Origin of the sequence: Streptomyces atroolivaceus (assembly GCF_000717025.1) — a bacterium.
In the GTDB taxonomy this organism is placed as follows: Bacteria; Actinomycetota; Actinomycetes; order Streptomycetales; family Streptomycetaceae; genus Streptomyces; species Streptomyces atroolivaceus.
The window spans coordinates 113,868-171,538 of record NZ_JNXG01000013.1; the positions used below are offsets into that span (position 1 = coordinate 113,868).

Consider the following 57,671-nt stretch of genomic DNA (forward strand, 5'->3'; position numbering starts at 1 on the left):
ACCATGAGCCAAGAGATCCACGAGTCCGAACCCGAGGCGACCCGGCGGCAGGCCGGCGAAGCCGAGAGCAGCCGGGCGAGCCGCGGCTGGTGGGACCGGAACGCCGACGAGTACCAGAGCGACCACGGGGCCTTCCTCGGGGACGACCGCTTCGTCTGGGGCCCCGAAGGGCTGGACGAGGCCGACGCCGCCCTGCTGGGCCCGGCTGCGGACCTGGAGGGCCGGGACGTACTGGAGATCGGGGCGGGCGCCGCCCAGTGCTCGCGCTGGCTCGCCGCCCGTGGCGCCCGCCCGGTGGCCCTGGACCTCTCCCACCGCCAGCTCCAGCACGCCCTGCGCATCGGCGGGGGCGTCCCTCTCGTCGAGGCCGACGCCGGACGGCTCCCCTTCCGCGACGGCTCCTTCGACCTGGCCTGCTCCGCCTACGGCGCGGTGCCGTTCGTCGCCGACCCGGTCCAGGTGTTCCGCGAGGTGCACCGGGTGCTGCGGCCCGGGGGCCGATGGGTCTTCTCGGTGACGCACCCGGTCCGCTGGGCCTTCCCCGACGAGCCCGGGCCGGAGGGGCTCTCCGTCTCCGCCTCCTACTTCGACCGCGTGCCCTACGTGGAACAGGACGAGCACGGCGACGCGGTGTACGTGGAGCATCACAGGACGCTGGGCGACCGGGTCCGGGACGTGGTGGCGGGCGGCTTCCGGCTGATCGACCTCGTGGAGCCGGAGTGGCCGGCCTGGAACGACCAGGAGTGGGGCGGCTGGTCCCCGCTGCGCGGCCACCTGATCCCGGGCACCGCGATCTTCGTCTGCGAACGGGACCGGCCGGCGGGCTGAGGCACGGCGGGCACCGGGCCGCCCCGGGGGCACCGGCGGCCCCCGCCCCGGGCACCGCCGGTCCGGCGCACGAGGCGGCGTACGACACTGGGGGCGTGATCCGTACCGACGCCCTGGAGCAGTTGCCCGTACGCACCGCCGTGCCCGCCCTGGAGCGTGCGCTCGACGAGCGGGGCGCCGCGGTGCTCTGCGCACCGCCCGGAACCGGCAAGACGACCCTCGTCCCCCTGGTGCTCGCCGGACTGACCGGCGACGGCCCTGCGCGCCGGGTACTCGTCGCGGAGCCCCGCCGGATCGCCGCCCGGGCCGCGGCACGGCGGATGGCGTGGCTCCTCGGCGAGCGGACCGGCGGCCGGGTCGGCTTCACGGTGCGCGGCGAGCGTGCGGTGGGACCGGACACGGTGGTGGAAGTCGTGACCACCGGGGTGCTGCTCCAGCGCCTGCAGCGCGACCAGGAACTGGCCGGCGTCGACGTGGTGATCATCGACGAGTGCCACGAGCGTCACCTGGACGCGGACACGGCCGCGGCGTTCCTGCTCGACGTACGCGGCACGATCAGGCCCGACCTCCGCCTGGTGGCGGCGTCGGCGACGACGGACGCCGCGGGCTGGGCGCGGCTGCTCGGCGATGCTCCGGTGGTCGAGGCGCACGGCGTGTCCCATCCGGTCGAGGTGGTGTGGGCCCCGCCGGCCGGTCCCGTACGGCCGCCGCACGGGATGAGGGTGGACCCGGCCCTGCTGGCGCACGTCGCCGCCGTGGTGCGCCGCGCGCTCGCCGAGCGCGACGGCGACGTCCTGTGCTTCCTGCCCGGTGTCGGCGAGATCGGCCGGGTGGCCGCACAGCTCGCGGGCGTGACCGCCGAGGTGCTCCAGGTGCACGGGCGCGCCCCTGCGGCAGTGCAGGACGCGGTGCTTGCCGGGCCGTCCGGCGGCCGCCGGGTGGTACTGGCCACATCCGTGGCGGAGTCGTCCCTGACGGTGCCGGGGGTGCGGGTCGTCGTGGACTCCGGTCTCGCCCGGGAGCCGCGCACCGACCACGCCCGGGGGCTGAGCGCCCTGACGACCGTGCGGGCGTCCCGGGCGGCGGGACGCCAGCGTGCGGGCCGTGCGGGCCGTGAGGCTCCGGGAGCGGTGTACCGGTGCTGGGAACAGGCCGAGGACGGGCGGCTGGCCGCGTTCCCCTCCCCCGAGATCAAGGTCGCCGACCTCGCGGCGTTCGCGCTTCAGGCCGCCTGCTGGGGCGATCCGGACGCCGCCGGGCTCGCGCTGCTGGATCCGCCGCCCGCCGGTGCGATGGGCGCGGCCCGGGAGGTGCTGACGGCGGTCGGCGCGGTGGACGCCACGGGGCGCGCGACGAGCCGGGGTGTGCGGATGTCCCGGCTCGGCCTGCACCCCCGGCTGGCCCGCGCGCTCCTGGACGGCGCGGACGAGGTGGGCGGGCGCCGGGCCGCGGAGGTGGTGGCACTGCTCAGCGAGGAACCCCCACGGGAGTACGGCGACGACCTGGCGCACGCGCTGCGCACGGCACGGCGCGGCGGGGACGGGTACGCGGCGCGCTGGCGGCAGGAGGTACGGCGGCTCTCGCAGTCCCTCGGGACGTCGAAGGAGCCGAAGGACTCGACGGCCGGCCCGGACGACGCGGCCGCGGGGCTGGTGGCGGCGCTGGCGTTCCCGGAGCGGGTGGCACGGGCCCGGGGCGAGGGTGCCTTCCTCATGGCGTCGGGCACGGGCGCGGAGCTGAGGGAGGGCTCACGCCTGCGCAGCGCCCCGTGGCTCGCGGTCGCGGTCGCCGACCGGCCCGCCCATGCCCCGTCCGCCCGGGTGCGGCTGGCGGCCGTCGTCGACGAGGGCACGGCACGGCTGGCCGCCGGACACCTGCGGTTCTCCGGCGAGGAGGTCCGCTGGACGGACGGCGACGTGGTGGCGCGTTCCGTGGAGCGCCTCGGGGCCGTCGAACTGTCGGTACGCGTGCTGCGGAAGCCTGCTCCGGACCTGGTGCGCCGGGCGCTCCTGGAGGGGCTGTGCCGCGAGGGCCCCGGGCTGCTGCGGTGGACGCGGGACAGCGAGCAGTTGCGGCTGCGGCTCGCGTTCCTGCACCGGGTGCTGGGGGCGCCGTGGCCCGACGTGTCGGACGGCGCGCTGCTGGCGCGCGCCGACGAGTGGCTGGAGCCCGAGCTGTCACGGGCCGGCCGCCGCGCGGATCTGGCGCGGATCGATGCCGGGCAGGCGGTGCGGCGGCTGCTGCCGTGGGCGACGGGCGACGCCGCCCGGCTCGACGAGCTCGCCCCGGAGCGGATCGAGGTGCCGAGCGGGTCCAGGGTCCGGGTGGAGTACGGCGGCGAGCAGCCCGTGCTCGCGGTGAAGCTCCAGGAGCTCTTCGGGCTGGGCGAGACGCCCCGGGTGGCCGGGGTGCCCGTTCTGGTCCACCTGCTGTCCCCCGCCGGGCGCCCGGCGGCGGTGACGGCGGACCTGGCGTCGTTCTGGCGGGAGGGGTACAGGGACGTGCGCGCGGAACTGCGCGGCCGCTACCCGAAGCACCCGTGGCCCGAGGACCCGGCGACGGTGGCGGCGACCCGCTTCACCTCGGCACGGCTGCGCCGGGAGCCGGGCGGCTCGTCGAGGTCCGGCGGGGCCGGGGGGTAGGCCGGGCCCCCCGGCGGACGCGCCGGGACCGCGGCGTCCGGCCCGGGAGCCGGACGCCGGGGTCCCGTACGGCTCAGGCTGCCGGTGCCTCGACCTTCAGCTCGACGGTCAGCGTGGCGCCGCTCGCGGTGGTGAGCCGCAGCGTGTAGATGCCCGCCGTGTCGTCGGCGTGGATCTCCGGGAGCGTCAGGAGGCCGTCGGCGCCGGTCGTCAGGTTCAGCGTGCGGACGGGCTCTCCGTCCGCACCCTTGAAGTACGGACCCTTGTCGTTCTCGGCGGGCGTCTCCGCGTCGGTGATCATCGTGGCGGTGACGGCGGTGTCCGCCACGCCCGTCCCCTTGTAGGTCGTCCTGACCTCGACGCGGTCGGCGAACGCGGCGCCGGGGGCGGCCGTCAGTGCCTTGTCCTCGGTCCGGGCGACGGTGTCCGCCACCCGGGCCGTGACACGGGCCGTGTAGGTGAGGATGCGCGGCTTGCCGGTGCCCGCGACCGCTGTCACCTTGAACGCGCCCGTCCTCTCACCGGCCGTCAGGGCGGGGGCGGTGACCGTGCCGTCGGCTCCGGTGGTCAGGGTCACGGTGCTCTTCCCGCCGGCGAAGCGGGTGTCCGTCTCGCCGACGAGGGTGAAGGTGACCGGGGTCCTGGCGAGCGGGGCGCCGAGCATGTTCCTCGCCCGCACCTTGACGCGCTCGGCGAAGGCCTCGCCTGCCGTGGCGGTGAGCGGTCCGGTGCCCGCGTTCTCGAGGCTGCCGAAGGTCTCGGCGGGCGACGGGGTGACCGGCGGAGTCGTGGTCGGCGGCGGAGTGGTCGGCGGCGGCGTCGGCTTGGCGGGCGGAGGCGTCGTCGCCGGCGGGGAGGTGGCCGGAGGAGTGGCCGGCGGGGAGGCGGCCGGCGGCGTGGTCCCGGTGGAGGGCGGCGTGGGTGAGGGGGAGGACGTGCCGGTGCCCGTGCCGGTGCCTGCACCCGCGCCTGTACCCGTACCCGTGTCCGCCGGGAGGACGCCCGTGCCGTCCGGGACCTCGTGGGTGCCCCGGTTGTAGTAGTCGAACCAGGAGCGCACCGTGCGCAGGTACTCCGTCGAGTGGTTGTAGCTCAGCACCGCCCGGTCGAGGTCGGTGGCGAGCGACAGGTCGCGGGAGCCCGCGCAGAGGTAGCGGCCGGCGGCCAGCGCCGCGTCGTAGATGTTGTTCGGGTCCTTGCGCCCGTCGCCGTTGCCGTCCTGGCCCCAGGTGGCCCAGGTGGACGGGATGAACTGCATCGGGCCGACCGCGCGGTCGTGGGTCGAATCCCCGTCGTACGCCCCGCCGTCGGTGTCCCTGATGAGCGCGAAGCCCTGGCCGTTGAGTGCCGGGCCGAGGATCGGGGAGAAGGTGGTGCCGTTGGCGTCCACCTTGCCGCCGCGGGCCTGGCCGGACTCCACCTTGCCGATCGCGGCGAGGAGCTGCCACGGCAGACGGCACGCGGCGTCGGTGCCCGCGACCGCCTGCTCCGCCTTCTTGTACGCGGCCAGGACCGAGGCGGGTATGCCCGCTTCGGCGCTGCCGGTCACGGGCAGATTCACGGACGCGCCGGGCTTGTTGGGCGTGTTGAGCGGCGGAAGGTCCGTGTGGTAGGGCGAGTTGCCGGTGGCCGCGCTGTCGCCGGGCGGTGTCGCACCGGCCGCCGCCTGGTCACCGGGGTGCGGTGCGGCGGGAGCCTGGGAGGCGGAAAGTGCCGCTACGGCAGCCGCCGCCACCGCGGTGGTGGTGGCCCCCCTGCGCAGCCTGCGGCCGAATTGCGCTGCCATACGTGTCGGTCCCTCCCCGTCGACGGCTGCCCGCGCTCCCCGCGCGAGAACTCAGGCGACCCTACGACAACTCCCGCCGCCCGAACACCGGCCCCCGACCGGTTCTTACCGATTTCTCAGCTTCGCTGCCGTCAAGTCACTTGATGGATCCGGGGGCGGAACGGGCTCACGCATACTTGCCGCCATGCCCTTCACGCTCAGCCATGCCGCAGCCGTGCTCCCGGGAATCCGCAGGTCCGGCACCGGTCGTGGCCCTCTCGTGGCCTCCGCGCTCGTCGCCGGATCGTTCGCACCCGACATCACCTACTACGCGGACACGGCCGTCCCCGGGGCGATGGAGTTCGGCGAGGTGACACACGCCGTGTGGGGAGTGTTCACCCTGGACGTCCTCATCGCGGGGGCCCTGGTGGCGCTCTGGCTGATGCTGCGTGAACCGCTCGTCGCGTTGCTGCCGGAGGCGGCTCGGGGGCGCGTGCACGCCTTCGTGCGGGGGCGGCGCCGGGAGCCCGGTGCTCCGGCCTTCACGGAGGCGGTGTGGTTCGTCCTGTCCGCCGTCATCGGCGCGGGCACCCACGTCGTGTGGGACTCCTTCACCCACCACGACCGGTGGGGCACGGAGCTGATCCCCCTCCTCGACCGGAGCGTCGGCGGATACCCGGTGTTCCAGGTCGTCCAGTACGGCAGTTCCGCCGTGGCCGCCGTGTTCCTCGTGTGGTTCACGCACACGGCTCTGCGGCGCGTCGGGCCCGTCCCGGCCCCGGAGGCCGTACCGGTGCTGGGCCGCACCGAACGCAGGTGGGCCCTCTCGCTCATCGCCCTGTGCGTCCTGCTGGGCGTCGTCCACCGCTGTGCCCGCTGGTACGCCCACTTCGGGCACGTCGCCACGCCCCTCGACCTCATCCCGACCGCCTGCTTCGGCGCCGGGGCGGGTCTGGCGGCCGGCCTGGTCCTGTACGGGGTGTGGATGCGGCTGCTGCGGAAGCCCTCGGCGCCCCGGCCTCCGGACGGGCCCCGTGCGCACACCGCACGGACCCGCCCGGCCGGCCGGGACGCCGGCTGAGGCGTCACCGACAAGCTGCGGGCCCGTGCGGGCCGCCTTCCTCAGTGCGCGGCCGTCTCCCAGTCCGTACCGACACCGACCGAGACGTCCAGCGGCGCGCGGAGCTCGACCGCCGTGGACATCTCGCGGCGCAGGATCTCCTCGACCTGTTCCCGCTCGCCCTTCGCGATCTCCAGGACGATTTCGTCGTGGACCTGGAGCAGCATCCGCGACGTCAGCTTCGCCTCCGTCAGCGCCCGGTCCACATGCAGCATCGCGACCTTCACGATGTCGGCGGCCGTGCCCTGGATCGGCGCGTTCAGCGCCATCCGCTCGGCGGCCTCGCGCCGCTGGCGATTGTCGCTGTTCAGGTCCGGGAGGTAGCGGCGGCGGCCGAGGATCGTCTCCGTGTACCCGGTGGCCCTGGCTTCCTCCACGACCCGGTGCAGATAGTCGCGCACTCCGCCGAACCGCAGGAAGTAGGTGTCCATCAGCCCGCGGGCCTCGCCGGCCTCGATGTTCAGCTGCTGGGAGAGACCGAACGCGGAGAGCCCGTAGGCCAGTCCGTAGGACATCGCCTTGATCTTGCGGCGCATCTCGGCGTCGACGGCCGACTTCTCGACGCCGAACACCTGTGAGGCGACCGTCGTGTGCAGGTCCTCCCCGGAGGTGAACGCCTCGATCAGACCGGCGTCCTCGGAGAGGTGGGCCATCACCCGCAGCTCGATCTGGCTGTAGTCGGCCGTCATCAGCGTCTCGAAGCCCTCGCCGACGACGAAGCCCCGGCGGATCGCCCGCCCCTCGTCCGTGCGGACGGGGATGTTCTGCAGGTTGGGGTCGGTCGAGGAGAGCCGGCCGGTCGCCGCGACGGTCTGGTTGAACGTGGTGTGGATGCGGCCGTCCGCACCGATCGTCTTGATCAGGCCCTCGACGGTGACCCGCAGCTTCGCCTGCTCCCGGTGGCGCAGCATGATGACCGGCAGCTCGTGCTCCGTCTGCGCGGCCAGCCAGGCGAGCGCGTCCGCGTCGGTCGTGTAGCCCGTCTTCGTCTTCTTCGTCTTCGGCAGGGCCAGCTCGCCGAAGAGCACTTCCTGGAGCTGCTTGGGCGAGCCGAGGTTGAACTCACGGCCCACCGCGGCATGCGCCTCCTTCACCGCCTGCTGCACCGCGCCGGCGAACTGCTGCTCCATGCCTTCGAGATGCGCCCGGTCGGCGGCGATGCCGTGCCGCTCCAGACGGGCCAGCATGATCGACGTCGGCAGCTCCATGTCGTGCAGCAGCTCCGTGGCGCCGACCTCCTTCAGGCGCGTCGTGAACGCGTCCCCGAGGTCCAGCACCGCACGGGCCTGCGCCATCAGGGCGTCGGCCTCCGCGCGGTCCTCCGCGCCGAAGGCCAGCTGCCCGTCCGAGGCGGGGGCCGGGGCCAGCTCACGGCCGAGGTACTCCACGGCCAGTGCGTCCAGGGCGAAGGAACGGCGTCCCGGCTTGACGAGATACGCGGCGAGCGCGGTGTCCATGGTGATGCCGTCCAGCCGCCAGCCCTGCTCGGGGAAGACCCGCAGGGCGTTCTTGGCGTTGTGCAGGACCTTGGGGCGCTCCGGGTCCGCGAGCCAGGCGGCGAGGGCCCGCTCGTCGGCCTCGTCGAGCTCGGCCGGGTCCAGCCAGGCGGCGGCCCCGTCGGCGGCGGCGAGCGCGATCTCCGTGACCGTGCCCGTCCCCAGCGACCAGGTGTCGACGGTCATCACCCCGAGCGGCTGCCCGCCGTGGGCCTCCAGCCACGGAGCGACCTCGCCCGACCCCAGCACCGCGCCGTCCAGCTCGATACCGGCCAGGGGCTCCGGCGGACCGGCCTCCTGCGCACCCGGGTCGACGGCGAGCAGCCGCTCGCGCAGGCTCGGATTGCGGATCTCCAGGACGTCCAGCACACCGGTGACCGCCGTGCGGTCGTACGGAGCGCGCTCCAGCTCGGCCGGACCCTTCGGCAGCTCCACGTCACGGACCATCTCGGTCAGCACCCGGTTCATCTTCACCGCGTCCAGGTGGTCCCGGAAATTCTGCCCGGCCTTGCCCTTGACCTCGTCGGCACGCTCGACCAGATCCGCGAACGAACCGAACTGGTTGATCCACTTCGCCGCCGTCTTCTCACCCACACCGGGGATCCCCGGAAGATTGTCCGACGGGTCACCGCGCAGCGCCGCGAAGTCCGGGTACTGCGAAGGCGTGAGCCCGTACTTCTCCTGGACCTTCTCCGGGGTGAAGCGCGTCAGCTCCGAGACGCCCTTCGTCGGATAGAGCACCGTCACGTTCTCCGTGATCAGCTGGAACGAGTCCCGGTCGCCCGTGACGATCAGCACCTCGAAGCCCGCCGCCTCGGCCTGCGTGGCCAGCGTCGCGATGACGTCGTCCGCCTCGAAGCCGTCCACGGCGAACCGGTCCGCGTGCATCGCGTCCAGGAGCTCGCCGATGAGCTCGACCTGCCCCTTGAACTCGTCCGGGGTCTTGGAACGATTCGCCTTGTACTCCGGGAACTCCTGCGCACGCCACGTCTTGCGGGACACGTCGAACGCCACCGCGAAATGCGTGGGCGCCTCGTCGCGCAGCGTGTTCGCCAGCATCGACATGAAGCCGTACACGGCATTCGTCGGCTGCCCCGTCGCCGTCGTGAAATTCTCCGCGGGCAGGGCGAAGAACGCCCGGTACGCCAGGGAGTGCCCGTCCATGAGGAGCAGGCGCGGTCGGTTGTCTGCCGTCTTCTTCGATGCCGTCTCAGCCACGCCCCCGATCCTGCCACGGACCACCGACAATCCGGACCGGCCGTCGCACCGCCCCGGCCCACGGACACCACACCCCGGGGCCCGCCCCCGCCCCACCGCTTCCCGCAGAGCACCCCGGCACGCGTGCATGACAGGATCGAAGGACTGTGAAGGCGTAAGAAGACGCGACAGGACGCCACGACACGCACGGACGCGACGCGCGCGCCCGCACGCGCTCGGAGGCGGCCGAAGGCTCGAAGGGGAGCACCATGGCCACCAAGCCCCCGACCGGTGACCCGGTCCAGGACGCGCCGCGGATCGACGCGGTCCAGCACGCCGCCGCCGGACTGCCCGCCGTCGCCCACACCCTGCGCGTGGCCCAGCAGCAGATGGGCGTCCGGCGCACCGCGCAGACCCTCCTCAAGGTCAACCAGAAGGACGGATTCGACTGTCCCGGCTGTGCCTGGCCCGAGGGCGACAAGCGCCACGCGGCCGAATTCTGCGAGAACGGCGCCAAGGCCGTCGCCGAGGAGGCGACCCTGCGCCGCGTCACCCCCGACTTCTTCGCCGCCCACCCCGTCGCCGACCTGGCCACCCGCAGCGGCTACTGGCTCGGCCAGCAGGGACGCATCACGCAACCCGTGTACCTGCCCGAGGGCGCCGACCGGTACGAGGCCGTGACCTGGGAGCGCGCCTTCGAGATCATCGCCGAGGAGCTGACCGCGCTCTCCTCCCCCGACGAGGCGCTCTTCTACACCTCCGGCCGCACCAGCAACGAGGCGGCGTTCCTCCTCCAGCTCTTCGCCCGCGAGTTCGGCACCAACAACCTGCCCGACTGCTCCAACATGTGCCACGAGTCGTCCGGCTCCGCCCTCACCGAGACCATCGGGATCGGCAAGGGCAGCGTCAGCCTCGACGACCTCCACCAGGCAGACCTGATCATCGTCGCCGGACAGAACCCCGGCACCAACCACCCCCGGATGCTCTCCGCCCTCGAACAGGCCAAGGCCGCCGGAGCGAAGATCATCTCGGTGAACCCGCTGCCCGAAGCCGGCCTCGAACGGTTCAAGAACCCCCAGACCGCCCGAGGCATGCTGAAGGGCGCCGCCCTCACCGACCTCTTCCTCCAGATCCGCATCGGCGGCGACCAGGCACTCTTCCGCCTCCTGAACAAAATGATCATCGAGGCCGACGGAGCCCTCGACACCCACTTCATCGCCGAACACACCCACGGCTACGAAGCATTCGCCCAGGCCGCCCGCGCCGCCGACTGGGACGAGACCCTCACCGCCACCGGCCTCGACCGCGACGCCATCGAGCAGGCGCTCGCCATGATCCTCGCGTCGAAACGCACCATCGTCTGCTGGGCCATGGGCCTCACCCAGCACAAGCACTCCGTGCCGACCATCCGCGAAGTGGTCAACCTCCTCCTCCTGCGCGGCAACATCGGCAGGCCCGGCGCCGGCGTCTGCCCCGTCCGCGGCCACTCCAACGTCCAGGGCGACCGCACCATGGGCATCTTCGAACGGCCCTCCACCGCCTTCCTCGACGCCCTCGACCAGGAATTCGGCATCACCTCACCACGCCACCACGGCTACGACGTCGTACGGTCCATCCAGGCACTCCGCGACGGCGACGCCAAGGTCTTCTTCGCCATGGGCGGCAACTTCGTCGGCGCCACCCCCGACACCGCCGTCACCGAAGCCGCCATGCGCCGCGCCCGGCTCACCGTCCACGTCTCGACCAAACTCAACCGCTCGCACGCCGTCACCGGCACCCGCGCCCTGATCCTGCCCACCCTCGGACGCACCGACAAGGACACCCAGGCCGGCGGGAAGCAGTTCGTCACCGTCGAGGACTCCATGGGCATGGTCCACTCCTCACGCGGCAACCTCACCCCCGCGAGCCCGCACCTGCTCTCCGAACCCGCGATCGTCGCCCGCCTGGCCCGCGCGGTACTCGGCCCCGCCTCCACCACACCCTGGGAGGACTTCGAGAAGGACTACGGGACGATCCGCGACCGCATCTCCCGCATCATCCCCGGATTCGAGGACTTCAACGCCCGGGTCGCACGGCCCGGCGGCTTCACCCTCCCCCACGCCCCACGCGACGAACGCCGCTTCCCCACCACCACGGGCAAGGCCAACTTCACCGCCGCACCCGTCGAACACCCCGAACTCCCCGAGGGCCGGCTGCTGCTGCAGACCCTGCGCTCCCACGACCAGTACAACACCACGATCTACGGCCTCGACGACCGCTACCGCGGCATCAAGGGCGGCCGCCGCATCGTCATGGTCAACCCCGAGGACGCCCGCGCCCTCGGCCTCGCCGACGGCTCCTACACCGACCTCGTCAGCGAGTGGAAGGACGGCGTCGAGCGCCGCGCCCCCGGCTTCCGCGTCGTGCACTACCCCACCGCCCGCGGCTGCGCCGCCGCGTACTACCCGGAGACGAACGTGCTCGTCCCCCTGGACGCCACCGCCGACACCAGCAACACCCCGGCCAGCAAGTCGGTCGTCGTCCGTTTCGAGCCGAACTGAGCCATCCGCAGCCCTAAGCGCACGCTCAGCCGTCTGATAAGAACAGTGCACACAGCAACGAACGACCGCACACGATCGGAGCCGGACCCCATGGGCGAGCACACCGCACCCACGTTCCCCCAGGAGATCATCGACGAGTACGCGGCACTCGGCGTCGACCTCCCCGCACTCTTCTCCGCCGGCCACCTCGGCGAGCGCATGGGCGTCACGATCGTCGAAGCCTCCGCCGAACGCGTCGTGGGCACCATGCCCGTCGAAGGCAACACCCAGCCCTACGGGCTCCTCCACGGCGGTGCGTCGGCCGTCCTGGCCGAGACCCTCGGCTCCATCGGCAGCATGCTCCACGGCGGCGCGACCAAGATCGCCGTCGGTGTGGACCTGAACTGCACCCACCACCGCGGCGCCCGCAGCGGCCTCGTCACGGGCACCGCCACCCCCGTCCACCGCGGCCGCTCCACCGCCACGTACGAGATCGTCATCACCGACGAGCACGACAAGCGGGTCTGCACCGCCCGCCTCACCTGCCTCCTCCGCGACGCGTCCGGCCTCTCGGCGGGCTGACCCCTCACCGCACGCGTGACGGCCTGCCGGCCTCGGCCGGCAGGCCGTCACGCACCCGGCGGTGCCCCGGAAGGGCAGGACGCCGGGAGCCACCCGACTCCCGACGCGCGGCCGGACCACCGGGACGAGCAGGCCGCGCACCACCACGACCGAAGACCCGCCACAGCTCACCGCTCCCGCCGACGGGCCGAGCCGCAGCGGCACTCCCGGCAAGCGGCGCCCGCACCGGTCGCGCGAACACCCCCACCCGGTCCGCAAGCGCGAGCCCCTCCGCCCGCCACCGCGACAGAGGACAGCCGGGGCACCGTCCGGCAAGGTCCGCCCCGGGAAGAACCGCACGCCGCGGAACCGCCGCCGAACGCGCACACAGCCGCAGCACGACGCGCCCACCGCCCCGGCCCACCACCTCGACGGCACCACATTCCGGAGTGTCAGCACCCATTTCCGGTGCGCCGCACGGGAGCTGACGCACACGTACGGTCAACTCCCCCCGTCGCGCACGGCCGTTCGATGCGCCACCTCAACAGCGACGTCGCGATCGCCGGACACCCCGCACATCCCGCAGATGTAACACTGCGTAACAATTGCGCAATACACGAATCACCTCCGACCCCACCCGAGGCACCTCCGGGCCGATCACCCCACGCCCCATGCGCCCCGATAAGGGCGACTCCGCGCGACAGCACCAAGATCATCCCAAGCCCCTTAGTGGAGCTGGGTGTTCTCACCATGCGGTCATTTCACCGCGAGAGAAAAAGCCCCACATGTCCACACTGCGACCACCAAGCCTTCCCCACGGCATAACAAGACAGTCACATCCTCAGCCGACCTGTCCCGCACCCCCTCACCTGCCCATAGAGTCACGGCCAGTCACCGCGCCGCCGGGCGTGTCTGCTGCACGGCCCTGTACCGCCCAGTACAGCCCGGCGTAGTCACGGCACCTCATGCAGAGGAGGCCGCGCCAGGGAAAGGACCTTTCGTGCGACACCGTTCTTTGATCATCCTCACCACAGTGCTCACCACCGGTGCACTCACACTCACCGCCTGCGGGTCGCGCGACGACAACAGCAAGGGCAACAGCGACAGCGACAGCAAGACCACCGTCGTCATCGGTGTCGACGCCCCGCTGACCGGATCCCTCTCCGCACTCGGCCAGGGCATCAAGAACTCCGTGGACCTCGCGGCCAAGACCGCGAACAAGAACAACGAGGTCCCCGGCATCGAGTTCAAGATCGAAGCCCTCGACGACCAGGCCGTCCCCGCCTCCGGACAGGCCAACGCCACCAAACTCGTCGGCAACAAGGAAGTCCTCGGAGCCGTCGGCCCTCTGAACTCCGGCGTCGCCCAGTCCATGCAGGGCGTCTTCGAGAAGGCCGGCCTCACCCAGGTCTCGCCCGCCAACACCAACCCCGCCCTCAGCCAGGGCGACAACTGGGGCAAGGGCGACTCCAAGCGCGTCTTCAAGACCTACTTCCGCACCTGCGCCACCGACGTCGTCCAGGGCAAGTTCGCCGCCCAGTACCTGTACAACGACGCCAAGAAGAAGAAGGTCTACGTCGTCGACGACAAGCAGACCTACGGCGCCGGCCTCGCAGCCATCTTCTCCACCGAGTTCAAGCGCCTCGGCGGCAAGGTCGTCGGCACCGACCACGTCACCGTCAAGGAGACCGACTTCTCCAGCACCGCCGACAAGGTCAAGAGCTCCGGCGCCGACTCCGTCTACTACGGCGGCCAGTACCCCGAGGGCGGCCTCCTCTCCGACCAGATCAAGAAGACCGGCGCCAAGATCCCCACCATGGGCGGCGACGGCATCTACGACCCCGCCTTCATCAGCGCCTCCGGTGAAGCCAACGACGGCGACTTCGCCACCTCCGTCGGCTACCCCGTCGAGGCCCTCCCGACCGCCAAGCAGTTCATCGCCGACTACAACGCCGGCGGCTACAAGGACCCCTTCGCGGCCTACGGCGGCTACTCCTACGACGCCGGATGGGCCATCATCCAGGCCGTCAAGGCCGTCGTCGCCGAGAACGACGGCAAGCTCCCCGAGGACGCCCGCGCCAAGGTCACCGAGGCCATGGCCAAGGTCTCCTTCGACGGCGTGACCGGCAAGGTCTCCTTCGACGAGTTCGGTGACACCACCAACAAGCAGCTCACCGTCTACGAGGTCCAGAAGGGTGCTTGGAAGGACGTCAAGAGCGCCACGTTCGAAGACTGATCACCCAGCACACCCACAGCACATGCTCCTGACCGCGCGAGGGCGCAAACAGCGCCCTCGCGCGGTGTCATATCCGACAAGCTCATCGGAGGCACTGCGGTGAACGAACTGCCGCAACAGCTGGCCAACGGTCTCGCACTCGGCGCGCTCTATGGCCTCATAGCCATCGGGTACACCATGGTGTACGGCATCGTCCAGCTCATCAATTTCGCCCACGGCGAGATATTCATGATCGGGGGCTTCGGCGCCCTCACCACCTACCTGGCACTCCCCAGCGGAACCTCGCTCATGGTGGTCATACCCCTCATGATCGTCGGCGGCGCCATCGCCTCCGTCGCCGTGGCCACGGCCGCGGAACGCTTCGCCTACCGCCCCCTGCGAGGCGCCCCCCGACTGGCACCCCTCATCACCGCGATCGGCCTCTCGATCGTCCTCCAGCAGCTTGTCTGGGGCTTCTACCCCGAAGCGAAGAAGCCGCGCAGCTTCCCCGAGTTCCAGGGCGAGTCGTTCAAGATCCTCGACAACCTCTACCTCCAGCGCGCCGACGCCTTCATCCTCGTCCTCGCCCCCCTGTGCATGCTCGCCCTCGGCCTCTTCGTCGCCAAGAGCCGCAGCGGCCGCGCCATGCAGGCCACCGCACAGGACCCCGACACAGCCAAGCTCATGGGCATCAACACCGACCGCATCATCGTGATGGCCTTCGCCATCGGAGCCGCGTTCGCCGCCGTCGCCTCCGTCGCCTACGGACTCGACAAGGGCCAGATCAACTTCGAGATGGGCTTCATCCTCGGCCTCAAGGCCTTCACCGCCGCAGTACTCGGCGGCATCGGCAACATCTACGGAGCCATGGTCGGCGGAGTCGTCCTCGGCCTCGCCGAAGCCCTCTCCATCGCCTACATCGAAGAAATACCCGGCATGCAGCAGCTCGGCGGCGGCGCCTGGGCCAACGTATGGGCATTCGTACTTCTCATCGTCGTCCTCCTCGTCAGGCCACAAGGCCTGCTCGGCGAGCGCGTCGCGGATCGGGCGTGAGAGCCATGACAACCGACACCACGAAAACCGCCGTCACCACCCCGGCCGACACCGGCTCCCGCACCACCACCCTGCGATGGGCCACCGCCCTCGGTGGCATCGCCACCATCGCCAGCACCTTCCTGTCCTGGACCTACACCGACGAATTCCCCGGCGACCTCACCGTCTACGGCTACCCCGGCGGCCTCCAGGTCCTCACCCTCGTGGCAGGCGCCCTCGTACTCCTGTACGCACTCGCCGCCCTCAACATCCGCGGCCTCCGCTGGCTCGCACCCACCGGCACCACCAAAGCCCTCCAGTTCCTGGCCCTCGGCGCCTTCGGCACCACCTGGTTCACCGTCATCGCCATCGCCGTCGAACTCGGCGGCGTCGTCAACCTCGAACCCGGCGGCTTCGTCGCAGCGGTCACCTCAGCCATACCGCTCCTCGCATTCCTCCTCCCCGACGACACCCGCAAAGCACCCCGCCCCAAGAACATCCCCTCCTGGGCCGAAATCCTCATCATCGTCGCCGCCTTCGGAACCGGCCTCTTCGTCGTCACCTACGGCATCGACACCGAATACGCCGAACTCTTCACCGGCTACATGATCACCACGGGCTTCGCCATCGGCGCCCTCTTCAAATCCGGCATCATGGCCCGGCTCTCGGCACTCACCACCAAATACCGCTCCATCGCCGTAGCCGCCGCCTTCGTAGCCGCCGCAGCATTCCCCTTCACCCAGAGCACCGACCAGTACACCCTCATCGCGGTCAACATCCTCATCTTCGCGACCGTCGCACTCGGGCTGAACATCGTCGTCGGCCTCGCCGGACTCCTCGACCTCGGATACGTCGCCTTCCTCGGCGTCGGCGCCTACACCGCCGCCCTCGTCTCAGGCACCACCGCATCCGCCTTCGACGTCCAATTCCCCTTCTGGGCATCCGTCCTCACCGGCGCCGCCGTCTCCCTCATCTTCGGCGTCGTCATCGGAGCACCCACCCTCCGCCTCCGCGGCGACTACCTCGCCATCGTCACCCTCGGCTTCGGCGAGATCTTCCGCATCACCGTCGGCAACCTCGACGGCGTATCCGGACCCCAGATCACCAACGGCCCCAACGGCGTACCCAACATCCCCGACCTCGTCTTCTTCGGATACGACTTCGGCGAATCCCACACGATCCTGGGCATCGAACTCGGCGGATACGCCAACTACTACCTGCTCATGCTCCTCGCGATGATCCTCGTGGTCCTCGTCTTCAGCCGAGCAGGCAGCTCCCGCATCGGCCGCGCCTGGGTCGCCATCCGCGAGGACGAGACCGCCGCCACCGCCATGGGCATCAACGGCTTCCGCGTCAAACTCATCGCCTTCGCCCTCGGCGCCACCCTCGCCGGCCTCGCCGGCACCGTCCAGGCACACGTACAGAGCACCGTCGTCCCCGAGATGTACGTCTTCGCCGGCCCCGTGCCGCCCAACTCCGCCTTCCTCCTCGCCGCAGTCATCCTCGGCGGCATGGGAACGATCAGCGGACCCCTCATCGGCGCCACACTCCTCTACATGATCCCCGCGAAGCTGCAGTTCCTCCAGGACTACCAGCTCCTCGGCTTCGGCCTCGCGCTCATCCTCCTGATGCGCTTCCGCCCCGAAGGCCTCATCGCCAACCGGCGGGCCCAACTCGAATACCACGAGACCGGCCAACTCGACACACCCGAGGGCACACTGCCCGAATCCGGCGTCGGCACCGTGAAGGCGGGGGCGTGAACAACATGACGACCACCACCGAAACCACCACGCCCGTCCTGGACGCCGGCGGCGTCACCATGCGCTTCGGCGGACTCACCGCCGTACGCGACGTCGACCTCAAGGTCAACGCAGGCGAGATCGTCGGCCTCATCGGCCCCAACGGCGCAGGCAAGACCACCTTCTTCAACTGCCTCACCGGCCTCTACGTCCCCACCGAGGGCACGGTCCGCTACAAGGGCACCGTCCTGCCCCCCAAACCCCACCTCGTCACCCAGGCAGGCATCGCCCGCACCTTCCAGAACATCCGGCTCTTCGCCAACATGACCGTCCTGGAAAACGTCCTCGTCGGACGCCACACCAGGACCAAGGAAGGCCTCTGGTCCGCCCTCCTGCGCGGCCCCGGATTCAAGAAGGCCGAAGCCGCCTCCCACACACGCGCCATGGAACTCCTCGAGTTCATCGGCCTGCAGGACAAGGCCGACCACCTCGCGCGCAACCTCCCCTACGGAGACCAGCGCAAGCTGGAAATCGCACGCGCCCTCGCCAGCGACCCCGGCCTCCTCCTCCTGGACGAGCCCACCGCCGGCATGAACCCGCAGGAAACCCGCGTCACCGAAGAACTCATCTTCGCCATCCGGGACATGGGCATCGCCGTACTCGTCATCGAGCACGACATGCGCTTCATCTTCAACCTCTGCGACCGCGTCGCCTGCCTCGTCCAAGGCGAGAAACTCGTCGAAGGCACCCCCGACGTCGTCCAGAGCGACGAACGCGTCGTCGCCGCCTACCTCGGCACGCCCTTCGAGGCCGACACCCCCGGGAAGGCCGACGCACCCGCACCCGCCGGGACACCCGAAGCCCCCGAGCCGGACAAGGCGGAGCGCACCACCAGCACAGAAGGGGAAGGCCAGTGACCGCACTGCTCGAGGTCGAGGACCTCAGGGTCGCCTACGGCAAGATCGAAGCCGTCAAGGGAATCTCCTTCACCGTCGAAGCCGGCCAGGTCGTCACCCTCATCGGCACCAACGGTGCGGGCAAGACCACCACCCTGCGCACACTCTCCGGCCTCCTCAAGCCCTCCGGCGGCCGCATCCTCTTCGAGGGGAAGCCCCTCGCCGGCATCCCCGCCCACAAGATCGTGGCACTGGGCCTCGCCCACTCCCCCGAAGGCCGCCACATCTTCCCCCGCCTCACCATCACGGAGAACCTCCAGCTCGGCGCCTTCCTCCGCACCGACAAGGCAGGCATCGAGAAGGACGTCCAGCGCGCCTACGACCTCTTCCCCATCCTCGGGGAACGCCGGAAGCAAGCCGCCGGAACCCTCTCCGGAGGCGAACAGCAGATGCTCGCCATGGGACGCGCGCTCATGTCCCAGCCCAAACTGCTCATGCTCGACGAACCCTCCATGGGCCTCTCGCCGATCATGATGCAGAAGATCATGGAAACCATCGTCGAACTCAAGGCGGCGGGCACCACGATCCTGCTCGTCGAGCAGAACGCGCAGGCGGCCCTCTCCCTCGCGGACCAGGGCCACGTCATGGAGGTCGGCAAGGTCGTCCTCTCCGGCACCGGCGCCGACCTCCTCCACGACGAGTCGGTCCGCAAGGCCTACCTCGGCGAGGACTGAACACCCACACACGAGAAGGGCCTGTTCCCCGGACGACCGGGGAACAGGCCCTTCTCGCACACCCGCACGGCGCTACTCGGCAGCCTTCTTCTTCTCCTCGGCGTCCTCGATCAACGCCTCCGCCAGCTGCTGCATCGACATACGGCGATCCATCGACGTCTTCTGGATCCAGCGGAACGCCGCCGGCTCGGAGAGCCCGTAATCCGTCTGCAGAATGCTCTTCGCCCGGTCCACCAGCTTCCGCGTCTCCAGCCGCTGCGAAAGATCCGCGATCTCGCTCTCCAGCGCCTTCAGCTCCGCGAACCGGGACACCGCCATCTCGATGGCAGGGACCACGTCGCTCTTGCTGAACGGCTTCACCAGGTACGCCATCGCCCCGGCGTCCCGGGCCCGCTCGACCAGGTCGCGCTGCGAGAACGCGGTGAGCATCAGCACGGGGGCGATGGACTCCTCCGTGATCTTCTCGGCGGCGGAGATCCCGTCCAGGACGGGCATCTTCACATCGAGAATCACCAGGTCCGGCCGGTGCTCCCGGGCCAGCTCGACGGCCTGCTGCCCGTCCCCGGCCTCGCCGACGACCGAGTAGCCCTCTTCCTCCAGCATCTCTTTGAGGTCGAGGCGGATGAGCGCCTCGTCCTCGGCGATGACGACGCGGGTCGTCAGCGGCGGGACGTGCGACTTGTCGTCGTCGGCGGCGTCTACGGGCTGGGGTGACTCGGGCGTGGTCACGGGGCTCCTCGGTATGGGGCAGGAACTGCTGCGGAGCAGCCTACCTACCTGCCACACCTCGTGGTCACCAGGTACACTGCTGACCGGATAGCAAGCCGGGTTGGCGCAATTGGCTGACGCGGAGGTCTCAAACACCTCTGCCCGAAAGGGCATGTGGGTTCGAATCCCATACCCGGCACCCATCACCAGATTGCGGATGCTCACGTTCTCGTGAAAATCCGCATTCTGCTACGCACCGCATCATGACATCACACAGAGTGGTGGCATGATCTTCCACGGAATGACAGTTCGCCAAAAGGCGCTGGACCTACTCGATTCCGGCGCCAATGGCGCGGATGTCGCCCGCCGGTTGAATGTGCCGCGCGGCACGGTTTCCTACTGGCTGCACATGGAGCGCTCCAAGCGGAACATCTGCCCTGGCACCAGGACCCCTTCTTGCCACCGGTGCGACGGCGTCGGGCTCGCCGGAGCCGACTACGTCTATCTCCTCGGCCTTTACCTGGGGGATGGCCACATCAGCCAGCCCACTCAGCACCGGGTGCCGAGCATGATGATCACACTGGACGACTGCTGGCCGGGCATCCAGGACGAGGCAGGGGCGGCAATCCACAAAGTGTTCCCGGACAACGCCACATGCCGGGTCCGTAAACCCGGCTGCCGTAACATCAAGGTCTACTCGAAGCACCTTCTCTGCCTGTTCCCCCAACATGGCCCACGCAGGAAACACGAACGTGAGATCGCGCTGGAGGTCTGGCAACAAGAACTCGTCGACGCGAACCCTTGGCCATTCGTCCGTGGACTCGTCCATTCCGACGGTTGCCGCATCATCAACTGGACCACTCGCATGGTCGGCGGCGTCCGCAAGCGGTACGAATACCCGCGGTACTGGTTCACGAATGTCTCCGACGACATCCGGCAGCTCTACACCGACACCCTGGACAAGCTCGGCATCAAGTGGACCCACTGCACCCGCGCGGGCAAGGAGTACAACATCTCCGTAGCCCGACGGGCGTCCGTAGCCCTCATGGACGCTCACGTCGGGCCGAAGTACTGACGACCGTCACTTCGGGCTGTCGTCCTCGCCGATGTGGTGCACCCGCACCAGGTTCGTGGAGCCGGCGACCCCGGGCGGGGACCCTGCCGTGATGACCACGACGTCGCCCTTCTGGCAGCGGCCGATCCGCAGCAGTTCCTCGTCCACCTGCGCCACCATCGCGTCCGTGGAGTCCACGTGCGGCCCGAGGAACGTCTCCACGCCCCACGTCAGGTTCAGCTGCGCGCGGGTGGCCGGGTCCGGGGTGAAGGCCAGGAGCGGGATCGGGGAACGGTAGCGGGAGAGGCGCTTGACCGTGTCGCCGCTCTGGGTGAAGGCCACCAGGAACTTGGCGCCGAGGAAGTCGCCCATCTCGGCTGCCGCGCGGGCGACCGCGCCGCCCTGGGTGCGGGGCTTGTTGCGGTCGGTGAGGGGCGGCAGGCCCTTGGCGAGGATGTCCTCCTCGGCCGCCTCGACGATGCGCGCCATGGTGCGGACGGTCTCGACGGGGTATTTGCCGACGCTGGTCTCGCCGGAGAGCATCACGGCGTCCGTTCCGTCGATGACGGCGTTGGCGACGTCGGAGGCTTCGGCGCGGGTGGGGCGGGAGTTGTCGATCATCGAGTCGAGCATCTGGGTGGCGACGATGACCGGCTTGGCGTTGCGCTTGGCGAGTTTGATGGCGCGCTTCTGGACGATCGGGACCTGTTCCAGGGGCATTTCGACGCCGAGGTCTCCGCGGGCGACCATGATGCCGTCGAAGGCGGCGACGATGTCGTCGATGTTGTCGACGGCCTGGGGCTTCTCGATCTTGGCGATGACGGGGAGGCGGCGGTTCTCCTCGTCCATGATGCGGTGGACGTCGTCGATGTCGCGTCCGGTGCGTACGAAGGAGAGGGCGATGATGTCGGCGCCGGTGCGGAGTGCCCAGCGGAGGTCGTCGATGTCTTTTTCGGAGAGTGCGGGGACGGAGACGGCGACGCCGGGGAGGTTGAGTCCCTTGTGGTCGGAGACCATGCCGCCTTCGATGACGGTGGTGTGGACGCGGGGTCCGTCGACTTCGGTGACTTCGAGGGTGACGCGGCCGTCGTCGATGAGGATGCGTTCGCCGGTGGTGACGTCGGCGGCGAGGCCGTCGTAGGTGGTGCCGCAGGTGGTGCGGTCGCCTTCGACGGGTTCGACGGTGATGGTGAAGTCGTCGCCGCGTTCAAGGAGTACGGGGCCTTCGGTGAAGCGGCCGAGGCGGATCTTCGGGCCTTGAAGGTCGGCGAGGATTCCTACGCTGCGGCCGGTTTCTTCGGATGCCTTGCGTACGCGGTGGTAGCGCTCTTCGTGTTCGGCGTAGGTGCCGTGGCTGAGGTTGAGGCGGGCGATGTCCATTCCCGCTTCGACGAGTGCCTTGATCTGCTCGTATGTGTCGGTTGCGGGTCCCAGGGTACAAACGATTTTTGCTCGGCGCATGGTTCGAGCCTAGACCTTACCTGCGGGTAGGTAATTGTCTCTGCGTGACTGTCCAACAGCCTTTCGATGAAAGGTTATTGACAACTGTTGAATTGTGCGGCGGGGTGCTCCGATGAGCGTCGCGGGACGTGTTCCGGTGGGGTGCCGGGGGTGCGGGTGGTGCTGCTGGTCACCAGATCGCAACCTGTCGGGGGTGTTGCGCGTGGTGGTGGCTGGGTCAGAATCTACGCGCGTTGTTCGCTCGGAAGAGGAGTCAGGGATGCCGTTGAACCGTAGGACGTTTGTGGGCCGTTCGGCTGTCGCCGGTGTGGGTGTGGCGCTGGCGGGAGGGGTCGGTGCCGGGCCTGCGGCGGCCTCGGAGGCGAGGGGGCACGGGCATGGGCGCCCGCCGAAGCGGTACTCGTTCACGGTGATGGGGACGACGGACCTGCACGGCAATGTCTTCAACTGGGACTACTTCACGGATCAGGAGTTCGACGACAAGGCGCACAACGATGTGGGGCTGGCGAAGATCTCGACGCTGGTGGATCAGATCCGTGAGGAGCGGGGCCGCCGGAACACGTTGCTGATCGATGCGGGTGACACGATCCAGGGCACTCAGTTGTCGTACTACTACGCGAAGATCGATCCGATCACGGCGAGGCGTGGGCCCGTGCATCCGATGGCGCAGGCGATGAACAAGATCGGTTATGACGCGGCGGCGCTCGGTAATCATGAGTTCAACTACGGCATTCCGGTGTTGCGGAAGTTCGAGGAGCAGTGTGATTTTCCGCTGCTGGGTGCGAATGCGCTGGATGCGAAGACGTTGCGGCCGGCGTTCGCTCCGTATGTGATCAAGCGGTTGCGTACGCCGCACGGTCGTGATGTGCGGGTTGCGGTTCTGGGGTTGACGAATCCTGGTATCGCGATCTGGGACAAGGCGAACGTGGGCGGGAAGATGGTGTTCCCGGGCCTCGAGGAGCAGGCGGCGAAGTGGGTGCCGAAGCTTCGTTCGATGGGTGCGGATGTGGTGGTTGTCTCGGCGCATTCGGGTTCGTCGGGCACGTCGTCGTACGGGGATCAGTTGCCGTACGTGGAGAATGCGGCGGGTCTGGTGGCGGAGCAGGTGCCGGGGATCGATGCGATTCTGGTGGGTCACGCGCACTCGGAGATTCCTGAGTATTTCGTGACGAACAAGGAGACGGGGAAGCGGGTTGTTCTTTCGGAGCCGTTGAAGTGGGGGCAGCGGTTGACGCTGTTCGATTTCGATGTGGTGTGGGAGAAGGGCCGGTGGGTGGTCGAGAAGGTCGGTGCTTCGGTGCTGAACTCGAACGCGGTGGAGGAGGATCCGCAGATCACGTCGTTGCTCGGTGATGAGCACTCGAGGGTGGTGGCGTATGTGAACCAGGTGATCGGTACGTCGGTGGCGGCGATGTCGACGGCGGATGCGCCGTGGAAGGACGAGCCGGTCATCGATCTGATCAATCTGGTGCAGGCCGAGACGGTGGGGGCGGCGCTGGCGGGGGGCGAGTACGCGGCGTTGCCGGTTCTGTCGCAGGCGGCGTGTTTCTCGCGTACGGCGGCGATCCCTGCGGGTGAGGTGACGATCAGGGATGCCGCGGGTCTGTATCCGTTCGAGAACACGCTGGAGGCGCGGCTTCTGACGGGTGCGCAGCTGAAGGATTATCTGGAGTATTCGGCGAGGTATTACGTGCGGACGGCGGCGGGGTCGCCGGTGGATACGTCGAAGTTGACGAATGCGGAGGGTATTCCGGATTACAATTACGATGTGGTGTCGGGTGTGACGTATGACGTCGACATTGCGCAGCCGGTGGGTTCGCGGATTGTGGGGTTGTCGTTCGAGGGGGTGCCGGTGGATCCGGCGGCGCGGTTCGTGTTCGCGGTGAACAATTATCGGGCGAGTGGTGGCGGTAATTTCCCGCATGTGCCGGGTGCGAAGCAGTTGTGGGCGAATTCGGATGAGATCCGGAACACGATCATCGGGTGGGTTCAGGCGAAGGGTTCGGTGGATCCGGCGGAGTTCGCTTCGGTGGGCTGGCGTCTGACGCGGGACGGTGTGCCGGTTTTCTAGTTGTCGGTGTGTGGCGGCCGTTCCTCTTCGGGAGGGGCGGCCGCTTTCGTGTGGTCAGTGGTCGTGTGTGAGGGGGGTGAGTGGGTTGTTCTGTCCGGGGATGGCGGGGGTGTGGTGGGGGGTGAGGCCGAAGGTGGTGAAGGCGGTGCGTTGTGGGAGGGGGTAGGGAGTGGTGCCGGTGACGTTGTTGAGGATGGTGGCGCTGCGCCAGGCGGCGAGGCCGAGGTCGGGGGCGCCGACTCCGTGGGTGTGGCGTTCGGCGTTCTGTACGTAGATGTTGCCGGTGAGGGCGGGGTCGAGGTCGAGGCGGAAGTCGGTGTGGATGCGGGGGCGTCCTTGGGTGTCGCGGCGGATGTGGGGGGCGATGCCGGTGAGGAGGGTGTCGAGGGGGCGTTCGCGGTAGCCGGTGGCGAGGACGACGGCGTCGGTGGTGAGGCGGCTTCGGGTGGCTTGCTGGGTGTGTTCGAGGTGGAGTTCGATGCGGGTGCCGCTGCCGGAGAGGCGGCCTGCGGTGCGGACGCTGACGCCGGGGGTGAGGGTGGCGTCGGGCCAGCCGCCGTGGAGGGTGCGTCGGTAGAGCTCGTCGTGGATGGCGGAGATGGTGTCGGTGTCGATGCCTTTGTGGAGTTGCCATTGTTGGGGGACGAGGGTGTCGCGTACGTGTTCGGGGAGTGCGTGGAAGTAGTGGGTGTAGTCGGGGGTGAAGTGTTCGAGGCCGAGTTTTGAGTACTCCATGGGCGCGAAGGCCTGGGTGCGGGCGAGCCAGTGGATCTTTTCGATGCCGACGGGGCGGGCGCGGAGGAGGTCGAGGAAGATTTCGGCGCCTGACTGGCCGGAGCCGATGACGGTGATGTGGTCGGCTCGGAGGAGTTCTTCGCGGTGGTGGAGGTAGTCGGCGGAGTGGATGACGGGGATGCCGGGGGCTTCTGCGAGGGGGCGTAGGGGTTCGGGGATGAAGGGTGCGGTGCCGACGCCGAGGGCGATGTGGCGGGTGTGGGTGCGGCCGGGGGCTTGGGCTTTGCCGTCGGGGTCGAGTCGGGTGTAGTCGACGTCGAAGTGGGAGCGGTCGGTGTTCCAGCGGATGGCGTCGACCTGGTGGTTGAAGTGGATGGTGGGGAGTTGTTCGCTGACCCATCGGCAGTAGGCGTCGTATTCGGCGCGGTGGATGTGGAATTGCTCGGCGAAGTAGAAGGGGTAGAGGCGGTCGCGGGTGCGGAGGTAGTTGAGGAAGGTCCAGGGGCTGGTGGGGTCGGCGAGGGTGGTGAGGTCGGCGAGGAAGGGGACTTGGAGGGTGGCGCCGTCGATGAGGAGGCCGGGGTGCCAGTGGAAGGCGGGGCGTTGTTCGTAGAAGGCGGTGGTGAGGGGGTGGTTGCCGGGGGTGGTGGGGATGCCGTGGGCGAGGGCGGCGAGGGAGAGGTTGAAGGGGCCGAGGCCGATGCCGATGAGGTCGTGGGTCCGGTCGCCTTCGGGGGTGGTCCGGTCGGTCATCGGGGGGTGCTGCCTTCCATGGTGGCGCCGGTGTGGGCGTGGGTGACGAGGGTGAGGAGCTGCTGGAGGTCGGCGGGGGTGGTGTGGGGGTTGAGGAGGGTGGCTTTGAGCCAGAGGCGGTTGTCGGCTCGGGCGCGGCCGAGTACGGCGTGTCCTTGGTGGAGGAGGGTGCGGCGGATGGTGGCGACTGTGGTGTCGTCGGTGTGGGTGGGGCGGAAGAGGACGGTGCTGATGGTGGGGCGGTCGTGGAGCTGGAGTGCGGGGTTGTCGTCGATGAGGTCGGCGAGGTGGTGGGCGGTGGTGATGGTGCGGTCGATGAGGTCGGCGAGTCCGTCGCGGCCGAGTGCTTGGAGGGTGACGGCGATTTTCAGGGCGTCGGGCCGGCGGGTGGTGCGGAGGGAGCGGCCGAGGAGGTCGGGGAGGCCTGCGTCGGTGTCGTCGTCGGCGTTGAGGTAGGGGGCGTGGTGGTGGAGGGGGGTGAGGTCGTGGTGGTGGGGGACGGCGAGGATGCCGGCGGAGGCGGGTTGCCAGCCGAGTTTGTGCAGGTCGAGGGTGACGCTGTGGGCGCGGTGGAGGCTGCGGAGGGTGTGGCGGTGGGTGGGGCTGAAGAGGAGGGGGCCGCCGTATGCGGCGTCGATGTGGAGGTCGGCGCCGTGGGTGGTGGTGAGGTCGGCGATGTCGGTGAGGGGGTCGATCTGGCCGGTGTCGGTGGTGCCTGCGGTGGCGGTGACGAGGAGGGGGCCTTGGTGGTGGGTGAGGGCGTCGTGGAGTGCGGTGGGGTTCATGACGCCGGTGGGGGCGGGGATGACGACGGGTCGGGGGAGGCCGAGGAGCCAGGCGGCGCGGGTGATGCTGTGGTGGGCGTTGGCGGCGCAGATGGTCTGTACGGGGCCGTGGCGTTCGCGGGCGAGGAGGAGGGCGAGTTGGTTGGCTTCGGTGCCGCCGGTGGTGATGAGGGCGTCGGGGCTGGGGCGGTGGGGGTAGATCTCGGCGGCGAGTGCGGTGGTGAGGGCGTGTTCGAGGGCGGAGGCGGCGGGGGCCTGGTCCCAGGAGTCCATGGAGGGGTTGAGGGCTGAGGCGGCGAGGTCGGCTGCTGCGGCGAGTGCGAGGGGTGGGGTGTGGAGGTGGGCGGCGCAGTGGGGGTGTGCGGGGTCGGCGGCGCCTTCGGTGAGTGCGGTGACGAGGGTGCGGAGGGCGTGGTGGGCGCCGGTGCCGTGGTCGGGGATGAGGGGGCCGGTGGTGTGGTGGAGGTGGTCGGTGACGGTGTCGGGGCCGCCGGCGGGGAGGGGGCCGTTGCGTCGGGTGGCGCCGTCGTGGAGTGCGGTGAGGACGGTGTCGATGAGGGGGCGCAGGTGGGCGGGGCCTGCGGTGCCTCCGGCGAGGGGCGGGGTGGGCATGGGTGGTGTGGTCCTTCGGGTGCGCGGGGGCGGTCGTGCCAGCTTGTCCGGGTTGCGGAGGAGGCGGCCGAAGAGCCCAACGATCTCAACCCGAAAGGGGTACTGCGGTTGGTTGTGGGGGTGTTGGGGACGGAGACCTGGTATAAGCGTTCGTTGTTCGTACGTCTGTGCCCGGCCGCTCTGGGTGAGGGGCCGGGCACGGGGGCGGTGGGGGTGTCGTCGGGTCGGGGGCGTCGCGGCGGGGGTTCGTCCGGGTCAGGGGCGTGTCGTCATGGTGTGGGTGTGCGCGGGGTCAGTGGGCGTCGCGTACGGCGAGGGCGCGGCGGAGGTCGTCGAGCTGGTCGGTGAGTTTGCGGCGGAGGGCCGGTGTGAGGGCGGGGTCGGTGAGGGCCTTGTCGCCGAGGTGGATGCTGTCGGGGTCGATGGCGTGGGCGGGGAAGGCGTGACGTCCGGCGGCTTCGGCGATGGCGGGGCCGCGGCGCGCGGCGAGTGCGATGGCGTCGGGGTAGTAGCGGGCGACGTAGGGGTGGAGGAGTTCGCTCTGTTCGGGCTGCCAGAAGCCCTGTGCGGTGGCGGTGAAGAGGTAGTTGGACAGGGTGTCGTCGCTGAACATGGAGTGCCAGGCGGCTGCTTTGGCCTCGGGTGTGGGGAGTGCGGCGCGGCAGCGTGCGGCGCCTTCCTGGCCGGTGGCGCTGGGGTCCGTGTCGAGTTCGCGGGCGATGGCGGTCTCGTCGGTGGCGCCGAGGACGGCGAGGCGGGTGAGGATGCGCCAGCGGAGTTCGGGGTCGAGTTCGGGTCCGCCGGGGACGGTGCCTTCGCGGAGCCAGTCCTGGATGGTGTCGGGCTGGGTGGCGGCGTCGATGAAGTGGCGTACGGCGGTCAGGCGGAGGCCGGGGCCGGGGCTGCCGGGTGTGGTGGTGCCGGGGCCTTGTTCCCAGTCCTTGGCGGTGAGTCCTTCGGTGCGGCGCAGGAGGTCGCGGCAGAGGGCGGTGATGGTGGCGAGGGCGGTGGCGCGGTCCTGGGGCGGGAGGTAACGGTCGGCGATGTGGGTGGACGCGAAGCCGAGGACGCCGTGGACGAGGGCGAGGTCGGTTTCGTAGGGGAGGTGGGTGCGTGCCGCGGTGAGGTGGACGTTGGGGTGGAGTTCGCCGTCGCGGACCATGTCGCGGGCGGTGTTCCAGAGGAGGGCGCGGGTGAGGGCGTCGGGGATGCCGGAGAGGTGGGTGAGGGCGGTGTTCCAGGAGTCGGGGTCGAGTCGGATCTTGGCGTAGGTGAGGTCGTTGTCGTTGGGGACGACGAGGTCGGGGCGGCGGCCGGGCTGGGTGGTGGGGGCGCCGTCCTGGGGGATGTCGAGTTCGAAGCGGTTGCGCAGGGTGAGCTGTTCGGAGCCGGTGTGGGTGTCGAGGCTGTGGTCGTAGGTGCCGACGGTGATGCGGTGGGGGCGGTTGCCGTCGCGGTCGACGGTGAGGTTCCAGCTGTTTCCGGTGTTCTCGACGTGGGCGGTGAGGGTGTCGATGCCGGTGGTGCGGAGCCAGGTGGCGGCCCAGGTGTGGACGTCGCGGTCGGTGGCGGTGGCGAGGTTGTCGATGAAGTCGGCGAGGGTGGCGTTGGCGAACTTGTGCCGTGCGATGTGGGTGTTGATGCCGGCGAGGAAGTCTTTTTCGCCGAGCCAGGCGACGAGTTGGCGGAGCGCGGAGGCGCCCTTGGCGTAGGAGATGCCGTCGAAGTTGAGGAGGGCGGAGGCGGTGTCGGGGACGGCGTCGGGGTCGGGGGCGACGGGGTGGGTGGTGGGGCGTTGGTCGGCGTCGTAGCCCCAGCCCTTGCGGGAGACACCGAATTCGACCCAGGTGTCGGGGAATAGAGTCTCCCCTGCTCGGACGGAGTTGAGGGCTTGGGGAAGGGTGGCTTCGGTGAGGGTCTGGTAGCCCATGTATTCGGCGAAGGACTCGTTGAGCCAGATGTCGTCCCACCAGGTGAGGGTGACGAGGTCGCCGAACCACATGTGGGCCATTTCGTGGGCGATGACCATGGCGCGGGTCTGGCGTTCGGTGTCGGTGACGGCGGAGCGGTAGAGGAATTCGTCGCGGAAGGTGACGAGTCCGGGGTTCTCCATGGCGCCGGCGTTGAATTCCGGGACGAAGGCCTGGTCGTAGGAGTCGAAGGGGTAGGGCTCGTCGAACTTCTCGTGGTAGCGGTCGTAGCAGGCGCGGGTGATGCCGAGGATTTCGTCGGCGTCGTTGTCGAGGTGGGGGGCGAGGGAGCGGCGGCAGTGGATGCCGAAGGGGAGGCCGGCGTGGTGCGTGGTGACCGAGTGCCAGGGGCCTGCGGCTACGGCGACGAGGTAGGTGGAGATGGGTGGGGTGGGGGCGATGGTCCAGCGGCCTTCGGTGGCCTGGGTGGTGGTGCCGTTGCCGAGGACGGTCCAGCCGGTGGGGGCGGTGACGGTGAGGTCGAACACGGATTTGAGGTCGGGCTGGTCGAAGGCGGCGAAGACGCGCTGGACGTCATCCATGAACAGCTGGGTGTAGACGTACGTCTCGCCGTCGGCGGGGTCGGTGAAGCGGTGCATGCCTTCGCCGGTGCGGGAGTAGCGCATGGTGGCGTCGACGGTGAGTTCGTGGGGGCCTGCGGTGAGCTGGTCGAGGGGGTAGCGGTTGCCGTCGAGGCGCTCGGGGTCGAGGGGGTGTCCGTCGAGGCTGAGTGAGCGCAGGCTTTCCGGCTTGATCTCGACGAAGGTGTCCCCGGCCGTGTGGGCGGTGAACCGGATGGCGGTCCTGGAGTCGAAGGTCTCCTCGCCTGTGGTGAGGTCGAGGCCGACCGTGTACCGGTGTACGTCGAGGAGCTGGGCGCGGGTCTGCGCTTCGTTGCGCGTCAGTACGGACATGGGCCCATGCTGCCGTACGGGTCCGGGGCTGTGCAGTGGGGTTCTCGCAGGGCTGACGGTGCGCGGCGGAGGCCGGCCGGCCGGGGGGTGCGCGGCACACCGGGTGCGCCGGGGGTTGCGGGGTCCGGGACGGGGGTTCCGCGGTGTACGGGGCGGTCCGGGTGTGCGGGGCGGTGTGCGGGGCGGTCCGGGTGTGCGGGGCCGGGACGCGGAGCCGGCGGGCGCAGGCGCGGAGCCGCATCGGGAACGGGGCCCGCACCGAGCCGCTCGCACGAGGCCGGACCCGCGCGGGCCGGGGAGCGGCGGCGGGGTGGTGGGCCGCGTGGCCCTTCGGAGTCCCGGGCGGCCGGCCGTGGGCTCAGGCGTCGGGGGTGGCGGATTCCTCGGCGATGCGCTCGTGGTGGCGGATGACCTCGGCCACGATGAAGTTGAGCAGTTTCTCGGCGAAGGCGGGGTCCAGCCTGGCGCTCTCGGCGAGCTGCCGCAGCCGGGTGATCTGGCGGGCCTCGCGGGCGGGGTCGGCGGGCGGCAGGTGGTGCTCGGCCTTGAGGTGGCCCACCTGCTGGGTGGCCTTGAAACGTTCGGCGAGCATGTGGACGACTGCGGCATCGATGTTGTCGATGCTCTCGCGCAGCCGGTTCAGTTCGGCGGTGACGTACGCGTCGGTGTCGCTCGTGGTCATGGTCAGCGAGCTTAGACGCACCGGTCGTGGCGTGACGGACGGCGGGGTGCGGGCTGTGTCCCGTCGCCGGGTGCCGTCGCGGAGGAGATGGCCCGGCCGATGACGGCGTGGAGGCCCTCCGCAGGCGGTGGCGAGGTCCGTGCGGCCGGTGGGCGTGGGGTCGGCCGGCCCGCCCCGGCGTCGGTCGGCCTGTTGTGGCGCAGCCGCAGTGCCCGCTCCGTGCGGGGGGATGGACCGGGGGGCGCCGGGACGCGATGCTGAGGGCTGTTCATGGATCTTGCACACGGCTTTGGATCTCGCACACAGGAGCGTACGGGCACGATGACTGACTTCAGCGTGGGGGACGACCACTTCCTGCTCGACGGAAGGCCGGTGCGGTTGCTTTCGGGGGCGTTGCACTACTTCCGGGTGCACGAGGCGCAGTGGGAGCACCGCTTGTCGATGTTGCGGGCGATGGGTCTCACCTGCGTGGAGACGTATGTGCCGTGGAATCTGCATGAGCCGCGGCCGGGTGTGTTCCGGGACGTGGGTGCGCTGGGCCGGTTCCTGGACGCGGTGCACGGGGCGGGGCTCCTGGCGATCGTGCGGCCGGGGCCGTACATCTGTGCCGAGTGGGAGAACGGTGGGCTGCCGGCGTGGGTGACGGGGCGGTTCGGCCGGCGGGTGCGGACCAGGGACGTGGGGTACGGGGCGGCGGTGGAGCGCTGGTTCGGTGAGCTGCTGCCGCAGGTGGTGCAGCGCCAGATCACCCGGGGCGGTCCGGTGATCATGGTGCAGGCGGAGAACGAGTACGGGAGTTACGGCTCGGACCGGGTGCATCTCGAAGAGCTGGCGGGGTTGTTGCGGCGGTGTGGGGTGACGGTGCCGCTGTTCACGTCGGACGGGCCGGAGGACCACATGCTGACCGGGGGTTCGGTGCCGGGTCTGCTCGCGACGGCGAATTTCGGTGCGGGGGCGCGGGAGGCGTTCGAGGTGATGCGGCGTCATCGGCCGAGGGGGCCGTTGATGTGCATGGAGTTCTGGTGCGGCTGGTTCGGGCAGTGGGGTGGTGAGCCCGTGGTGCGTGATCCGGCGGAGACGGCGGAGGCGCTGCGGGAGATCCTGGAGTGCGGTGCTTCGGTGAATGTGTACATGGCTCATGGGGGGACGAATTTCGCCGGGTGGTCGGGGGCCAACCGTTCCGGGCCGCTGCAGGACCAGGCGCTGGTGCCGACGGTGACGTCGTACGACTACGACGCGCCCGTCGACGAGTACGGGCGGCCCACGGAGAAGTTCTGGCTGATGCGGAAGGTGCTGGAGGAGTACGGCGACGGGCCGCTGCCCGCGCTGCCTCCGGAACCGGTGGGCCTGCGCGGTCCGGTGCGGGTCGAGTTGACGCAGGGTGCGCCGCTGGCGGCTGTGCTGGAGGCGCTGGGCGATCCGGAGACGGTGGAGTCGGGGGTGCCGCCCACGTTCGAGGAGCTGGGTGTGGATCGTGGCCTGGTGCGTTACCGGGTGGGGGTTCCGGGGCCGCGGCAGGCGTATCCGCTGGGTGCGGCTGGTCTGCGGGACCGGGCGGTGGTGTACGTGGACGGGGTGCGGGCGGGGGTGCTCACCGAGGAGGACCACACGCTGGAGGAGCCGGTGGCTGGTCCGGCCGAGGTGGAGTTGTGGGTGGAGTCGCTGGGCCGGGTGAACTACGGGCCCCGGCTCGGCGAGTCGAAGGGCATCACGGGTGGGGTGCTGCACGAGCGGCAGTTCCTGCACGGGGTGCGGGCGCGGGCGCTGCGCCTGGATGCGTTCGACGAGCCGGGGGCGGTGGCCCGGGTGCGGTTCGGGGACGCCGGTGAGGCGGGGCGGACGGGCCTGTTCCGGGGTTCCTTCGAGGTGGAGGACGCGGCGGGGACGGATCACGCGGGGCTGGAACTGCCGGGCTGGGAGCGCGGGTTCGTCTGGGTGAACGGTTTCTGCCTGGGCCGCTACTGGTCGGTGGGGCCCGAGCGGACGCTGTATGTCCCGGGGCCCGTGCTCCGTGAGGGTGCCAACGAGGTGTGGGTGCTGGAGCTGGAGGAGGCCGGGGAGCCGTTCGTGGAGCTGGGCCCGGGGGCGCCGGTCAGGACGGGCGCCCCCGGGGGTGCGGTGGGGTGAGTGCGGGTCAGAGGGTCGCGGCGGCCGACGCGATGGCGGAGGCGAAGGTCGACACCTGGGTGTACACGCCGGGGTAGCCGGGCCGTGCGCAGCCCTCGCCCCAGCTGACGATGCCGACCTGGATCCAGGCTCCGGCGTTGTCCTTGCGGAACATGGGGCCGCCGGAGTCACCCTGGCAGGTGTCCACACCGCCGGCGCTGACGTAGCCGGCGCAGATCTCCTGGCTGGGTACGAGGTCGCTGCCGTAGGCCTGTTGGCAGGTGGCGTCGGAGACGTAGGGGACGTTGGCCTTGAGGAGGTAGCGCTGCTGGCCGCCGCCCTCGGTGGCGGCGCCCCAGCCGGCGACGGTGAAGGTTCCGGTGTCGTAGGCGGTGGTGGTGGCGATCTTCAGCGTGGGCTGGTTGATGGGCTGGGCGAGCTTGATCAGTGCCCAGTCCTTGCCGACGCCGTTGTAGCCGGGTGCCTGGAGGACCTTGGTGGAGCGGACCTTGACGGCGGAGGACGACTGGAGGTCGACGACTCCGGCGGTGGCGGTGATGGAGGTGTTGTTGCCGGATCGGCTGACGCAGTGGGCGGCGGTGAGGACGACGGTCGGGCTGTAGAGGGCGCCGCCGCAGCCCATGGAGAGCCGGACCATGAAGGGGAATTCACCCTGGGCGGCGCGGGTGCCGCCGACGACGGGTGCGGGGGCGGCGGAGGCGGTCGACGGCTGGAGGCTGAGGGTGGCGAGGGCGACCGCGGCGATGACGGAGCATCTCTTGAGGGTGCGCAGAAGCTGTTTCACGGGCTGTGCCTGCTTTCGGTGGGGGGTCGATGTGGGTTGCTCATGCAGGCGTGCGGGCGTGCGTGTCCTGGTCAGGGGCAGGTCGAGGCGATTCTCGCCATGCCCCCGACAAGAGCCATCCGATTATCGGGAAGCGGTCACCGCTGTCACAAGGCAGGGTTTCCGGCCAAGATCCTCTGCCGCTTCCAGGCCGGTTCCTCCGGGACCGGCCTAGAGTGAAGGTCCGTTGAGCGCCATTGATGGGGGTTCGGACGTGAGCGACGGCAGCGATGGGGACGGCGGTCCGGTCGCCCACGGGTTCCCGCATCTCGACGCGGTCCGGTCCGCGATCACCGCGCTCTACCGGCGGATCTCCCCCGACGGCGTGCACGCCTACGACACGAGCCTCGTCCCGGCGGACGCCGCCTTCTCCGACGTGGACGATCTGCACCTGGGCGCTCAGCGGGTTGCGGGCGCCCTGGTGCGGCACCTGCGTCTGCCGCAGGCCCGTGTCGTCGTCGGCTTCCGCCGGATGGAACACGCCGCGAGCGTCGAACTCACCGCGGGACCCGAGTACTTCATCGAGCTGAACGACCGGTTCCGCACACACCGCAGGGACATCGGGGCGGCGCTGGCGCACGAGATCACGCATGTGCTGCTGCACCGGCTGGGGCTGGAGCTGCCCGGCACCCGCGACAACGAGATCCTGACGGACACCGTGACGGCCTATCTCGGCGCGGGCTGGCTCCTGCTGGACGCCTTCCGTCAGGACGCGGTCTCCAGCCAGAAGCTCGGCTACCTCACGCCCGAGGAGTTCGGTTACGTACTCGCCAAGCGCGCGCTGGTCTTCGGTGAGGACCCCTCCGTGTGGTTCACCAGCCCTCAGGCGTACACGGCGTACACCAGGGGCCGGGCCGAGGCCCTGCGTGATCTGCAGCGGCCCCCGCTGACGGCCGCGGGATGGGCGGGCAGGCGCCGCTACGCCAAGGACCGCCGTCACGCTGGGGGGAACCCGGGCACCGCACCGGACCCGTCCGTTCCCTACTCCTTCGAGGGCGGGCCCGAAGGGCTCCGGGTCTGCTTCCCCTGCCCCACCTGCCACCAGCGCGTCCGGGTTCCGGTCCGGGGCCGGACGCGGGCCCGGTGCGGACTGTGCCGCACGGTGCTGGAGTGCGACACCTGAAAGATCGTCCGGGACCGGGGTGGCCGTAGGGTCGGTGTATGACGAATGGTCCGGTTGGGGGCGCGAGCAGCCTATTCGAGGCGTTGTACGACGGTGAGGACGCCGTCGTACGGGTGCTTCGCGCGGGCGCGTCCGCCGAGTCGAGCGACGAGGAGGGGACGACCGCGCTGTACCTGGCGTCGGTGGAGGACCTGCCCGGCACGGTCCGGCTGCTGCTGGCCGCGGGTGCGGACCCGAACCGGGCTAGCGGTCCGGAGGCGGGTGATCTGCCGCTGTGCGGGGCGGCGTGCGGAGGCCATACCGAGGTCGTCGGCGCACTCCTGTCCGCGGGGGCGGCACCGGACCTGCCCGAGGAGTTCGGCTTCACCGCGCTGCGCTGGGCGGCGGGGCTCGGCCACGCGCGGGTCGCGGAGGCCCTCCTCGCCCATGGTGCGGACCCGGACCTGCCCGGCCCGCAGGGGGAGGTCCCGCTGGTGGTCGCGGCCCGCCGGGGATCGGTGCCCACCGTGCGGGCCCTGCTCCGGCACGGCGCCCGCGGCCTGTCCCCCGCGCTGGACGAGGCCCGGCGCATGCTCACCCTGGACGTGGAGCAGGAGCTGCGCAGCGGGCTGCGGCGCGCGTACGGGGACGAGGGCGGCCAGGGTGCGGTGCGCCGCGCGCCGGTGGACGGCGGGGTGACCGTCACGGTCGAACTCCTGCGGGACGGGGAGCCGTTCGCGTCCCAGGACCTGCAGACCGGGCACGGGGCGATCGCGACGCTCCTGGAGAACGAGCTGGGGCTGCGGGCCCCGTTCGAGGAACTGGCCGACCGGGCGCTGCGGGGCGGGGGCCCCGGCGTGGACAACTGGCTGGTGGCGGTCGGGACGCTGTGGCTGCGCGGCGACGAGGAGACGTTCCGGGCGGCGGCCGCCTGGACGGCGAGCGAGGATCCGCTGCGGCAGGCGTTCGGTGTGGACGTGCTGGCGCGGCTCGGCTTCCACACCGGCGGCAAACCGTTCGCCGCGCGGGCGGTTCCGCTGCTGCGGGAGCTGGCCGACGCCGCCGGCCCGGCACCGGCCGACGCGGCGGCGCGGGCGCTCGACCGGTACGAGAAGAAGGACCCGGACAGCCTGACGCCCGCCACGGAGTGAGCTCGGCCGTCCGACGGGTCGTCCACGGCCCTGGGGTCGCGGCGGTCTGTACGTCGTGACGCGCGGCGGCCGCGTGACGGCCGGGGGGGGCGAGGGGCCGGCAGCGGCAGGGGTCGTGCCGGTCAGGTGAGGCGGTCGGCCTCGTCGAGCAGGTAACGGCGCTCGACCTGGTTGCCGGTCAGCGCGGCCGCCTCGCGGTACAGCGTCGTCGCGGCTGCCGCGTCGCCGGTCATCTGCAGCAGGTGGGCGCGCACCGCGCGTTCCCGCTGCCGGGTGAGTGGGTCCTGAGCCAGTCCGTGGCGCCGGTCGAGGTCGTCGAGCAGTGCCATCCCCCGGGCCGGCCCGTAGGCCTGGGCGACCGCGACCACCCGGCTCAGCCGCACCGGCGCGGTCGGGGTGAGGCGTTCGAGCCACAGGTACAGCATCGCGATCTGCGGCCAGTCCGTCCGCTCCGGCGTCGCGGCCGCCGCGTGCAGGGCCGCGATCGCCGCCTGCAGCTGGTACGGGCCCGTCGCGCGCCGGCTCCAGACGCCGTCGATCAGCCGGGTGCCCTCGCGGATCAGATCGCGGTTCCAGAGCGTGCGGTCCTGCTCGTCGAGCGGCACCAGCGCGCCGTCGTCGCCGATGCGGGCCGCGCGGCGCGACTCGGTGAGCAGCATCAGTGCCAGCAGTCCGGTCACCTCGGCGTCGTCCGGAGCCGTGTCGCCGAGCATTCGGGTCAGCCTGATCGCCTCGCCGGTCAGGTCGACGCGGGCGAGTTCGTCGCCGGCGGAGGCCGTGTAGCCCTCGTTGAAAATCAGGTAGAGGACCCGCATGACGGCGGTCATGCGGCTGTGCCGGTCGTCGGCGGTCGGCGCGGTGAAGCGGGCGCCGGCGCGGGCCAGCTGCTGTTTGGCGCGGCTGATCCGCGTCCCCAGAGTGGCCTCGGCCGTTCCATGGGCGTGCGCGATCTCGGCGGTCGTCAGACCGCCGACCGCGCGCAGGGTGAGCGCCACCTGGGAGGCGGGGCTCAGCGCGGGGTGGCAGCAGAGCAGCAGCAGGGTGAGTCCGTCGTCGGCCTCCTGCACCGGACCTCGCCGGCGGTCCGGTTCCCGCATGGCCAGTTCGGCCATGCAGGCTTCCCGCTCGCGGCGGCGCCGTGCCTGGTCGGAGCGGAGCAGGTCGACCATCCGCCGGTAGCCGACCCGGATCAGCCAGCTGCGCGGGTTCTCCGGCACGCCGTCGGCCGGCCACGTCCGGCTCGCCGCCAGCAGCGCCTCCTGTACGGCGTCCTCGGCGATGTCGAAGCGCCCGAAGCGCCGTACCAACGCGCCGAGCACCTGCGGCGCTTCGGCACGGAGCAGGGACTCGACGTCCGTGGCCGTGTCCGGTCCGCCGTTCACCGGCCGGTGCGGGGCGCTGCCGGCGACGGGCCTCGTGGGGGCCGGCCGGTCATGCCGTGAAGTCCTCTCCCATGATCGGCCGGACCTCGATCGGTTCACCCAGTACCTCCACGATCCGCGAGGCGATCTCCAGGGCCCGCTCCCGGCCGGCCACGTCGATGACGGCGAAGCTGGCCAGGACCTCCTTGAGCTCGGCGAACGGTCCGTCGGTCAGCATCACGCCGTCCGGTGTCCGGTTCACCGTGGTGCTGACCGCCGGGTGCCCCAGACCCTCGGTGCCGACGAGCTCTCCGGTTTCGAGCAGTTCCTTCTCGAACCTCTGGTACACGGCGAAGGCGGCCAGCGCCTCCTCCGTCGGGGCGTCGGCGGTCGCGGCGTCCCAGGCGGCGGCTGACGTGTATCCGAGCAGCAGGTACTTCACGGGTCCCCTCTCCGTTCGTGCTTGGCGATGGTAGGTCAGCGCGTGCGGCACGGGGAGAGTGCGGGGAGAGTCGCCCTGGAGAAGGCGACCGGCCTGTCCTCGGCGGTCCGGATGCTCATGCGGCGGGGTGACCCGGGCACTACCGGCACCAGCACGGTGGCACCGTCGGGCACGTCCGGAAGGACGGACCGGCGGCGCACGCACCGCACGGTGATCAGCGGCCGGTCCGAGCCGCGGACGGCGGGGGCGGCAGTGGTCTCTGTCATGACTTCCTCCCTGTGGGTCTGCCCGCTACCTCGTGGCCGGATCAGGGATCTCGACATCCCCTCATTGTGATCCACATCACACGCGAGGAGTGTCGAGAACCGGTGGGCGGTCTCGAGGTAGCCGCGAGAACCCACCAAGGAGGACGAGATGTCTGAGATCCGGGAACCGAGCGCCGAACTGAAGGCCCTGGACCGCCTGGTCGGCACCTGGGCGGTGACCGGCGGCGCCGAGGGGACCGTGAGGTACGAGTGGATGCCCGGCCGGTTCTTCCTGAGCCAGCACGTCGAGCTCACCCAGTTCGGCGAGCCGGTCAACGGCCTGGAGCTGATCGGGAACCTGCGCCCGTTCGGCGAGCCGGCCGGCGCGGACGTGGTGTCGCGGTACTACGACTCGAACGGAAACACGTTCGACTACGTCTACGAGCTGAACGGCGACAAGCTCACCATCTGGGCCGGGGCGAAGGGCAGCCCTGCCTACTACGCGGGCACGTTCAGCTCCGACGGCGCCACGATGACCGGCGACTGGGTCTACCCCGGCGGGGGTGGATACACGTCGACGATGACCAGGATCTGAACCCGGCCCTCGCGACCGAGTTCACGCGCGGCCGAGGTCAGGCTCGGCCGAGGTCCCGGGGGCGGGCGCGGGGTGCGGTGGCCGGCAGGACCGGCCACCGCACCCGGTGATCACGCCGCCCGGCGGCCACGGGCGGGAGCGCTTCCGCGCCCCGCGCCGCCGGCCCGGCCGGCACCGGCGGTACGGGCGGCTCCGCCACCACCGCCGGATCCACCGCGAGCCGCACCGCCGCCGGCGCCGCCCCGCGCGCCACCGCCCGCACCACCGCGAGCCGAGCCTCCGGTTCCGCCCTGTGCGGCGCCCGAGCCCGCGCCCGTTCCACCGCGCCGGCCACGGCCGCGGCTGCCCGAGCGGAAGGAGCCGCCGGCCGCCTGGCCGGCGCCCTGGCTCGCGCCGCGCGTACGCGGCTTGGGCTGCGTCGGCTGCGGCACCTCGATGACGATGGCCACGCCGGACGGCTCACGGGCACCCGTGATCCTGCTGAGCTCCTCGTCGCTGGACTTGATCCGGGTGGTGCGCGGCGCGATGCCCGCGTCCTGCATCAGCCGGGTCATCTCGCGCTTCTCCTCGGGCAGCACGAGCGTGACGACGCTGCCCGACTCCCCGGCGCGCGCGGTGCGCCCGCCACGGTGGAGGTAGTCCTTGTGGTCGGTCGGCGGGTCCACGTTGACGACCAGGTCCAGGTCGTCGACGTGGATGCCCCGGGCTGCCACGTTCGTCGCCACGAGCGCGGTGACCTGGCCGTTCTTGAACTGGTCCAGCGTCCGGTTGCGCTGCGGCTGGGACCGGCCGCCGTGCAGGGCCGCGGCCCGCACACCACTGGCGAGGAGCCGCTTGGCGAAGCGGTCCGCGGCACGCTTGGTGTCCACGAACATGATCACCCGTCCGTCGCGGGCGGCGATCCGGGTGGCGACGGCCTTCTTGTCCGTCTCGTCCGCCACGTGCAGCACATGGTGCTCCATCGTGGTGACGGCACCGGCCGACGGGTCGACCGAGTGCACGACCGGATCGGTGAGGAACATCTTGACCAGCCGGTCGATGTTCTTGTCGAGGGTCGCGGAGAACAGCATGCGCTGCCCGTCCGTCTCCACCTGCTTGAGGAGCGCGACGACCTGCGGCATGAAGCCCATGTCGGCCATCTGGTCGGCCTCGTCGAGGACGGTGATCGACACCTGGTCGAGCCGGCAGTCGCCGCGCTCGATGAGGTCCTTGAGGCGGCCCGGCGTGGCGACGAGCACCTCGGCGCCCCGGCGCAGCGCGCCGGACTGCCTGCTGATCGACATGCCGCCGACGACGGTGGCGACGCGCAGGTTCACAGAGGTGGCGTACGGCGTCAGCGCGTCCGTGACCTGCTGGGCGAGCTCACGGGTGGGGACGAGGACGAGCGCCAGCGGGGCGTGCGGCTCGGAGCGGCGGCCCGCGGTACGGGCGAGCAGCGCCAGGCCGAAGGCCAGGGTCTTGCCGGAGCCCGTGCGGCCACGGCCGAGGATGTCCCGGCCTGCCAGCGAGTTCGGCAGGGTGGCGCCCTGGATGGGGAAGGGGTCGGTGACGCCCTGTGCGGCGAGGGTCTTCAGCAGCGCGGCGGGCATGTCCAGCTCGGCGAACGCGTCGACGGCGGGCAGCGCGGGGGTCAGCGTCTCCGGCAGGGCGAACTCGCCGCCCTGGGCGGGCGCGGTCCTGCGGCGGGCCGGTGCCTTGCCGGATCCTCGGGGGTTCGCCTGTGCCCGGTCCGGGCCACGCCCCTTTATCGGGCGGGTGCGGGTCGGTCGGTCCTGGCGTTCGGAGCGGGTCATACGGAATTGCCCTCCTGGGGGATTCCTGGGGTTACTGCCGACTGCTGCGGACTGCTTGATGTGCGCCCCAGGATGCAAGCACAGAGCAGGTGTCCCGGTTGCGGAACCGAACCGGGAAAAAGGGTGAGCCGGAAACAGCACAAACCGGGGCCCGCACCTTCACGGTGCGGGCCCCGGCTGCGAGGTACGCGTCCGGCAATTAGGCCGGGACGATGTTCTCCGCCTGCGGGCCCTTCTGGCCCTGCGTGACGTCGAAGGAGACCTTCTGGCCCTCCTGGAGCTCACGGAAGCCCTGGGTGGCGATGTTGGAGTAGTGGGCGAAGACGTCGGCGCCGCCGCCGTCCTGCTCGATGAAGCCGAAGCCCTTTTCCGAGTTGAACCACTTCACGGTTCCAGTAGCCATGTCATTCTCCTAAAAGAGGTGCAGTGCCGGAAATCCGCACTTTACGAATTCCAAGTCGCCGCATTGAGCCCCATCCGGAGAAAGCCGGAAAACAATAAAGCGCCTGAGGAGGGTTCCCGTCAGGCGCACATAAAGTTCATGGGTACCAAAACTGCAACTCGGCAACCGTAGCACGTTCTGTCGGCGAGCGGCAGATCGGACTGCCCCGGCGCGCCGGGAATCCGGCTGACCAGCGCGGCGGCGGAGACCGTTCACGGCGGGTTCCGAAAGCGTTCGCGGATGCTTCCCGCTCTGTTCCCCCAAGGGCCGAGGGCCCTTCGCCGCGTCGCGGAACCTCTCGTTCCGCAGAGGGGTCCCGACGAGGCGCCGGGCCCTCGCGCGGGAGGCCGGTTCACCTGAATGCCACACCGGCTGGCCCCCGGACCTCGCACCGCGGGCAGGCGGAACCGTGGCGGGGCTTACGCCGAACGGGCACCGCCCGGCGGCGTCAGGGTCGCGGCGCGAGGCCGTCCAGCAGGAGTGCGAGGTAGGGGCGGGCGAGTTCGTCGGGTGCGTCGGTGGCGCCCGTCGGGCCCCAGGCAGCCGCGCCCCAGACGGCGTCGCGCACGAAGCGGCCCGTGAGCCGGGTGTCGAGACCGGCCCGGAACACCCCGTCGGCGACACCGCGCTCCAGCGTGCGGCGCAGAGCCCGCTCGAGCACCGGCCGCGCCTCGGCGAGGTACTGGAAGCCGGGCCGGGTGGCGAGGTGCGCTGCTTCCGTCCGGTAGATGGCGGCGGCGGCGAGGTTCCGCCCGATGTGGCGGAAGGACTCGGTGACCAGCGCTTCGAGCGTCTCCCTGGGGCCGAGCCCGGCGTCGAGTACGGCGTCGTACGTGGTCCGCAGACCGGCCAGGAAGGTGGAGAGGATCTCGTCCACCATCGATTCCTTCGAGTCGAAGTGGTGGTAGAGGCTGCCGGCGAGCATCCCGGCCTCGTCCGCGATCCGGCGGACGGTGGTGGCGTCGTATCCCTGTGCGGCGAAGACCTCTGCTGCGATGGCCAGCAGTTCGGGGCGGCGCTCGGGCCGGGAGGTCGCCGTGGGCTTCTTCTTGGTAGGCACTCCCCCATTGTCCGCCCGGCCACGCGGCGCTCCGCACCGCATGGCCGCAGGTCAGGACGTCACGACTCCCGGACGGGACTGTCGTCGGCGCCCCTGCGCAGGGTGCGCAGGGGGTGTCCGGGGCGCCAGACCTGTACGACGAGGTCGTCGCCGTCGAGGCCGGTGCGGACCACCTCGGCGAGCTCGGCACGGAAGAGGAGGAAGGGCTCCGGTGGGGTGACCTCCTCGATGAAGCGGGCCAGCACGGCGGCGTCGGTGACCTCCACGGCCCGTCCGGAGACACGGATGTCCCCGTCGGCCATCTCCGCGTCGGGTCCCGGGTTGGCCTGGACGGCGAAGCGGGGGTCGCGCCGCAGGTCCAGCGCCTTGCGGGAGTTCGGCATCATGCCGAACCACAGCGCGTCCATCCGGAACTCCACCTCCAGACCGGTGACCCGGGGCGAGCCGTCCGCGCGCAGCGTCGCGAGGACGTGGTGCTTGTACTGCTGGAACCGTTTCTGGGCCGCGTCGGCGAAGGCGGGCTCGGCCGCGCGGAAGTCCTGCCACGAACTCGGTGTCACGCTCGATGTCATGGGCGTCATCAAACCCGGTCAACCGGACATCTTCTGTCGTGTTTCGCGGCGCCTCACCGGATCGGACGCCGCACCCTCGTGCTCCCCGTGCCCCCGGATCGGGCGGGACGCCGCACCCTCGTGCTCCCCGTGCCCCCGGATCGGACACCGCCTCCTCGCGATCGCCGCGCGCCCTGGGCGGGAGCCCCGGGTTCACCTCACGAGTCCCTGGGCGCGGGCCGCCGCGAGCCAGCGCGGGAATTCGGCGACCAGCCGGTCGTACAGCTCGGGGTCCGGGAGGGCGCGGGGGTCGGATCCCGCGTGGAAGAAACCCGCGTTGTCGACGGGCCGCTTGGCCGGCACGGCGAGTTCGTCGAGCCTGCGCAGGAAGTCGAACTGCGAGCTCCGCTTGTTCCCGAAGCCGATGAACTGCCAGAACAGCGGCAGTTTCGCCGCCTTGCAGAGGTAGCGTTCCGCCGCGTGTTTGCTGAGCGGGCCGCCGTCCGTCTGGAAGACGACGAGGGCGGGCGCGGTCGAGCCGCTGTCGAGGTAGTGGTCGATGACGGCGTCCATGGCCAGGTGGTAGCTGGTCTTCCCCATGTGCCCGAGCCCGGCCACGATCGTGTCGATGCGGCCGTGGTGGTTGTCGAGGGATATGCCCGTGACGGCGTCGATGTCCGTGGAGAACAGGACGACGGGCACCTGTCCGTCGTCGTCCAGATGGGCCGAGAGCCCGAGCACCCGGTCGGCCAGGGCCTGGACACTGCCGTCCTTGTAGTACTCCCTCATCGAACCGGAGTAGTCGAGCACCAGGTAGACGGCGGCCCGTACTCCGCTCATCCCGTGCTTCTCCAGGGACAGTCCGGCGTTCTCGTAGAGGCCGGCGAGCGCCGGTGCCCGGTCCCGTACCTTCTGCAGACTGATGGCCGCACCTGCGGAGTCGGGGGAGCCGGTCACGTGGGTCTCCGATCGGGCGCGGGCTCGTGCCCTGGCGGCTGCGGGAGTTCCGAGCGTATGGCACCCCGGCACCCAGGTGCGCCGCTGTTCACCGGCGTTCGCTATCTTGAGCGCCGCCGCCCCCTGCGGCCCTCCGTCCACGAATGAAGGAGCCGGCCATGGAGGCCGCCGCCACCACGTGTTATCGCCACCCGTCGTACGAGACGTATGTGCGCTGCACGCGCTGCGACCGGTACATCTGCCCCGACTGCATGCGTGAGGCGTCGGTCGGGCATCACTGCGTGGAGTGCGTGGAGGAGGGGCAGCGCTCGGTGCGCCAGGCCCGCTCGTTGTTCGGTGGCGCGGTGCCGAGCGCGGCGACACCGGTCGTGACGTACGTGCTGATGGCGCTGAACATCGTCGCGTACGTCGTCGAGGTGGCCCGGGACGAGACGGTGGACCGGTTCGGGATGCTCGGTGCGGTGCTGGTCGATCCGTCGGGCGGGCAGTACTACTACAAGGGCGAGACGTATCCCGGCTTCGAGTTGACCGGGGTGGCCGACGGGGAGTGGTACCGGCTGCTGACGGGCGCCTTCCTGCATCTGCCGCCCGACGCCTCGTTCGGGGTGATGCACCTGGTCTTCAACATGCTCGCGCTGTGGAATCTCGGCCGGGTCGTGGAGGGGCAGCTCGGCCGGGCGCGGTATCTGGCGCTGTACCTGCTGTCCGCGCTGGGCGGTGCGGTGCTGGTGTACCTGGTGTCGCCGGAGACGACCGCGGTGGGTGCCTCGGGCGCGGTCTTCGGCCTGGCGGCGTCCTTCTACGTCATCAGCCGGCGCCTGGGGCGGGACATGCGGGCGGTCAACCGCTTCATGGCGGGGTTCCTGATCTGGATGGTCGTCTCCGCCGCGTTCACCTCGTGGGAGGGGCACCTCGGCGGTCTGCTGACCGGCGGTCTGGTGACCTACTGGCTCGCGTACGCGCCGGCGAAGCTGCGGACGTCCGCGACGCAGCTGGCCGGCGGGGTGGTCCTGGTCGTGCTGCTGGCCGCCGTCGTCGCGGTACGGACGGCCGCGCTGACGGGGGCCTGACGGCGAACCGGCCGTTCCGTGACCCGGGTCTGCTTCTGAGACCATCGTCCCATGGTGAGAGATGTGTCAGCGGGCCGTCCGGTGGCCGGGAGCCAGGGGGACGACGGGCCCGGTGAGCGGCCCGCCGGGCTGGTCCGGCGGCTGCATCCACTCGACTGGCTCGCGGGCGCCCTGCTGGTCCTGGGGCTGCTCGCGGTGGTGACCGGGCTGCTGCCCTCGGGCCCGGCCGCGGACGAGATGCGCCGCGTCGGGCCGCTGGTGGTGTTCCTGGGCACCGTGATCGTGATGGCCGAACTGACGGGCCGGGCCCAGGTCTTCGACGTGGTGGCGGCCTGGGTGGCGCGGGCGGGGCGGGGGCGCTATCCGCTGCTCTTCGGGCTGTGCGTGCTCTTCGCCTCGCTCACCACGATCACGCTGAACCTGGACACCACGGCGGTGCTGCTCACTCCCGTGATGCTGGCGCTGGCGACCCGGCTGGGGATCGCGGCGCTGCCCCTGGCGATGACGACGGTGTGGCTGGCCAACACCGCGAGTCTGCTCCTGCCGGTCTCGAACCTGACGAACCTGCTGGCCGCGGACCGGGTGGCGCTCTCTCCGTCCGGATACGCCGCGGTGATGTGGCTGCCCCAGCTCGCGTCGGTCGCCGTGACGGCCGCATGCCTGTGGGTCTTCTACTGGCGCCGTGGCCGGCGCGGCGAGGGACAGGACCGGTACACCCCGCCGGGCGCGCCGGTGGCCGGGGATCCCGTCCTGCTGCGCATCTGTTCGGTGGCCTGCGCGGGCTTCCTGCTGGCGATTCTGGTGGCGGACGTGCCGCTGTGGTCGGCGTCGCTGGCCGCGATGGTGGTCGTCGTGGCCGCCTTCGCCGTTCGGCGCAGGCAGGAGCTGCGGCTGTCGCTGGTGCCGTGGCGGCTGCTGGTGCTGGTCCCGGGGATGTTCCTGGTCGTGCAGACGGTCAACGCGCACGGGCTCCACGAACTGCTGGAGTCCGCGCTCGGCTCGGACGACGGCTTCCTGGGTCTGCTGCGGTCGGCGGCGGTGGGCGCGGGACTGTCGAACGTCCTGAACAACCTGCCGGCCTACCTGGCGGGTGAGGCGGTCGTCCCGGTGGCGAACCGCGAGCAGTTGCTGGCGCTGCTGATCGGCGTCAATGTGGGGCCGCTCGTCACCCCGTGGGCGTCGTTGGCGACGCTGCTGTGGTTCGAGCGCTGCCGCCTGCACGGGACGCGGATCGGCATGGGCCGGTTCCTCGGCACCGGGCTGGTGCTGTCGGTGGCGGGCACCCTGGCCGCGGTGTCGGCGCTGTGGCTGGTCAGCTGAACCGAACCGTGCCCGGCACGCCGGTGCGCGGGAGAACGCGCCGCGGCGCCCTCCCTTGTCCGGTCGGGGACGGGGCGGGCGCCGCGTTCAGTTCCGTACGCCGTTGTACGGGACGTCTGTGTGCCGTGGTCAGACCGTCAGGGAACGGTCCGTCGGGCGGATCGGGGCGTGCAGGGCGCTCGTCCCGGTCAGGAAGCGGTCCACGCCGCGTGCCGCGGAGCGGCCCTCGGCGATGGCCCAGACGATGAGGGACTGGCCGCGGCCGGCGTCACCGGCGACGTAGACGCCGTCGACGTTGGTCGCGTAGTTCTCGTCGCGCGCGACGTTGCCGCGCTCGTCGAGCTCCAGGCCGAACTGCTGGACGAGGCCGTTGGCCTGGTCGGTGCCGGTGAACCCCATGGCCAGGGTGACGAGCTGGGCCGGGATGACACGCTCGGTGCCGGCCTTCTGCTCCAGCTTGCCGTCCTTGAACTCCACCTCGATGAGGTGCAGCGACTGGACGTTGCCGTCCTCGTCGCCCTCGAAGTGGGTGGTGGAGACGGAGTAGAGCCGCTCGCCGCCCTCCTCGTGCGCGGAGGTGACCTTGTAGAGCATCGGGAAGGTCGGCCAGGGCTGGTTGGCGTTACGCTCCTCGCCCGGCTGCGGCATGATCTCCAGCTGGGTGACGGAGGCCGCGCCCTGGCGGTGGGCGGTGCCGACGCAGTCGGCGCCGGTGTCGCCGCCGCCGATGACGACGACGTGCTTGCCCTCGGCGGTGATCGGGGAGACGGTCAGGTCGCCCTCCTGCACCTTGTTGGCGAGCGGGAGGTACTCCATCGCGAAGTGCACGCCCTTGAGGTCGCGGCCCGGGACGGGCAGGTCGCGGGAGACGGTGGCACCGGCCGCGATGACGACGGCGTCGTAGCGGCGGCGGAGCTTGGCGGCGTCGATGTCCTTGCCGATCTCCACCTCCGTGCGGAACTTGGTGCCTTCCGCGCGCATCTGCTCGATGCGGCGGTTGATGTGCGACTTCTCCATCTTGAACTCGGGGATGCCGTAGCGGAGGAGTCCCCCGATGCGGTCCGCGCGCTCGAAGACGGCGACCGTGTGCCCGGCCCGCGTCAGCTGCTGGGCGGCGGCGAGTCCCGCCGGGCCCGAGCCGATGACGGCGACGGTCTTGCCGGAGAGGCGCTCGGGCGGCTGCGGGGTGACGTCGCCGCTGTCCCACGCCTTGTCGATGATGCTGACTTCGACGTTCTTGATGGTGACGGCCGGCTGGTTGATCCCGAGGACGCACGCCGACTCGCACGGAGCGGGGCACAGGCGGCCCGTGAACTCCGGGAAGTTGTTCGTGGCGTGCAGGCGCTCGGACGCCGCCGACCAGTCCTCGCGGTAGGCGTAGTCGTTCCACTCGGGGATGAGGTTTCCGAGCGGACAGCCGTTGTGGCAGAACGGGATGCCGCAGTCCATGCAGCGGCCGGCCTGCTTGCTGATGATCGGGAGCAGCGATCCCGGAACGTAGACCTCGTTCCAGTCCTTGACACGCTCGCCGACGGGGCGGGTCTCGGCGACCTCGCGTCCGGTGGTCAGGAAGCCCTTGGGGTCAGCCATTGGTCGCCGCCTCCATCATCTTCTCGGTGGTCTCCTGCTCGGAGAGACCGGCGAGCTCAGCGGCGTCCTTGGCGGCGAGCACTGCCTTGTAGGTGGACGGGATGATCTTGCTGAAGCGGGCGGCCGACGTGTCCCAGTCGGCCAGCAGCTTCTCGGCGACCGTGGAGCCGGTCTCCTCCTGGTGGCGGCGCACGACGTCGTGCAGCCACTGCCTGTCGGTGTCGTCGAGCAGCTCGACGGCGCCGACGTTGCCGGTGTTGACGTTGTCGAGGTCGAGGTCGATGACGTACGCGATACCGCCGGACATGCCCGCGGCGAAGTTGCGCCCGGTCTCGCCGAGGACGACCGCGTGACCGCCGGTCATGTACTCGCAGCCGTGGTCGCCCACACCTTCCGAGACGACCGTGGCACCGGAGTTGCGGACGCAGAAGCGCTCGCCGGTCCGGCCGCGGAGGAACAGCTCGCCACCGGTCGCACCGTAGCCGATGGTGTTGCCGGCGATGGTGGAGTACTCGGCGAGGTGGTCGGCACCGCGGTCCGGGCGGACGATGACGCGGCCGCCGGAGAGGCCCTTGCCGACGTAGTCGTTGGCGTCGCCCTCCAGGCGCAGCGTCACACCGCGCGGTACGAACGCGCCGAAGGACTGGCCCGCGGAACCGGTGAAGGTGATGTCGATGGTGTCGTCGGGCAGGCCCGCACCGCCGAACTTCTTGGTCACCTCGTGGCCCAGCATGGTGCCGACGGTGCGGTTGATGTTGCGGATCGCGACCTGGGCCCGGACGGGCTGGGCGGTCTCGGGGCTGTCGGCGCCCAGGGCGTCGGCCGCGAGCTTGATCAGCTCGTTGTCGAGGGCCTTGGCCAGGCCGTGGTCCTGCTCGGCGATCTGGTGGCGCACCGCGCCCTCGGGCAGCTCGGGCACGTAGAAGAGGGGCTCGAGGTCGAGACCCTGTGCCTTCCAGTGCGTGACGGCCCGCTCGGTGTCGAGGAGTTCGGCGTGGCCGACGGCCTCCTCGATCGTGCGGAAGCCGAGCTCGGCGAGGATCTCGCGGACCTCTTCGGCGATGAACTCGAAGAAGTTGACGATGTACTCGGCCTTGCCGGAGAACCGGTCGCGCAGGACGGGGTTCTGGGTGGCGATGCCGACCGGGCAGGTGTCGAGGTGACAGACGCGCATCATGACGCAGCCGGAGACGACGAGCGGCGCGGTCGCGAAACCGAACTCCTCGGCGCCCAGCAGCGCGGCGATGACGACGTCGCGGCCCGTCTTGAGCTGGCCGTCGGTCTGGACGACGATGCGGTCGCGCAGGCCGTTGAGCAGCAGGGTCTGCTGGGTCTCGGCGAGGCCGAGCTCCCAGGGGCCGCCCGCGTGCTTGAGCGAGGTGAGCGGCGAGGCGCCCGTGCCGCCGTCGTGGCCGGAGATGAGGACGACGTCCGCGTGGGCCTTGGAGACACCCGCGGCGACCGTTCCGACGCCGACCTCGGAGACCAGCTTCACGTGGATGCGGGCCGCCGGGTTGGCGTTCTTGAGGTCGTGGATCAGCTGAGCCAGGTCCTCGATGGAGTAGATGTCGTGGTGCGGCGGGGGCGAGATCAGGCCGACGCCCGGGGTGGAGTGCCGGGTCTTGGCGACCCACGGGTAGACCTTGTGGCCGGGCAGCTGGCCGCCCTCGCCGGGCTTGGCGCCCTGCGCCATCTTGATCTGGATGTCGTCCGCGTTGACCAGGTACTCGCTGGTGACACCGAAGCGGCCGGAGGCGACCTGCTTGATGGACGAGCGGCGCGCCGGGTCGTAGAGACGCTCGGCGTCCTCGCCGCCCTCACCGGTGTTGGACTTGCCGCCCAGCTGGTTCATGGCGACGGCGAGCGTCTCGTGCGCCTCCTGGGAGATGGAGCCGTACGACATGGCGCCGGTGGAGAAGCGCTTGACGATCTCGGCGGCGGACTCGACCTCGTCGATGGAGATCGGCTCGCGGCCGCTCTTGAAGCCGAACAGGCCGCGGAGCGTCATGAGGCGCTCGGACTGCTCGTTGACCCGGCCGGTGTACTTCTTGAAGATGTCGTACCGGCGGTTGCGGGTGGCGTGCTGGAGGCGGAAGACCGTCTCCGGGTCGAACAGGTGCGGCTCGCCCTCGCGGCGCCACTGGTACTCGCCGCCGATCTCCAGCGCACGGTGCGACGCGGCGATGCCGGAGGCCGGGTACGCCTTGGTGTGCCGGGCGGCGACCTCCTTGGCGACGACGTCGAGTCCGGCGCCGCCGATCTTGGTGGCGGTGCCGTTGAAGTACTGGGCGACGAAGGCCTCGTCGAGGCCGACGGCCTCGAAGACCTGGGCGCCGCGGTAGGAGGCGACGGTCGAGATGCCCATCTTGGACATGACCTTCAGGACGCCCTTGCCGAGGGCGTAGATCAGGTTGCGGATGGCCAGCTCGGGCTCGATGCCCTCGATGAACGTACCGGCGCGGACGAGGTCCTCGACGGACTCCATCGCGAGGTACGGGTTGACGGCGGCGGCGCCGTATCCGATGAGGAGCGCGACGTGGTGGACCTCGCGGACGTCGCCGGCCTCGACCAGCAGGCCCACCTGGGTGCGCTGCTTGGTGCGGATGAGGTGGTGGTGGACGGCCGAGGTGAGCAGCAGCGAGGGGATCGGCGCGTGCTCGGCGTCGGAGTGCCGGTCGGACAGGACGATGAGGCGGGCGCCGTCCTCTATGGCGGCGTCGACCTCGGCGGTGATCTGCTCGATCCGGGCGGCGAGGGCCTCGCCGCCACCGCTGACGCGGTAGAGACCGGAGAGGGTGGCGGCCTTCATGCCCGGCATGTCGCCGTCGGCGTTGATGTGTATGAGCTTGGCCAGCTCGTCGTTGTCGATCACCGGGAAGGGCAGCGTGACCGCCCGGCACGCGGCGGCGGACGGCTCCAGGATGTTCCCCTGGGGTCCGAGCGTGGAGCGCAGCGAGGTGACGAGCTCTTCGCGGATGGCGTCCAGCGGCGGGTTGGTGACCTGGGCGAACAGCTGGGTGAAGTAGTCGAAGAGCAGCCGGGGGCGCTCGGAGAGCGCGGCGATCGGCGAGTCGGTGCCCATGGAGCCGAGGGGTTCGCCTGCGGTGCGGGCCATCGGGGCGAGGAGGACGCGGAGCTCCTCCTCGGTGTAGCCGAAGGTCTGCTGGCGGCGGGTGACCGAGGCGTGGGTGTGGACGATGTGCTCGCGCTCGGGGAGGTCCTCGAGCTCGATCTCGCCGGTTTCCAGCCACTCCTGGTACGGGTTCTCGGCGGCCAGGGACGCCTTGATCTCGTCGTCCTCGATGATGCGGTGCTCGGCGGTGTCGACGAGGAACATCTTGCCGGGCTGGAGGCGGCCCTTGCGGACGACCTTGGCCGGGTCGATGTCCAGGACGCCGACCTCGGAGGAGAGGACGACGAGGCCGTCGTCGGTGACCCAGTAGCGGCCGGGGCGCAGACCGTTGCGGTCGAGGACCGCACCGACCTGGGTGCCGTCGGTGAAGGTGACGCAGGCCGGGCCGTCCCAGGGCTCCATCATCGTGGAGTGGTACTGGTAGAAGGCGCGGCGGGCCGGGTCCATGGACGCGTGGTTCTCCCACGCCTCGGGGACCATCATCAGCACCGAGTGCGGCAGCGAGCGTCCGCCCAGGTGGAGCAGCTCCAGGACCTCGTCGAAGGAGGCGGAGTCGGAGGCGTCCGGGGTGCAGACGGGGAAGATCCGGTCGAGCTGCGCCTCGCCGAAGAGGCTGGAGGCGAGCTGGGACTCGCGGGCCTTCATCCAGTTGCGGTTGCCCTTGACCGTGTTGATCTCGCCGTTGTGCGCGACGAAGCGGTACGGGTGGGCGAGCGGCCAGCTGGGGAAGGTGTTGGTGGAGAAGCGGGAGTGGACGAGCGCGACCGTGGTGGCGAAGCGGCGGTCGGAGAGGTCCGGGAAGAACGGCTCCAGCTGCCCGGTGGTGAGCATGCCCTTGTAGACGATCGTGCGTGCGGAGAGCGAGGGGAAGTACACCCCGGCCTCACGCTCGGCGCGCTTGCGCAGGACGAAGGCCTTGCGGTCCAGCGCGATGCCGGCGCTCGTACCGTCGCCGACGACCAGCTGGCGGAACTCCGGCATGACGGCGCGGGCGCCGTTGCCGAGGATGTCCGGCGTGACCGGGACCTGGCGCCAGCCGAGGACGTCGAGGCCCTCTTCGGCGGCGATCTTCTCGATCTGCTTCACGGAGTCGGTGGCGTCGTCCGCGGGCAGGAAGGCGATGCCGACGGCGTAGGAGCCGGCCTCGGGGAGCTCGAACGCGACCTCTTCACGGAGGAAGGCGTCCGGGACCTGAAGGAGAATGCCGGCACCGTCACCCGAGTCGGGCTCGGATCCTGTGGCGCCGCGGTGTTCGAGGTTGCGCAATACGGTCAGCGCCTGCTCGACCAGCTCATGGCTGGCCACACCGGTCAGAGTGGCCACGAACCCGACGCCACAGGCGTCGTGCTCGTTACGGGGGTCATACATCCCCTGCTGGACAGGGCGACCGTCCATGGGCGACCAGGCGTCGGAACGCATCGGCTCTCCCGTCGTCGTCGTGGCATGTGCTGTGCCGAGGGACGACGCTGGCCCTCTGCGAAATTTCGTGCAGGTTACATGATGGAACGCTTCTCAAAAAGCGGAAAGAGTGTTCCAGCATGCGGACACCACGGAGTCGTGGTGCGGGTGGGTCATGATCGGAAGGATCCTTGTGGATCACCGTCCGGGGAGACCGCAGAGAGCAGGCGTCGTTGCCCGCGAGTGTCTACGGCTATTTCCCAGCGGTCATGGATTCGAAACCGCCGAGTAACGGCTACTTATGTGTAGCACTGCATAGCGTCTCATTTTAAGGCCGCCTCACCCCATCCGCCCAGAGGCGTGTGCCACGACGTACGTCACACCAGGTCACCCCCGGAGCCACCGACGGGGCCTTGAACCGCCGCAGCGGGGGCCCGGCAGGAAAAGCCGAGAAGGCCGCCTCCCCGCGTCCACACACGGCCGAAGCGACTTGAAACCGCTGGTGAGGCCCGGTACCCCCTGTTAACTTCAAGGTCGTTTATCCATACGACTGGGGGGATACGCATGCGTAGAACCAAGATCATCGGAATGGGGCTCATACCCGTGCTGATGTGCGGGGCGATCGGCGCGAGTGTGACGGCAGCACTCGTCCTGACGGCTCCGGCGGCTTCGGCCTCCGACCGGGCGTGGGGGCCGCCCACAGCTCTGACCAGCACGAGCAGCGCGAACACCAGCCCGGGCGTGAAGGTGACGCCGGACGGCACCGCCGTGACCGTGTGGACCCGTGGCACCGCGGACGGTCCGCAGGAACTCTGGGGGGCGACCCGGCCGGCCGAAGCCACCTCATGGGGTGCTCCGGTCCGTATCGCGTCCGCCCAGCACTACGTGCGCGACGTGCACCTGGTCACCGAGGCGGACGGCTCGGTAACCGTCGGCTGGGGGCACGCCAGGACGGACGACTCGGGCCCGTACAGCACGTCGAGGCTCACGGCCGGAGCGGCGGCGTGGACGGCGCCCGCACCTTTCACACCCGCCGCCTACGTGTACGACCTCGTACTGGTGAGTGGACCCGGCGGCCGCCTCACCGCTGTCTGGAACGGCGAGCCGGCTCCAGGGGGGGACCAGCAGGAAGACGGACTGTACGCCTCCGACCTGGCCGCACCGGGAGGCACATGGTCCGAGGCGGTCCCGATCAGCAGCGGTTATTCCTACGCACTGAAGGCGGCGGCGGCGGACGACGGTGCGGTGACCGTCGCCTGGCAGGCGGACCTCGACGGGCCGGAGCTGGTGCGGGTGGCGAGCCGGGCGGCGGGCTCGGCCGACTGGAGCGCCCCCGAGGCGCTGAAGACCGGTGACGACCTGCTCGAACTGGACGTGCGGGTGGCTGCCGGCGGCGCGTCCCTGGTCAGCTGGTGGGGGGCCGGTCTCACCCGCTCGCTCGTCTACCGCCCGGCCGGCAGCACGACATGGGGTGGTACGGAAGACCTGCCCGCAGACACGCACCGGGGTACCACCTCACCGCCGCAGCTCGAACCCGACGGCCGGGTGACCGCGTTGTGGTCCAGTGACAGCACCCTGCTGCGGACGGCCACCCGTGCGCTGGACGGCACGTGGTCACAGCCCCGCACGGTTGCCGGGGCGGAGGTGTTCAAGCTCTGGGGCCCGGCCATGGGCCTCGACGGCTCACTCACCGCCATGTGGACGACGCTCGACGGCGAACTGTGGGCCGTGGTGCGCTCCGACGGCGCCTGGGGCCCGGCCGTGCACGTGGGGCAGGTCAACCTCCACGCGCAGGGCTCCGTCGCCACCGGCGCGGACGGCCGTGCCGTGGCCGTGTGGAACAAGCAGCTCGGACTGACGGAGGACTACCACTCGATCGAGCAGGTCTGGACGACGGCGACGGGAGCCACGAAGCCGGCCGCACCGCCCGCGCACCGGGACCACGTGGGTGACGACGGCTTCCCGGACCTGTACGCACGCGGGACGAACGGCTCGCTGCTCGTGTACCAGGGCAACGCGGCCGGCAGGGTGTCGGTGACCGCCGACGGCGGGACCTGGCCCACGACGTCCACGCTCATTCCCTTCGGCGACCTCAACGGTGACGGAGCGAACGACACCCTGGTCACCGACGCGACGGGCTCTCTTCACCGCTACAGCCCGCCGCGGGGCACCGTCGTCACGCCCCAGTCCCCGTCGCTGCGGGTGAACAGCGGCTGGTCGGGCTTCGACGGTCTGACCTACTCCGGCGACTTCACCTCGGACGGCCTGCCCGACCTGGTGGCCCGCGAGACCGCGACCGGCGACCTGCACCTGTTCGCGGGCACCAGCGGCGGCGTCCTCACCCCCGCCGGCCGGATCGGTACCAGTTGGAACGGCCTGACCATCGTCGGCGCCGGTGACCTCAACGGTGACAAGCACGCGGACCTTGTCGCCCGCACCGCCAACGGCGACCTGTACCGCTACAACGGCACGGGCCGGAGCACCATCTCCTCCGGCACGAAGATCGGTTCCGGGTGGGGAGGCATGGCCGACTTCGTCGGCATCGGTGACCTCACCGGCGACGGCAAGGACGACATCCTCGGCCGCACCAGTACCGGTGACCTGTACCGCTATGCAGGCAACGGCGCCGGCGGCATCGGCTCCGGCGTCAAGATCGGCACCGGCTGGAAGAACTTCGCCGGCATCCGGTAGCGGTTGCACGAAGGCAGGCTCCGGCACGGGGCCTGTCTTCGTCCCATCGGCGCTGCCACCGGTGATGCCCCGTATTCCCCCGCGGTCGCGCCCGCCCCGAAGCCCGTCAGCCGACCGCCACGCCGAACAGCGTGCCCAGGCCGTAGGTGATCGCCGCGGCGGTCCCGCCGAGCACGAGCTGGCGCAGTCCGCTGAACCACCAGGTCCGCGCCGTCACCCTGGCCACCACCGCTCCGCAGCCGAACAGGCCGGCCAGGGCGAGCAGCACGGCGGGCCACAGCTGGGTGGCGCCGAGCAGGTAGGGCAGGACGGGCAGCAGGGCGCCCAGGGCGAAGGCGCCGAAGGAGGACACGGCGGCCACGAGCGGCGAGGGCAGGTCGCCCGGGTCGATGCCCAGCTCCTCGCGGGCGTGTATCTCGAGAGCCTGCTCCGGGTCCCTGGAGAGCTGCCGCGCGACCTCCTGGGCGAGCGCGGGTTCGACTCCCCGGGACTCGTAGAGCGCGGCGAGCTCCCGCATCTCGTCCTTGGGGTGCTTGCGCAGCTCGCGCCGCTCGACGGCGAGCTCGGCCTCGACGAGCTCGCGCTGCGAGGCGACGGAGGTGTACTCCCCCGCGGCCATCGAGAACGCGCCCGCGGCGAGCCCCGCCAGGCCCGTGATGACGATGGTCTGCTGGGAGACCGCCCCTCCGGCGACGCCCGTCATCAGGGCGAGGTTGGAGACGAGACCGTCCATGGCGCCGAACACCGCGGGCCGCAGCCAGCCGCCGTTGACGTCACGGTGGGTGTGGTTGTCCCGGTGGGCCTCGTGCAGTACGGCGTCGGTCTCGATGATGGACACAGCTCTCCCCTTTTCCGGGAGCGGACCCCGTGTTCCATTCCGCTCCGCACCGTCGAAAGTACGCACGAAAAAGGCCTCCCGCCAGCAAGGAAGGCCGAACTTACCTGCCACCGAGGCGTCACCCGTGCAGCCGATTTGTACGAAATACGCGCCTCCTCTCGGCGCGAGCGGGGAAACCTCGCGTATCCGGTCTGTTCCGGTTGCGAGCGAAGGGTCGACACGATGGGGCTCATGGCGGACGGTCCGGTGGCGGGCACGGGTGACCGGGCGCGGGGAGCGTTGCTGGGGCTCGCGGTGGGGGACGCGCTCGGCGCACCTGCGGAGAACATGCGTCCGTCCGAGATCCGCCGCCGCTGGGGCCGCATCGAGGGTTTCGTCAGCGACGACCCTGCCGGGACCGACGACACCGAGTACGCGATCTTCTCCGGGCTCCTGCTGGCCCGGCACGGCTCGGCGCTCACCGTCCCGCACGTCGAGCGGGCCTGGCACCACTGGATCGCCGATCTCGACGAGGGCCCCTTCCGGGGTGCCGGATTCAGCGAGCGCGGAACGCTGGAGAACCTGCGGCGCGGCCTCGCCGCCCCGATCTCGGCCCAGCACCGGCACGCCTGGAGCGACGGTCTCGCGATGCGGGCGGCGCCGTTCGGGGTCTTCGCGGCGGGCCGGCCGGCCGAGGCGGCGCGCCTGGTGGCGGTGGACGGGTCGGTCAGCCATGACGGGGAGGGCATCTACGGAGGGCAGGCGGTCGCGGCGGGGGTGGCCGCCGCGATGGTCGGGGCGGGCCTCGCCTCGGTGATCGCCGCCGCACTCTCGGTCGTACCGATGGACTCCTGGACGGCCCGCTCGCTGCGCCGCGCGGTCACGGCCGCGCAGCGCTCGTACCCGGACCGGCTGACGGGGGAGCGTGCGGTGCGCTCCGCCGTGGTGATCGGCGGGTACCCGTGGACGGACCTGGCGCCTGAGGCGGTGGGCCTGGCCTTCGGCGCCCTCACGGCGGCGCGCGGCGACTTCCGTACGGCGGTGCTCACGGCCGTGAACATGGGCCGCGACGCCGACACCACGGCCGCCGTGGCGGGCGCGCTGGCGGGCGCGCTGCACGGGGCGTCCGCCATCCCCCGTGACTGGGCGGCGGCGATCGGCCCGGTGCGGGGCAGTTGCCTGCCGTCGATGCGGGGCTATCACGTCTTGGACATCGCGGAGCTGCTCACCCCGGACGACGGGGAGGATCAGCCCGGGGCGCCGCCCACCCTGAACCGGGAGCCCGACACGGCGGCCCGGGAGCCCGCCCGGAGCGGGGAACCCGTCCCGTGCCCGGAGCCCGGCGCCGTGCCCGTGTCCCCGCGCGCGGAGATGTCCGGCGCCCCCTGCTCCGGCGCACATCCGGCAGACGCCCCGTGGCACACGCCCGTACGCACCGGACCGGGCTCTCCGGCCTCCGGCGCCCTGCGGGACGCGCGGTGACCGCCGCCCGTCGCGCCCCACGGGGGACGCCGCCCGTACCGGTGGAGCCCGCTCCGCACGTGGCCATCCGGATCACCGCCGGACCGGCGGCCCCGAGCGGCGCCGCGGAGCAGGGCGCACCGGCCAGGCAGGTCAGGATCGAGGGGCTGCTGCTCGGGCTGGCCGCCGGCGACGCCGCCGGGTGGCCCGCCGCGCGCCACCGGGCGGCGCGGATGCCGGAGTGGACGAGGCGGCTCACCCGGGAGCTGGACACCTTCGCGGAGCAGAACGCCACGACGACGCTCCCCGTGCCGATCGCCCTCAACCAGCCGCCGGAACCGCTGCGGCTCGGCCCGTCCGACGACGCCGAGTGGGCCGCCTTCACCGCGCGGACCGTGCTGGCCGCCGCCGCCGACCACGCACCGGACCTCTCCCCCGGCCACCGGATGCGGGACGCGGTCGACCGCTCGTGGAACGCGCTGGCGGCGAAGGTCGCCGCCGCGAGTGCCCGGGCGCCCGAGGTCGAGTCGGCCGTCCTTCCGCTGCGTGCCCGGATCTCCGTACGGGCCGGGCTCGGCAATCTGGCCGCCGGGCTGCGCCCGCCCGCCACCGGCCACGACAATCCGCACTACTTCGACGACGCGGCCTGCGTGCGGGCCGCCGTCCTCGCGGTCGTGCACCCCGGCGACCCCGCGGCGGCGGCCGGCCTCGCCGAGTTCGACGCCCGGTACACCCAGGACGGTGACGGGGTGCACGGCGCACGTGCCATCGCCGCCGCGATCGCCGAGGCCCTCGCCGGGGCGGACGTCGACACGGTGGTGAACGCCGCGCTCGACCAGCTTCCCGACGGCACCGAGATCGCCCGTAACGCCGTCCACGCCGTACGGCTGGCACGGGAGTTCGCGGGCGAGGCGGCGGGTGCCTTCGCCCTCGTCCCCGTGCTGGAGCATCAGATCGTCGACCACGTCTACAGCTACGGGATCGCCGCGGCCGAGACCGTGCCGGTCGCCCTCGCGCTGACGACCGCGGCCCGGGGCGAGCTCGCCCAGGCCG

The 57,671-nt window shown here is 70.9% G+C and carries 41 protein-coding genes and 1 tRNA gene (1 of these 42 only partly in view); 22 read left to right on the forward strand and 20 right to left on the reverse strand.

All coding sequences use genetic code 11. The features are described 5' to 3' along the window. Positions 1 to 3 precede the first annotated feature (3 nt). Both OO67_RS23355 and hrpB read left to right on the forward strand, forming a co-directional pair. Positions 4 to 828 carry a class I SAM-dependent methyltransferase gene (locus OO67_RS23355; RefSeq protein ID WP_033303176.1) on the forward strand — a complete coding sequence of 275 codons (825 nt, stop codon included), beginning with the start codon at positions 4 to 6 and terminating at the stop codon, positions 826 to 828. Positions 829 to 923: 95 nt separating this feature from the next. Next, positions 924 to 3,470 (forward strand): ATP-dependent helicase HrpB, encoded by a 2,547-nt coding sequence (gene hrpB, locus OO67_RS23360; protein ID WP_051709695.1) that lies wholly within the window; start codon positions 924 to 926, stop codon positions 3,468 to 3,470. A 73-nt stretch (positions 3,471 to 3,543) separates the two neighbouring features. Here hrpB and OO67_RS23365 read toward each other — a convergent pair whose 3' ends face one another. After that, positions 3,544 to 5,256, reverse strand: coding sequence for a lytic transglycosylase domain-containing protein (locus tag OO67_RS23365; RefSeq protein ID WP_033303178.1), 1,713 nt, complete (start codon positions 5,254 to 5,256; stop codon positions 3,544 to 3,546). 184 nt (positions 5,257 to 5,440) lie between these two features. On the opposite strand from OO67_RS23365, the gene OO67_RS23370 reads away from it, so the two are divergent. Then, positions 5,441 to 6,316, forward strand: coding sequence for a DUF4184 family protein (locus tag OO67_RS23370; RefSeq protein WP_033303180.1), 876 nt, complete (start codon positions 5,441 to 5,443; stop codon positions 6,314 to 6,316). Positions 6,317 to 6,357: 41 nt separating this feature from the next. On the opposite strand, the gene polA is transcribed toward OO67_RS23370, so the two are convergent. Beyond that, positions 6,358 to 9,069 carry a DNA polymerase I gene (gene polA / locus OO67_RS23375; protein WP_033303181.1) on the reverse strand — a complete coding sequence of 904 codons (2,712 nt, stop codon included), beginning with the start codon at positions 9,067 to 9,069 and terminating at the stop codon, positions 6,358 to 6,360. Positions 9,070 to 9,317: 248 nt separating this feature from the next. On the opposite strand from polA, the gene OO67_RS23380 reads away from it, so the two are divergent. The 7 genes from OO67_RS23380 to OO67_RS23410 all read left to right on the forward strand — a co-directional run bounded on the left by OO67_RS23380 (position 9,318) and on the right by OO67_RS23410 (position 18,744). Then, positions 9,318 to 11,588 carry an FdhF/YdeP family oxidoreductase gene (locus tag OO67_RS23380; RefSeq protein WP_033303182.1) on the forward strand — a complete coding sequence of 757 codons (2,271 nt, stop codon included), beginning with the start codon at positions 9,318 to 9,320 and terminating at the stop codon, positions 11,586 to 11,588. 90 nt (positions 11,589 to 11,678) lie between these two features. After that, the gene (locus OO67_RS23385; protein WP_033303183.1) at positions 11,679 to 12,149 is read left to right on the forward strand and encodes a PaaI family thioesterase; all 471 of its coding nucleotides are present in this window, start codon (positions 11,679 to 11,681) and stop codon (positions 12,147 to 12,149) included. A gap of 979 nt (positions 12,150 to 13,128) precedes the next feature. After that, complete coding sequence (locus tag OO67_RS23390) at positions 13,129 to 14,364, forward strand: branched-chain amino acid ABC transporter substrate-binding protein (RefSeq protein WP_033303184.1); 1,236 nt, start codon at positions 13,129 to 13,131, stop codon at positions 14,362 to 14,364. Positions 14,365 to 14,463: 99 nt separating this feature from the next. After that, a complete protein-coding gene (locus OO67_RS23395; protein WP_033303185.1) occupies positions 14,464 to 15,396 on the forward strand; it encodes a branched-chain amino acid ABC transporter permease in 933 nt (310 codons plus the stop codon). Between the two features lie 5 nt (positions 15,397 to 15,401). Then, on the forward strand, positions 15,402 to 17,135 hold the full coding sequence (locus tag OO67_RS23400; RefSeq protein WP_033303186.1) for a branched-chain amino acid ABC transporter permease: 1,734 nt from the start codon (positions 15,402 to 15,404) through the stop codon (positions 17,133 to 17,135). A gap of 5 nt (positions 17,136 to 17,140) precedes the next feature. Continuing rightward, positions 17,141 to 18,031: an ABC transporter ATP-binding protein gene (locus OO67_RS23405; RefSeq protein ID WP_033303413.1), complete on the forward strand. Its 891-nt coding sequence runs from the start codon at positions 17,141 to 17,143 to the stop codon at positions 18,029 to 18,031. Then, a complete protein-coding gene (locus tag OO67_RS23410; RefSeq protein ID WP_033303187.1) occupies positions 18,028 to 18,744 on the forward strand; it encodes an ABC transporter ATP-binding protein in 717 nt (238 codons plus the stop codon). The genes OO67_RS23405 and OO67_RS23410 overlap by 4 nt, the downstream gene beginning before the upstream one ends. 72 nt (positions 18,745 to 18,816) lie before the next feature. Here the strand turns inward: OO67_RS23410 and OO67_RS23415 are convergent, their stop codons facing one another. Further along, positions 18,817 to 19,473, reverse strand: a complete 657-nt coding sequence (locus OO67_RS23415; protein WP_014156831.1) for an ANTAR domain-containing response regulator — start codon at positions 19,471 to 19,473, stop codon at positions 18,817 to 18,819. A gap of 94 nt (positions 19,474 to 19,567) precedes the next feature. On the opposite strand from OO67_RS23415, the gene OO67_RS23420 reads away from it, so the two are divergent. Both OO67_RS23420 and OO67_RS23425 read left to right on the forward strand, forming a co-directional pair. After that, positions 19,568 to 19,651, forward strand: a tRNA-Leu gene (locus tag OO67_RS23420). An 87-nt stretch (positions 19,652 to 19,738) separates the two neighbouring features. Next, positions 19,739 to 20,527, forward strand: a complete 789-nt coding sequence (locus tag OO67_RS23425; RefSeq protein WP_033303189.1) for a helix-turn-helix domain-containing protein — start codon at positions 19,739 to 19,741, stop codon at positions 20,525 to 20,527. 6 nt (positions 20,528 to 20,533) lie between these two features. Here OO67_RS23425 and pyk read toward each other — a convergent pair whose 3' ends face one another. Continuing rightward, a complete protein-coding gene (gene pyk / locus OO67_RS23430; protein ID WP_033303191.1) occupies positions 20,534 to 21,967 on the reverse strand; it encodes a pyruvate kinase in 1,434 nt (477 codons plus the stop codon). Positions 21,968 to 22,226: 259 nt separating this feature from the next. On the opposite strand from pyk, the gene OO67_RS23435 reads away from it, so the two are divergent. After that, complete coding sequence (locus tag OO67_RS23435) at positions 22,227 to 24,038, forward strand: bifunctional metallophosphatase/5'-nucleotidase (protein ID WP_033303192.1); 1,812 nt, start codon at positions 22,227 to 22,229, stop codon at positions 24,036 to 24,038. A 54-nt stretch (positions 24,039 to 24,092) separates the two neighbouring features. Here OO67_RS23435 and OO67_RS23440 read toward each other — a convergent pair whose 3' ends face one another. From OO67_RS23440 to OO67_RS23455, 4 genes are all read right to left on the reverse strand, one after another. Next, positions 24,093 to 25,526, reverse strand: a complete 1,434-nt coding sequence (locus OO67_RS23440) for a lysine N(6)-hydroxylase/L-ornithine N(5)-oxygenase family protein (RefSeq protein ID WP_033303194.1) — start codon at positions 25,524 to 25,526, stop codon at positions 24,093 to 24,095. Further along, entirely contained in the window at positions 25,523 to 26,923 is a 1,401-nt protein-coding gene (locus tag OO67_RS23445; protein WP_033303195.1) for a pyridoxal phosphate-dependent decarboxylase family protein, read from the reverse strand. The genes OO67_RS23440 and OO67_RS23445 overlap by 4 nt, the downstream gene beginning before the upstream one ends. Positions 26,924 to 27,215: 292 nt before the next feature. Continuing rightward, the gene (gene pepN, locus OO67_RS23450; protein ID WP_033303197.1) at positions 27,216 to 29,807 is read right to left on the reverse strand and encodes an aminopeptidase N; all 2,592 of its coding nucleotides are present in this window, start codon (positions 29,805 to 29,807) and stop codon (positions 27,216 to 27,218) included. 358 nt (positions 29,808 to 30,165) lie between these two features. Next, positions 30,166 to 30,489 (reverse strand): chorismate mutase, encoded by a 324-nt coding sequence (locus OO67_RS23455; RefSeq protein WP_033303199.1) that lies wholly within the window; start codon positions 30,487 to 30,489, stop codon positions 30,166 to 30,168. Between the two features lie 321 nt (positions 30,490 to 30,810). Between OO67_RS23455 and OO67_RS23460 the strand changes: the two genes are divergently transcribed. Next, on the forward strand, positions 30,811 to 32,616 hold the full coding sequence (locus OO67_RS23460; protein WP_033303201.1) for a glycoside hydrolase family 35 protein: 1,806 nt from the start codon (positions 30,811 to 30,813) through the stop codon (positions 32,614 to 32,616). A gap of 7 nt (positions 32,617 to 32,623) precedes the next feature. Here the strand turns inward: OO67_RS23460 and OO67_RS23465 are convergent, their stop codons facing one another. Further along, the gene (locus tag OO67_RS23465) at positions 32,624 to 33,400 is read right to left on the reverse strand and encodes a S1 family peptidase (protein WP_033303202.1); all 777 of its coding nucleotides are present in this window, start codon (positions 33,398 to 33,400) and stop codon (positions 32,624 to 32,626) included. 253 nt (positions 33,401 to 33,653) lie between these two features. Here OO67_RS23465 and OO67_RS23470 point away from each other — a divergent pair, with 253 nt between their 5' ends. Continuing rightward, on the forward strand, positions 33,654 to 34,562 hold the full coding sequence (locus OO67_RS23470) for a hypothetical protein (RefSeq protein ID WP_033303204.1): 909 nt from the start codon (positions 33,654 to 33,656) through the stop codon (positions 34,560 to 34,562). A 38-nt stretch (positions 34,563 to 34,600) separates the two neighbouring features. Further along, positions 34,601 to 35,692, forward strand: coding sequence for an ankyrin repeat domain-containing protein (locus OO67_RS23475; RefSeq protein WP_051709700.1), 1,092 nt, complete (start codon positions 34,601 to 34,603; stop codon positions 35,690 to 35,692). A gap of 122 nt (positions 35,693 to 35,814) precedes the next feature. On the opposite strand, the gene OO67_RS23480 is transcribed toward OO67_RS23475, so the two are convergent. Genes OO67_RS23480 through OO67_RS23490 form a run of 3 tightly spaced genes read right to left on the reverse strand, consistent with a single transcriptional unit; the run spans position 35,815 to position 37,761 of the window. Continuing rightward, positions 35,815 to 37,074 carry an RNA polymerase sigma factor gene (locus OO67_RS23480; protein WP_033303205.1) on the reverse strand — a complete coding sequence of 420 codons (1,260 nt, stop codon included), beginning with the start codon at positions 37,072 to 37,074 and terminating at the stop codon, positions 35,815 to 35,817. A 49-nt stretch (positions 37,075 to 37,123) separates the two neighbouring features. Continuing rightward, positions 37,124 to 37,495, reverse strand: a complete 372-nt coding sequence (locus OO67_RS23485; RefSeq protein ID WP_033303206.1) for a YciI family protein — start codon at positions 37,493 to 37,495, stop codon at positions 37,124 to 37,126. A gap of 35 nt (positions 37,496 to 37,530) precedes the next feature. Further along, positions 37,531 to 37,761, reverse strand: coding sequence for a hypothetical protein (locus OO67_RS23490; RefSeq protein WP_033303207.1), 231 nt, complete (start codon positions 37,759 to 37,761; stop codon positions 37,531 to 37,533). A gap of 148 nt (positions 37,762 to 37,909) precedes the next feature. Between OO67_RS23490 and OO67_RS23495 the strand changes: the two genes are divergently transcribed. Continuing rightward, positions 37,910 to 38,335, forward strand: coding sequence for a hypothetical protein (locus tag OO67_RS23495; protein ID WP_033303209.1), 426 nt, complete (start codon positions 37,910 to 37,912; stop codon positions 38,333 to 38,335). A gap of 110 nt (positions 38,336 to 38,445) precedes the next feature. On the opposite strand, the gene OO67_RS23500 is transcribed toward OO67_RS23495, so the two are convergent. The 5 genes from OO67_RS23500 to OO67_RS23520 all read right to left on the reverse strand — a co-directional run bounded on the left by OO67_RS23500 (position 38,446) and on the right by OO67_RS23520 (position 43,138). Then, a complete protein-coding gene (locus OO67_RS23500; protein ID WP_033303210.1) occupies positions 38,446 to 40,128 on the reverse strand; it encodes a DEAD/DEAH box helicase in 1,683 nt (560 codons plus the stop codon). 199 nt (positions 40,129 to 40,327) lie between these two features. After that, positions 40,328 to 40,531, reverse strand: coding sequence for a cold-shock protein (locus OO67_RS23505; RefSeq protein ID WP_015607926.1), 204 nt, complete (start codon positions 40,529 to 40,531; stop codon positions 40,328 to 40,330). Between the two features lie 487 nt (positions 40,532 to 41,018). Continuing rightward, the gene (locus tag OO67_RS23510) at positions 41,019 to 41,630 is read right to left on the reverse strand and encodes a TetR/AcrR family transcriptional regulator (RefSeq protein WP_033303212.1); all 612 of its coding nucleotides are present in this window, start codon (positions 41,628 to 41,630) and stop codon (positions 41,019 to 41,021) included. A gap of 59 nt (positions 41,631 to 41,689) precedes the next feature. After that, positions 41,690 to 42,211 (reverse strand): pyridoxamine 5'-phosphate oxidase family protein, encoded by a 522-nt coding sequence (locus OO67_RS23515; RefSeq protein ID WP_033303213.1) that lies wholly within the window; start codon positions 42,209 to 42,211, stop codon positions 41,690 to 41,692. Between the two features lie 183 nt (positions 42,212 to 42,394). Then, a complete protein-coding gene (locus OO67_RS23520; RefSeq protein WP_033303214.1) occupies positions 42,395 to 43,138 on the reverse strand; it encodes a vWA domain-containing protein in 744 nt (247 codons plus the stop codon). A 158-nt stretch (positions 43,139 to 43,296) separates the two neighbouring features. Between OO67_RS23520 and OO67_RS23525 the strand changes: the two genes are divergently transcribed. Together OO67_RS23525 and OO67_RS23530 are read left to right on the forward strand one after the other, a co-directional pair. Further along, positions 43,297 to 44,208, forward strand: a complete 912-nt coding sequence (locus tag OO67_RS23525) for a rhomboid family intramembrane serine protease (protein WP_033303215.1) — start codon at positions 43,297 to 43,299, stop codon at positions 44,206 to 44,208. A 51-nt stretch (positions 44,209 to 44,259) separates the two neighbouring features. Then, the gene (locus OO67_RS23530) at positions 44,260 to 45,528 is read left to right on the forward strand and encodes an SLC13 family permease (protein WP_033303217.1); all 1,269 of its coding nucleotides are present in this window, start codon (positions 44,260 to 44,262) and stop codon (positions 45,526 to 45,528) included. A gap of 129 nt (positions 45,529 to 45,657) precedes the next feature. On the opposite strand, the gene OO67_RS23535 is transcribed toward OO67_RS23530, so the two are convergent. Together OO67_RS23535 and gltB are read right to left on the reverse strand one after the other, a co-directional pair. Further along, a complete protein-coding gene (locus OO67_RS23535) occupies positions 45,658 to 47,118 on the reverse strand; it encodes a glutamate synthase subunit beta (protein ID WP_033303218.1) in 1,461 nt (486 codons plus the stop codon). Further along, entirely contained in the window at positions 47,111 to 51,670 is a 4,560-nt protein-coding gene (gene gltB, locus OO67_RS23540) for a glutamate synthase large subunit (protein WP_033303220.1), read from the reverse strand. The genes OO67_RS23535 and gltB overlap by 8 nt, the downstream gene beginning before the upstream one ends. A 543-nt stretch (positions 51,671 to 52,213) precedes the next feature. Here gltB and OO67_RS23545 point away from each other — a divergent pair. Continuing rightward, positions 52,214 to 54,340 carry an FG-GAP repeat domain-containing protein gene (locus tag OO67_RS23545; protein ID WP_106972797.1) on the forward strand — a complete coding sequence of 709 codons (2,127 nt, stop codon included), beginning with the start codon at positions 52,214 to 52,216 and terminating at the stop codon, positions 54,338 to 54,340. 106 nt (positions 54,341 to 54,446) lie between these two features. Here the strand turns inward: OO67_RS23545 and OO67_RS23550 are convergent, their stop codons facing one another. Beyond that, positions 54,447 to 55,178, reverse strand: coding sequence for a VIT1/CCC1 transporter family protein (locus tag OO67_RS23550; protein ID WP_033303222.1), 732 nt, complete (start codon positions 55,176 to 55,178; stop codon positions 54,447 to 54,449). A gap of 222 nt (positions 55,179 to 55,400) precedes the next feature. Here OO67_RS23550 and OO67_RS23555 point away from each other — a divergent pair, with 222 nt between their 5' ends. Then, the gene (locus OO67_RS23555) at positions 55,401 to 56,639 is read left to right on the forward strand and encodes an ADP-ribosylglycohydrolase family protein (RefSeq protein ID WP_033303224.1); all 1,239 of its coding nucleotides are present in this window, start codon (positions 55,401 to 55,403) and stop codon (positions 56,637 to 56,639) included. A gap of 65 nt (positions 56,640 to 56,704) precedes the next feature. Continuing rightward, a protein-coding gene (locus OO67_RS23560; RefSeq protein ID WP_244300300.1) for an ADP-ribosylglycohydrolase family protein crosses the window boundary here: on the forward strand, positions 56,705 to 57,671 show its 5' portion. The gene runs 287 nt beyond the window's last position; only the first 967 of its 1,254 coding nucleotides appear in the window; the start codon lies at positions 56,705 to 56,707; its stop codon lies beyond the right edge, outside the window.

Coding starts and splice junctions, on each gene's coding strand:
- OO67_RS23355 (WP_033303176.1), top strand. CDS start 4: ATGAGCCAAGAGATCCACGAGTCCGAACCCGAGGCGACCCGGCGGCAG.
- OO67_RS23365 (WP_033303178.1), bottom strand. CDS start 5,256: ATGGCAGCGCAATTCGGCCGCAGGCTGCGCAGGGGGGCCACCACCACC.
- OO67_RS23370 (WP_033303180.1), top strand. CDS start 5,441: ATGCCCTTCACGCTCAGCCATGCCGCAGCCGTGCTCCCGGGAATCCGC.
- OO67_RS23380 (WP_033303182.1), top strand. CDS start 9,318: ATGGCCACCAAGCCCCCGACCGGTGACCCGGTCCAGGACGCGCCGCGG.
- OO67_RS23385 (WP_033303183.1), top strand. CDS start 11,679: ATGGGCGAGCACACCGCACCCACGTTCCCCCAGGAGATCATCGACGAG.
- OO67_RS23400 (WP_033303186.1), top strand. CDS start 15,402: ATGACAACCGACACCACGAAAACCGCCGTCACCACCCCGGCCGACACC.
- OO67_RS23405 (WP_033303413.1), top strand. CDS start 17,141: ATGACGACCACCACCGAAACCACCACGCCCGTCCTGGACGCCGGCGGC.
- OO67_RS23425 (WP_033303189.1), top strand. CDS start 19,739: ATGATCTTCCACGGAATGACAGTTCGCCAAAAGGCGCTGGACCTACTC.
- pyk (WP_033303191.1), bottom strand. CDS start 21,967: ATGCGCCGAGCAAAAATCGTTTGTACCCTGGGACCCGCAACCGACACA.
- OO67_RS23435 (WP_033303192.1), top strand. CDS start 22,227: ATGCCGTTGAACCGTAGGACGTTTGTGGGCCGTTCGGCTGTCGCCGGT.
- OO67_RS23440 (WP_033303194.1), bottom strand. CDS start 25,526: ATGACCGACCGGACCACCCCCGAAGGCGACCGGACCCACGACCTCATC.
- OO67_RS23445 (WP_033303195.1), bottom strand. CDS start 26,923: ATGCCCACCCCGCCCCTCGCCGGAGGCACCGCAGGCCCCGCCCACCTG.
- pepN (WP_033303197.1), bottom strand. CDS start 29,807: ATGTCCGTACTGACGCGCAACGAAGCGCAGACCCGCGCCCAGCTCCTC.
- OO67_RS23455 (WP_033303199.1), bottom strand. CDS start 30,489: ATGACCACGAGCGACACCGACGCGTACGTCACCGCCGAACTGAACCGG.
- OO67_RS23460 (WP_033303201.1), top strand. CDS start 30,811: ATGACTGACTTCAGCGTGGGGGACGACCACTTCCTGCTCGACGGAAGG.
- OO67_RS23475 (WP_051709700.1), top strand. CDS start 34,601: ATGACGAATGGTCCGGTTGGGGGCGCGAGCAGCCTATTCGAGGCGTTG.
- OO67_RS23490 (WP_033303207.1), bottom strand. CDS start 37,761: ATGACAGAGACCACTGCCGCCCCCGCCGTCCGCGGCTCGGACCGGCCG.
- OO67_RS23495 (WP_033303209.1), top strand. CDS start 37,910: ATGTCTGAGATCCGGGAACCGAGCGCCGAACTGAAGGCCCTGGACCGC.
- OO67_RS23500 (WP_033303210.1), bottom strand. CDS start 40,128: ATGACCCGCTCCGAACGCCAGGACCGACCGACCCGCACCCGCCCGATA.
- OO67_RS23505 (WP_015607926.1), bottom strand. CDS start 40,531: ATGGCTACTGGAACCGTGAAGTGGTTCAACTCGGAAAAGGGCTTCGGC.
- OO67_RS23515 (WP_033303213.1), bottom strand. CDS start 42,211: ATGACGCCCATGACATCGAGCGTGACACCGAGTTCGTGGCAGGACTTC.
- OO67_RS23525 (WP_033303215.1), top strand. CDS start 43,297: ATGGAGGCCGCCGCCACCACGTGTTATCGCCACCCGTCGTACGAGACG.
- OO67_RS23530 (WP_033303217.1), top strand. CDS start 44,260: ATGGTGAGAGATGTGTCAGCGGGCCGTCCGGTGGCCGGGAGCCAGGGG.
- OO67_RS23535 (WP_033303218.1), bottom strand. CDS start 47,118: ATGGCTGACCCCAAGGGCTTCCTGACCACCGGACGCGAGGTCGCCGAG.
- gltB (WP_033303220.1), bottom strand. CDS start 51,670: ATGCGTTCCGACGCCTGGTCGCCCATGGACGGTCGCCCTGTCCAGCAG.
- OO67_RS23545 (WP_106972797.1), top strand. CDS start 52,214: ATGCGTAGAACCAAGATCATCGGAATGGGGCTCATACCCGTGCTGATG.
- OO67_RS23555 (WP_033303224.1), top strand. CDS start 55,401: ATGGGGCTCATGGCGGACGGTCCGGTGGCGGGCACGGGTGACCGGGCG.